Annotated in this window: 52 protein-coding genes and 1 pseudogene (1 of these 53 only partly in view); 18 read left to right on the forward strand and 35 right to left on the reverse strand. The window is 66.4% G+C overall.

All coding sequences use genetic code 11. From position 1 onward, the window contains the following. Positions 1–184 precede the first annotated feature (184 nt). Positions 185–454 (forward strand): hypothetical protein, encoded by a 270-nt coding sequence (locus tag AC1DMS_RS00005; RefSeq protein ID WP_018904954.1) that lies wholly within the window; start codon positions 185–187, stop codon positions 452–454. Positions 455–1362: 908 nt separating this feature from the next. Here AC1DMS_RS00005 and AC1DMS_RS00010 read toward each other — a convergent pair. Further along, on the reverse strand, positions 1363–2226 hold the full coding sequence (locus tag AC1DMS_RS00010) for a hypothetical protein (RefSeq protein WP_015865882.1): 864 nt from the start codon (positions 2224–2226) through the stop codon (positions 1363–1365). Between the two features lie 209 nt (positions 2227–2435). After that, on the reverse strand, positions 2436–2801 hold the full coding sequence (locus AC1DMS_RS00015; protein ID WP_080515786.1) for a helix-turn-helix domain-containing protein: 366 nt from the start codon (positions 2799–2801) through the stop codon (positions 2436–2438). 171 nt (positions 2802–2972) lie between these two features. On the opposite strand from AC1DMS_RS00015, the gene AC1DMS_RS00020 reads away from it, so the two are divergent. Next, entirely contained in the window at positions 2973–3536 is a 564-nt protein-coding gene (locus tag AC1DMS_RS00020; protein WP_041945859.1) for a helix-turn-helix domain-containing protein, read from the forward strand. A gap of 338 nt (positions 3537–3874) precedes the next feature. On the opposite strand, the gene AC1DMS_RS00025 is transcribed toward AC1DMS_RS00020, so the two are convergent. Further along, the gene (locus tag AC1DMS_RS00025; protein ID WP_080515784.1) at positions 3875–4336 is read right to left on the reverse strand and encodes a DUF1016 N-terminal domain-containing protein; all 462 of its coding nucleotides are present in this window, start codon (positions 4334–4336) and stop codon (positions 3875–3877) included. Positions 4337–4787: 451 nt separating this feature from the next. On the opposite strand from AC1DMS_RS00025, the gene AC1DMS_RS00030 reads away from it, so the two are divergent. The 5 genes from AC1DMS_RS00030 to AC1DMS_RS00050 all read left to right on the forward strand — a co-directional run bounded on the left by AC1DMS_RS00030 (position 4788) and on the right by AC1DMS_RS00050 (position 7827). Then, positions 4788–5102 (forward strand): Arm DNA-binding domain-containing protein, encoded by a 315-nt coding sequence (locus AC1DMS_RS00030; RefSeq protein WP_478180639.1) that lies wholly within the window; start codon positions 4788–4790, stop codon positions 5100–5102. A 7-nt stretch (positions 5103–5109) separates the two neighbouring features. Then, a complete protein-coding gene (relB, locus tag AC1DMS_RS00035; RefSeq protein WP_015865880.1) occupies positions 5110–5406 on the forward strand; it encodes a type II toxin-antitoxin system RelB family antitoxin in 297 nt (98 codons plus the stop codon). Next, the gene (locus AC1DMS_RS00040) at positions 5393–5680 is read left to right on the forward strand and encodes a type II toxin-antitoxin system RelE/ParE family toxin (protein ID WP_015865879.1); all 288 of its coding nucleotides are present in this window, start codon (positions 5393–5395) and stop codon (positions 5678–5680) included. Before relB ends, AC1DMS_RS00040 begins: the two co-directional genes overlap by 14 nt. Positions 5681–6146: 466 nt before the next feature. Beyond that, positions 6147–6728 (forward strand): hypothetical protein, encoded by a 582-nt coding sequence (locus tag AC1DMS_RS00045; protein WP_478079944.1) that lies wholly within the window; start codon positions 6147–6149, stop codon positions 6726–6728. Between the two features lie 7 nt (positions 6729–6735). Beyond that, positions 6736–7827 (forward strand): relaxase/mobilization nuclease domain-containing protein, encoded by a 1092-nt coding sequence (locus AC1DMS_RS00050; protein ID WP_015865876.1) that lies wholly within the window; start codon positions 6736–6738, stop codon positions 7825–7827. A gap of 73 nt (positions 7828–7900) precedes the next feature. Here the strand turns inward: AC1DMS_RS00050 and AC1DMS_RS00055 are convergent, their stop codons facing one another. The 13 genes from AC1DMS_RS00055 to AC1DMS_RS00115 form a co-directional block, all read right to left on the reverse strand. Then, positions 7901–8587 (reverse strand): TraX family protein, encoded by a 687-nt coding sequence (locus tag AC1DMS_RS00055; RefSeq protein WP_478079945.1) that lies wholly within the window; start codon positions 8585–8587, stop codon positions 7901–7903. A 440-nt stretch (positions 8588–9027) separates the two neighbouring features. Continuing rightward, positions 9028–10236 (reverse strand): LPD7 domain-containing protein, encoded by a 1209-nt coding sequence (locus AC1DMS_RS00060; protein ID WP_015865874.1) that lies wholly within the window; start codon positions 10234–10236, stop codon positions 9028–9030. Positions 10237–10303: 67 nt separating this feature from the next. Next, a complete protein-coding gene (locus AC1DMS_RS00065; RefSeq protein WP_015865873.1) occupies positions 10304–12259 on the reverse strand; it encodes a type IV secretory system conjugative DNA transfer family protein in 1956 nt (651 codons plus the stop codon). Further along, positions 12225–13373, reverse strand: a complete 1149-nt coding sequence (gene virB11 / locus AC1DMS_RS00070; RefSeq protein WP_015865872.1) for a P-type DNA transfer ATPase VirB11 — start codon at positions 13371–13373, stop codon at positions 12225–12227. Before virB11 ends, AC1DMS_RS00065 begins: the two co-directional genes overlap by 35 nt. Then, entirely contained in the window at positions 13342–14679 is a 1338-nt protein-coding gene (gene virB10, locus AC1DMS_RS00075) for a type IV secretion system protein VirB10 (RefSeq protein WP_015865871.1), read from the reverse strand. The genes virB11 and virB10 overlap by 32 nt, the downstream gene beginning before the upstream one ends. Beyond that, positions 14676–15518 carry a TrbG/VirB9 family P-type conjugative transfer protein gene (locus tag AC1DMS_RS00080; protein ID WP_015865870.1) on the reverse strand — a complete coding sequence of 281 codons (843 nt, stop codon included), beginning with the start codon at positions 15516–15518 and terminating at the stop codon, positions 14676–14678. Before AC1DMS_RS00080 ends, virB10 begins: the two co-directional genes overlap by 4 nt. Next, positions 15515–16237 carry a VirB8/TrbF family protein gene (locus AC1DMS_RS00085; RefSeq protein ID WP_015865869.1) on the reverse strand — a complete coding sequence of 241 codons (723 nt, stop codon included), beginning with the start codon at positions 16235–16237 and terminating at the stop codon, positions 15515–15517. Before AC1DMS_RS00085 ends, AC1DMS_RS00080 begins: the two co-directional genes overlap by 4 nt. 157 nt (positions 16238–16394) lie before the next feature. Continuing rightward, complete coding sequence (locus AC1DMS_RS00090; protein WP_015865868.1) at positions 16395–17447, reverse strand: TrbL/VirB6 family protein; 1053 nt, start codon at positions 17445–17447, stop codon at positions 16395–16397. 267 nt (positions 17448–17714) lie between these two features. Beyond that, the gene (locus AC1DMS_RS00095) at positions 17715–18449 is read right to left on the reverse strand and encodes a TrbJ/VirB5 family protein (protein WP_015865867.1); all 735 of its coding nucleotides are present in this window, start codon (positions 18447–18449) and stop codon (positions 17715–17717) included. Further along, complete coding sequence (locus AC1DMS_RS00100; RefSeq protein ID WP_015865866.1) at positions 18442–20949, reverse strand: VirB4 family type IV secretion/conjugal transfer ATPase; 2508 nt, start codon at positions 20947–20949, stop codon at positions 18442–18444. Before AC1DMS_RS00100 ends, AC1DMS_RS00095 begins: the two co-directional genes overlap by 8 nt. Before the next feature lie 14 nt (positions 20950–20963). Then, positions 20964–21332 (reverse strand): VirB3 family type IV secretion system protein, encoded by a 369-nt coding sequence (locus tag AC1DMS_RS00105; protein ID WP_015865865.1) that lies wholly within the window; start codon positions 21330–21332, stop codon positions 20964–20966. Between the two features lie 12 nt (positions 21333–21344). After that, positions 21345–21677: a TrbC/VirB2 family protein gene (locus AC1DMS_RS00110; protein WP_015865864.1), complete on the reverse strand. Its 333-nt coding sequence runs from the start codon at positions 21675–21677 to the stop codon at positions 21345–21347. After that, the gene (locus AC1DMS_RS00115; protein ID WP_478079949.1) at positions 21674–22243 is read right to left on the reverse strand and encodes a hypothetical protein; all 570 of its coding nucleotides are present in this window, start codon (positions 22241–22243) and stop codon (positions 21674–21676) included. Before AC1DMS_RS00115 ends, AC1DMS_RS00110 begins: the two co-directional genes overlap by 4 nt. A 245-nt stretch (positions 22244–22488) precedes the next feature. Here AC1DMS_RS00115 and AC1DMS_RS00120 point away from each other — a divergent pair, with 245 nt between their 5' ends. After that, positions 22489–23277, forward strand: coding sequence for a ParA family protein (locus AC1DMS_RS00120; RefSeq protein WP_015865862.1), 789 nt, complete (start codon positions 22489–22491; stop codon positions 23275–23277). Then, positions 23274–24173: a ParB/RepB/Spo0J family partition protein gene (locus tag AC1DMS_RS00125; protein ID WP_015865861.1), complete on the forward strand. Its 900-nt coding sequence runs from the start codon at positions 23274–23276 to the stop codon at positions 24171–24173. Before AC1DMS_RS00120 ends, AC1DMS_RS00125 begins: the two co-directional genes overlap by 4 nt. Before the next feature lie 54 nt (positions 24174–24227). Here the strand turns inward: AC1DMS_RS00125 and AC1DMS_RS00130 are convergent, their stop codons facing one another. After that, positions 24228–25211, reverse strand: coding sequence for a helix-turn-helix domain-containing protein (locus AC1DMS_RS00130; protein ID WP_015865860.1), 984 nt, complete (start codon positions 25209–25211; stop codon positions 24228–24230). Positions 25212–25520: 309 nt separating this feature from the next. Between AC1DMS_RS00130 and AC1DMS_RS00135 the strand changes: the two genes are divergently transcribed. Further along, positions 25521–26228 (forward strand): autoinducer binding domain-containing protein, encoded by a 708-nt coding sequence (locus AC1DMS_RS00135; protein ID WP_478079812.1) that lies wholly within the window; start codon positions 25521–25523, stop codon positions 26226–26228. Here AC1DMS_RS00135 and AC1DMS_RS00140 read toward each other — a convergent pair. From AC1DMS_RS00140 to AC1DMS_RS00155, 4 genes are all read right to left on the reverse strand, one after another. Further along, on the reverse strand, positions 26205–26867 hold the full coding sequence (locus AC1DMS_RS00140) for an acyl-homoserine-lactone synthase (protein WP_478079811.1): 663 nt from the start codon (positions 26865–26867) through the stop codon (positions 26205–26207). The genes AC1DMS_RS00135 and AC1DMS_RS00140 overlap by 24 nt on opposite strands. A gap of 187 nt (positions 26868–27054) precedes the next feature. Beyond that, complete coding sequence (locus AC1DMS_RS00145) at positions 27055–27918, reverse strand: DMT family transporter (protein WP_478079810.1); 864 nt, start codon at positions 27916–27918, stop codon at positions 27055–27057. Beyond that, positions 27911–30109, reverse strand: coding sequence for an aminodeoxychorismate synthase component I (gene pabB, locus AC1DMS_RS00150; RefSeq protein ID WP_478083536.1), 2199 nt, complete (start codon positions 30107–30109; stop codon positions 27911–27913). The genes AC1DMS_RS00145 and pabB overlap by 8 nt, the downstream gene beginning before the upstream one ends. Positions 30110–30462: 353 nt before the next feature. Then, positions 30463–30981 carry an Lrp/AsnC family transcriptional regulator gene (locus AC1DMS_RS00155; protein WP_015865855.1) on the reverse strand — a complete coding sequence of 173 codons (519 nt, stop codon included), beginning with the start codon at positions 30979–30981 and terminating at the stop codon, positions 30463–30465. Between the two features lie 92 nt (positions 30982–31073). On the opposite strand from AC1DMS_RS00155, the gene AC1DMS_RS00160 reads away from it, so the two are divergent. Continuing rightward, positions 31074–34670: an indolepyruvate ferredoxin oxidoreductase family protein gene (locus tag AC1DMS_RS00160; protein WP_015865854.1), complete on the forward strand. Its 3597-nt coding sequence runs from the start codon at positions 31074–31076 to the stop codon at positions 34668–34670. Positions 34671–35055: 385 nt separating this feature from the next. On the opposite strand, the pseudogene AC1DMS_RS00165 reads toward AC1DMS_RS00160, so the two are convergent. The 4 genes and pseudogenes from AC1DMS_RS00165 to AC1DMS_RS00180 all read right to left on the reverse strand — a co-directional run. Continuing rightward, a pseudogene (locus tag AC1DMS_RS00165) lies at positions 35056–35221 on the reverse strand (type II toxin-antitoxin system VapB family antitoxin); the annotation flags it as partial. 167 nt (positions 35222–35388) lie between these two features. Beyond that, a complete protein-coding gene (locus AC1DMS_RS00170) occupies positions 35389–36078 on the reverse strand; it encodes an RraA family protein (protein WP_015865852.1) in 690 nt (229 codons plus the stop codon). 10 nt (positions 36079–36088) lie between these two features. After that, positions 36089–37081, reverse strand: coding sequence for a tripartite tricarboxylate transporter substrate binding protein (locus tag AC1DMS_RS00175; RefSeq protein WP_015865851.1), 993 nt, complete (start codon positions 37079–37081; stop codon positions 36089–36091). Positions 37082–37098: 17 nt separating this feature from the next. Further along, a complete protein-coding gene (locus AC1DMS_RS00180) occupies positions 37099–38307 on the reverse strand; it encodes a pyridoxal phosphate-dependent aminotransferase (RefSeq protein ID WP_015865850.1) in 1209 nt (402 codons plus the stop codon). A gap of 102 nt (positions 38308–38409) precedes the next feature. Between AC1DMS_RS00180 and AC1DMS_RS00185 the strand changes: the two genes are divergently transcribed. Then, positions 38410–39408 carry a LysR family transcriptional regulator gene (locus AC1DMS_RS00185; protein ID WP_015865849.1) on the forward strand — a complete coding sequence of 333 codons (999 nt, stop codon included), beginning with the start codon at positions 38410–38412 and terminating at the stop codon, positions 39406–39408. A gap of 84 nt (positions 39409–39492) precedes the next feature. Beyond that, complete coding sequence (locus tag AC1DMS_RS00190) at positions 39493–40419, forward strand: protein NO VEIN domain-containing protein (RefSeq protein ID WP_015865848.1); 927 nt, start codon at positions 39493–39495, stop codon at positions 40417–40419. Between the two features lie 46 nt (positions 40420–40465). Here AC1DMS_RS00190 and AC1DMS_RS00195 read toward each other — a convergent pair whose 3' ends face one another. Further along, positions 40466–41464, reverse strand: a complete 999-nt coding sequence (locus AC1DMS_RS00195) for an SLAC1 anion channel family protein (protein ID WP_015865847.1) — start codon at positions 41462–41464, stop codon at positions 40466–40468. A 108-nt stretch (positions 41465–41572) separates the two neighbouring features. On the opposite strand from AC1DMS_RS00195, the gene AC1DMS_RS00200 reads away from it, so the two are divergent. Together AC1DMS_RS00200 and AC1DMS_RS00205 are read left to right on the forward strand one after the other, a co-directional pair. Then, positions 41573–42526 (forward strand): GlxA family transcriptional regulator, encoded by a 954-nt coding sequence (locus AC1DMS_RS00200; protein WP_015865846.1) that lies wholly within the window; start codon positions 41573–41575, stop codon positions 42524–42526. 56 nt (positions 42527–42582) lie between these two features. After that, positions 42583–43485: an amidohydrolase family protein gene (locus tag AC1DMS_RS00205; RefSeq protein WP_478079807.1), complete on the forward strand. Its 903-nt coding sequence runs from the start codon at positions 42583–42585 to the stop codon at positions 43483–43485. 13 nt (positions 43486–43498) lie between these two features. Here AC1DMS_RS00205 and yccS read toward each other — a convergent pair whose 3' ends face one another. Further along, entirely contained in the window at positions 43499–45661 is a 2163-nt protein-coding gene (gene yccS / locus AC1DMS_RS00210; RefSeq protein WP_015865844.1) for a YccS family putative transporter, read from the reverse strand. Positions 45662–45770: 109 nt separating this feature from the next. Further along, entirely contained in the window at positions 45771–46313 is a 543-nt protein-coding gene (locus AC1DMS_RS00215; protein WP_478180601.1) for a MarR family winged helix-turn-helix transcriptional regulator, read from the reverse strand. Between the two features lie 205 nt (positions 46314–46518). On the opposite strand from AC1DMS_RS00215, the gene AC1DMS_RS00220 reads away from it, so the two are divergent. Beyond that, complete coding sequence (locus tag AC1DMS_RS00220; RefSeq protein WP_015865842.1) at positions 46519–47499, forward strand: tripartite tricarboxylate transporter substrate-binding protein; 981 nt, start codon at positions 46519–46521, stop codon at positions 47497–47499. Between the two features lie 107 nt (positions 47500–47606). Here AC1DMS_RS00220 and AC1DMS_RS00225 read toward each other — a convergent pair whose 3' ends face one another. Then, positions 47607–48002 carry a tautomerase family protein gene (locus tag AC1DMS_RS00225; RefSeq protein WP_015865841.1) on the reverse strand — a complete coding sequence of 132 codons (396 nt, stop codon included), beginning with the start codon at positions 48000–48002 and terminating at the stop codon, positions 47607–47609. Positions 48003–48170: 168 nt separating this feature from the next. Between AC1DMS_RS00225 and AC1DMS_RS00230 the strand changes: the two genes are divergently transcribed. Beyond that, entirely contained in the window at positions 48171–48920 is a 750-nt protein-coding gene (locus tag AC1DMS_RS00230) for a DUF4303 domain-containing protein (protein ID WP_478079806.1), read from the forward strand. A 57-nt stretch (positions 48921–48977) separates the two neighbouring features. Here the strand turns inward: AC1DMS_RS00230 and AC1DMS_RS00235 are convergent, their stop codons facing one another. Both AC1DMS_RS00235 and AC1DMS_RS00240 read right to left on the reverse strand, forming a co-directional pair. Then, a complete protein-coding gene (locus AC1DMS_RS00235; protein WP_018904913.1) occupies positions 48978–49769 on the reverse strand; it encodes an SDR family NAD(P)-dependent oxidoreductase in 792 nt (263 codons plus the stop codon). 30 nt (positions 49770–49799) lie between these two features. After that, entirely contained in the window at positions 49800–50765 is a 966-nt protein-coding gene (locus AC1DMS_RS00240; RefSeq protein ID WP_015865838.1) for an alpha/beta fold hydrolase, read from the reverse strand. Positions 50766–50884: 119 nt separating this feature from the next. Here AC1DMS_RS00240 and AC1DMS_RS00245 point away from each other — a divergent pair, with 119 nt between their 5' ends. Then, positions 50885–51811 (forward strand): LysR family transcriptional regulator, encoded by a 927-nt coding sequence (locus tag AC1DMS_RS00245; protein ID WP_015865837.1) that lies wholly within the window; start codon positions 50885–50887, stop codon positions 51809–51811. A gap of 21 nt (positions 51812–51832) precedes the next feature. Here AC1DMS_RS00245 and AC1DMS_RS00250 read toward each other — a convergent pair whose 3' ends face one another. The 4 genes from AC1DMS_RS00250 to AC1DMS_RS00265 all read right to left on the reverse strand — a co-directional run. After that, the gene (locus AC1DMS_RS00250; RefSeq protein WP_478079805.1) at positions 51833–52354 is read right to left on the reverse strand and encodes a c-type cytochrome; all 522 of its coding nucleotides are present in this window, start codon (positions 52352–52354) and stop codon (positions 51833–51835) included. 464 nt (positions 52355–52818) lie between these two features. Continuing rightward, positions 52819–53328, reverse strand: coding sequence for a GNAT family N-acetyltransferase (locus AC1DMS_RS00255; protein ID WP_049826197.1), 510 nt, complete (start codon positions 53326–53328; stop codon positions 52819–52821). A 129-nt stretch (positions 53329–53457) separates the two neighbouring features. Then, positions 53458–54060 (reverse strand): hypothetical protein, encoded by a 603-nt coding sequence (locus AC1DMS_RS00260; RefSeq protein ID WP_015865833.1) that lies wholly within the window; start codon positions 54058–54060, stop codon positions 53458–53460. Between the two features lie 575 nt (positions 54061–54635). After that, positions 54636–55137: the 3' portion of a glutathione S-transferase family protein gene (locus AC1DMS_RS00265; RefSeq protein ID WP_015865831.1), read on the reverse strand. 152 nt of this gene lie beyond the right edge of the window; 502 of the gene's 654 nt are visible here — the last part of the coding sequence; its start codon lies beyond the right edge, outside the window; it ends in the stop codon at positions 54636–54638.

Genomic DNA, 55137 nt, shown 5'->3' on the forward strand with positions numbered 1-55137 from the left:
TCCAGGTAGGCGAGACAGTCATCCTGACAGTCATCCTCCGTGGAAAACCAGTCCAGGAATTCATTCCAGGTCTGGGGGTAGTCCTTGCCCGCTGTCGGCGCTAATATCTGTACATCCATCCAGTGCTCTCTCAGTTGCTGGAGCTAAGAGGATACCCCTTATGAATATACAGTAGTATGTAGGCATGGAAAACGTGCCTGCAACTCTCTGGATTGCCGCCTGCGCGCATCGGCTGCAGCAGCAGTGGCACACCGTCGACCCGCTCGAGTTGGAGGATGTCGCCCGCGATCTGTGGCGCGACGCACGACTGCGAGCAATGCGGCCTGAAGAGGCTGCGGTGGAATGGCTGCGGCCGATCACCGATCGGGCCGGTTCGATCGGCCGGATGGCCGCCGGGCTGGAGGTGGATCTCGCTCGCCCGCCGGAGCGAAATTCTTCCCCGATTCTTCCCTGAGATTTCGGGGAGGCGCGATTGCCGGAGGGGAGCGAACGCGAGGGAGGCGGTGGCGCCGCGCGGACCCGAAGTCCCGTCCTTTTCTCCGCCGGCGACGGCGAGCAGGGTGCTCTTCTTGATTCACGCGTCCTTTGACCAGGCCCGCTGGAGCTGGTCGACGTTCACCTTGAACCCGATTGGCTCCTTCGGACCGGCCCCCTCGTCGTCTGGTCAGATCTGGTTGATGGGCTCGGCAGAGGCGCATAGGGTCGCGACGGTGGCAGCGGGAGGACCCGTCCAGGTAGGAGCACTTGAAACCTCCTGTCGCAGGCGGGGCGTTTCGGTTTGTCGGCGGGAGAAGCGCGGGGAGATCGATCGACTCGTCGATGTGTCCGGCATTGGCGCGACGATTTCTTCGCCTGGGGCGTGTCGGTCAAGGACATCGACCACATCGCCCCGGCCATCCCGCCTGACTGCTTCTTCTTCTTCGAAAAGCAACGCGGTGCGTAAGTCGTTGAGCCGCGTTCACCTTCGGCAAGCCACGAACAGCTTCTCCGCCGATGTTGGCATCCAGCGCTCCTTGACGATGACCGTGCCCGACCTGATTGACTTCCAGAAGGTGCAACGGCCTCAGTTCCTCGCTGTTCGAGCGCGGGATCTGAGCCCATCCCGGAGCATGTTGCAATAACTATGCATTTGGCAATAAATGACGAAACGTCGCTCTTGATTGCCGACGAAAAAGCCTCTGCCTTGAAGCCTGCGGCGATCGCTTCTTGTCGGTCGTGCGACAGGTGTTCGGGCAAGCGACGGATCAATGTGCAGGCCACGTCTCGGGGCAGGCATGCCGCCACCGGCGACCTGCGATGGCCGGTGCCTTGCGAGGCATTGGCATCCATGGCAATGAGGCATTGGCAGCGCACCCACGCCCGTCAAATCCCCCTCGTTCGAATCTTCATGCCCGACCGACGCAGCGCAAACACGCCTTCGAAGGTCCGGCACCACACGAGCTCCTGCGAGCTTGCGATGAGGCGTGCGGGCATTGGATGCCCGGCGCCCGGCGTCAGCAGCTCCGTCGAGAAGACGAACTCCCGCTCGGGCGGGGCCTTCGCGGACGCGTCCTTCCTGCCGGTTTCCTCCCTGGCGATGAAGGCCGCGAGTTCGCTGAAGCCCTGCGCGGCCTCCGCAGCGAGTTTGCGCTGAAGGTCTTCCGAGGGCCGGGCCAGGTCGTCGAGGCTGTAGGTCGAGGGCAACTGGTACATGTACAGGCCCGACCAGCGATCGGCCCCGCTGCCCTGTTCGAGCTGGACTGCCGCAGCCGCCAGCAGCCTGCCGCTGGGCGACTTGCTGATGGAGAGATAGGGGGTTGCGCCCGTGTGGGCTGGGCCGCCGACGTCGGCGAGCTCGAGCCCCTGCCGGATCGCCGCATCGAGGAACAACTGCCGCGGCTCAAGCCTGAGCTTGCCCTTCATGCGCGCCGCGTCGAGGCCGGTCTGGCTGTCGACCATGCCCATGTTGGCGAGCGCGCCCAGGGCACCGAACACCAGGCCGGCCGTCAGGCTGCCGCCCTGCGTCTGCGCGTAGACGATGGTCTTCGCCTCGTCGAGGTGGCGAGTGGCGTGCCGCGGCTCCTCCACGATCGCCGCATGCGCGAGCACGAACGTGGACGGTGCGCCCGCCGCGACGGGGCGATCCCTGTAGCTCGGCGGCGCCACGCAAGCTGTCAGGCCCGCCAGCGCCAGCAGCGCGCACACCCTCAGGGCGCGACGATGCGCGCGGGCCTCGAAACCGATCATGGCTTTTTCTCCTCGCTCCGTGGTCTGACAGGCCGCTCTTCGGCGGCGGGCGGATCATAGCCGCCGGGCCGCACGCAACCATGGCCGGCCGGTTCGCAAGCGCGCCAGCGCGCATGGAGGCCTTCGGCTTCGGTGACCCGTGGCGGCTGGGAGCTGAACGACGAGGCGTGTCGCCTGATCGATCGTCAACTTGCCCACTGAGAAAACCGTCAACGCAACTGCGAACGCCTGCTGCCGATGGCAAGTTTTAACTCGTGGGAGGCCTGATTGGCGCGACGCTTTCTGCCTTGCTCACCCATGGATGGCTCAACGACGTGCGTATTGCCTTGCAATAGATCCGGCACTGTCGTGTTGAGTGCGAATGCCAGTGTGCCAAGGGTCCACAACGATGGATTGGCCAACCCTCGCTCGATGAGCGATATGTAGGTCCGATCAAGTTCGCAGTCGAAGGCGAGTTCGGTCTGAGATCTATCCGCCTTGATCCGAAGTTCTTTGAGACGCTTGCCGAGTGCAATCGAAATAGGCTCCCTGTGCGGTGGAGCCTGTCGGTTCGATCTCTTGGCGGCAGTGGGCATACCCACTGACGATCTTTCTTTGCAGTCCTAGAATCGACGGCATATACACTGCATAGAAAACCTGTCATGGCTATCTATCAAGCGTCACCGCTGCCGACCGGGCGACCAGTGCGGATTCCCGCTTCCGCATTGCCCGCAAAAACACGCCGACCGGCACCTACTGCACGCAGCCTGTCGGCGACGCGCATCGGCGCGCAGGTGAGGGCGCTGCGCATGGCGGCCGATGTGTCAGGCGGCGAGCTGGCCAAGACCTCGGGGATTTCTGCCTCGATGCTGTCACGCATCGAGCGCGGTCTGGTCTCGCCGTCGGTGGAGACGTTGGAGCGCCTCGCTCAGGGCCTGCATGTGCCGACCTCCCGCTTCTTCAGTGATCAGGCGAGGCGCACCGACTTCTGCCATGTGCGCGCAGGACATGGTGTCCTGGTCGATCGCATCGGCGCGGTGGCGGACTACCGCTATGAGCTGCTGGGCCACCTGCTGTCGGGCAACCTGTTCGTCGAGCCCTACCTGGTCACATTGCTGCCCGGCGCCGATCCGTATGTGACCTTCCAGCATCCGGGTCTGAAGTTCCTGTACTTCCTGTCCGGAGAGGTCATGTACCGCTACGGCGGCAAGTCGGTGGCGGTAGGGGCGGGGGACTCGCTGCTGTTCGATGCGACCGCACTCCATGGGATCGAGGCCATTCAGACCCAGCCGGTCTCTTACCTGTCGGTGGTTTTCACGCTGCGGGAGTAGGCTGTTCTTGGTGGCACTGCCGTGCAGCGGGGCGACGCGGACGCCCCTTCGATGGCCCCCGAATTCGCTACGTGCCGAATTCACTTCTCTGTCCGGCTCTCTATTTCTCGGTGTTCGGCATGCCGAACATCGAGAAATTCTCGACAGCGAAGGTCTTCTGCTTGATGGAACCGTGAGGGAATTCATGCAGCGGCCGTGGGCTCGCTGTGCGAGCGGGATTGATGTCGGCTTCGGTAGCCTGGACGTGGCGATCGCAAGACGACCTCGAAACTTCGGAGGCAAAGTCCTTGTGCGGCTATGAGGGCAGCACGGAGGCCCATCTGCGATGCGAGGTGTTGTTACGCGTGTCCCACGCGCGGATCACAGTCGGCCAGCAGGTTGACATGACCCCATGGCACGGCCTCTGCCATTTCTCGCACAGCCCGTGCGAGTTCTGACTGGCTGGCGGCCGCCAGCGCTCTGGATCCCCAGCGGCACGGCGTGTCGCGCCCGCTTTCTCGCACAAGCTGTGCGAGAAACTCCGGCGCGGTGTAGGTCTCGTGGAACTGGCGCATGCGCCAGAGGCTTGCAGCGGAAAACCCTGCCGCCCCTGCGAAGGAAGCCTTGAGGTCGCGCGCGAGCCGATCGACTACTGCTTCGCCCCATACGCGGCGTGTCTGCTGCTCACGGATGGCTTGCCCGATGTCCCAGTACAGGCCCACCAGTTCGCGGCCGACAGCCGCGCACCGTCGATGCGACGTTTCAAATCCGCGACGAAGCCGGGGTAGGTCGAACGGACTGAGTACGGTGGAGGATGGAATATGGTGCCTTCACCGAGCATCGAGTCCGTAGGCGTCGTCGCGAGGCCTTCAACAACCCATGCGGCATAGGACTGCGTGAGGCCCTGTGCGGGGTTCGTGAACTTCTTTCAATTCATCAGCGCTTGGAAGGCCTGGGAATTGCATAGCAGCCTCTTGTAGATCATCTCGTCATTGGAATCCAGGCCACCATTTTTCTTTCCCCGTAGATCCCAAGCCAGCTTCAAGGCCCTTGTACATCAAGGAATTAGCCTGAAAAAGGCGGCTCAAGCGGCATCCTGATTCTCACGAAGTCCCGTTCTTGCGCGTACCCCACGGTGTACCCCAGACTGCTTTTCAACCGCGGCCGATCTTGGGTACACCATGGGGCAACTCAGCGAGCTTCAGAACAAGGCGGCAGCGCCGCGGGGACAAGGAGTATCTGCTGGCGGACGGCGACGGTCTCTACCTTCGCGTGCGGCCGACCGGCAAGGCGTGGGTCTATCGCTACAAGCGGCATGGCAAGGAGGCCAAGCTCGGCATCGGGCACTACCCGGTGGTGACGCTGGCGGCGGCGCGCAGAAAGGCGCGTGCCGAAGCGCCGAGGCACAACCGGCAGCCAACGCCCCGGCTTTTGGGCCCATCTGGGACGTCGGGACGGTGCAAGCTGCTAACGCTCTTTATCCGGCGCGGACCGCGAACTCGCTATGAAGGAAGGCTTGATGGCCCTTCATATTGCCACCATTTCGCATCTCAATTGAGATACAATTGGGCTCTACTTCAATACTGAGGCGACCGTGGCACAGACTTCAATGCTCCACGTCCGAGTGGACGATGACCTCAAGGCGCAGGCCACCGCCGCTCTGGCGAATGTCGGCCTGACCGTCTCTGACGCAATTCGCATTCTTCTGACACGCGTCACAAAGGAAGGGGGACTGCCGGCAGGGCTGGCGGTTGATGACTCTGCCCATGATGCGTGGTTTCGCGCGAAGGTTCGGGAAGCCTTGGAAGACCCCCGTCCGACCGTCCCTCACAAGCAAGTCATGGCTGAAGCACGGGACCTGATTGCCAAGAAGCGACGTGCTCGAACTTGAATGGCGCGAAGCGGCGCGCGTGGATCTGCTGTCCATCGTTGAGTACATCGCGCAGGACAACCTCGATGCGGCACTGGCACTCGTCACGGAGATCGAGGAAAAGGCCGAACAGTTGAGGGAGCAGCCTAAACTTTATCGGCCGGGGCGAGTCCGCGGGACACGCGAGATGGTGGTACGGCCAAACTACGTGGTCGTGTATTCGGAATCAATGATTGCCGTGACGATTCTGCGTGTCTTGCACGCTGCACAGATGTGGCCGCCCGCACGCCCCTGATGGAATGCCGTAGCCCGGATTGATGTTCGACTCGAGCTACACGGATCGCGTGTCCGCGCCCTGACAAGCTGACGCCAGGCCGTCACGTCGCGTCGGCCCTCAGGGGTGTTCTCTTCGTTCACCTCGCGCGATGGGCCTCTGGTCGGATGACCGGGTCGAGGCAAAGGCGGACGGCCTCCCCTTTGAAGTTGGCATGCTGAGCGCAAAGCCCGATCGCGCGTAGTCGCGGATGGCACGGCACATTAGCGCCCGGCAGATCCATCTCTCAGGTGCCTACCTCCGTCCTTCAATGTTCGGCATGCCGAACATTGATGGAGCGCTCAGAATTCCCGATCGATAGCAACGCGCTGGGAGCGGCGAAACGGCGAGGGGAGTTCGACGTTGGAATTCCGAGGGCAAAGTCCTTGTGCGGCTATTAGGGCAGGATAGACTGACGTCAGACATTGTTTACGGCAACGGCGTTGCAATGACCAAGACCTCTCGATCGAGCCGCGTGATCGCCACCCGGGTGCCGCCCGAGACGAGGGCGCGCTTCGCCGCGCTGGCCGCCCGTCATCATCTCAGTGCGTCGAGCCTTCTCGCGAAGATGGTCGACGAGGTCCTCAAGACTCACGGTGACATCTCGCCGGGCTCGGGTGCACAGCGATTCCCAGACGAATCGGAATCCCGCCCCGGCGCGGCGGATCGCCTCACGCTGCGGCTTCGCAAAGGCGATCGCGCGCTGGTGGCAGAGCGAGCCCGTGCCCGTGGAATGAAGACAGCCAGTTACCTCGCCCTGCTGATCCACAACCATGTGCGTATCGCGGCCGTGCTGCCGCCGAACGAACTGGACCAGATCAAGGTGACCGCCGCCCGATTGGCTGCGCTGCAACGACAGCTTGGAATGTTCGGCATGCCGAACACGCTGCCCGAGCCGGTGGCGTCGGACCTCAGCGAAACGATCGCGTCGGTCCGTCAGGAAGTCGAGGCGGCACGCGAAGCCACGGCCGCCCTCGTGCGCCGCAACCTGATCAGCTGGGAGACCGGCGCCGGGAGTGCCCGTGCCTGAACAGAGGATGCGCGTGGGCCGAAGCGGCCGCGGCCCGGCCGATGCGCTGCGCGACATGACCCTGGACATCGTCAGCTACGGTCGGCGTGGACCCGGCGGCCAGCTGCGCCTCGGCGCCGACCATATCGCGCAGATCCAGCGCACGGTGGGGCGTACGCCCGAGGTGATGGTGAAGGTCTCCGGCGGCGGACGGGATGTCGGGGGCGTCGAGGCCCATCTGCGCTACATCGGCCGGCACGGCAAGCTGCCGATCGAAACCGACGAGGGGCTGATGCCGCAGGGCCGGGGCGCTCCCAAGGAGATCACGGCCGACTGGCAGCTCGAGCTTTGCCGAAGCCAGTACAGACCGAGATCCGCTCCGGGGCAGAAAGACACGCGTGCGAAGCTGGTGCACAACATCGTCCTGTCCATGCCCGCCGGCACGCCGCCGGACAAGGTACGGGCTGCCGCCCGCGTCTTTGCGCGCGAGAACTTCGCGCTCCAATATCGCTACGCCATGGTGCTGCACACCGATCAGCCGCACCCGCATGTGCACCTGGTGGTCAAGTGCGAGCACGAGTTCGAGCCTGGCCAGCGCCTCTACATCCGCAAGGAGACATTGCGGCAATGGCGCGAGCAGTTCGCCGCACTGATGCGCGAGCAGGGTGTGGCGGCCAATGCCACACCGCGACAGGTGCGAGGGCAGATCCGCAAGCCGTACAGGGATGCGATCCATCACCGGCTCCGCGCGCTTCGGGCATTCGGGCAACTGCCGCCCGACGACCGAGCCAGGCATCGACCGCCGAGGACGTCGACCTTCATGCGCGCCAAGCTGGAGAGCCTGCTCCAGGCTCTGAGGTCGGGGCGAGGCGCCGCGGATGACGGACAAGAGAAAATGCGAAACACCCGGCGGGAGGTGGTCGCAGATTGGCGCGCCACAGCAGATGCGCTTCGAAGAGGGGGCGGGGCAGATCTTGCCGCCCAAGTGGATCATTTCGTCGAAAGAATGCCGGACATACAAACCGACTCACAGCGACTGGCCGACCACTGGAAAGAGCAGATGAAACGCCGAACTCCAGAACGCGGCAATGCTCAGCCGCCCGGAACGCGCACCCGGTGAACGCGACGCGCACTCGAACGCAGACCGACCCCATGCCGGGGCATTGGTTCGGTATCGGAGCACCCCCGCCAGGTCAATTTTCGGTGACGATCAACGCCAGTGCGATCAGCGAGAGGTGAATTGGATAGAAGGCGTAGAAGACCCACCGACTGCGCGGCAGCGGAATCTCGACCTGCCGAGCTCCCCAGATCAAGAGCAGGGCGGTCACTGCGGCGAAGTTGCCATTGATGGCAGTGAGTGAAGCCGTCGCCAAGGTCCACAACAGCATCCGCAGACCGTTGGGCCTGCGCAGGAACGCCCAGGAGCCTAGGCAGAAGAGCAGCGCCGGCCACCAGAACTCCACCATGGCGCCACCAACGAGGAAGGCGATCAAGGCCGTGCGGCGCGCGGCCCAGCCGTCCCGCTCCAGCAGCCAGACGATCAGCGTTGCCAGAAAAAGGGTGGCAAGGATGTTCAACGGCCACCAGCCGACCAGATGAACGAAAGCCGGCGTGGCCAGCAGCGCAAATATCGCCAGTCGCCTCATGACGCGCAGGTGCATGCCGCTCTCGAGCGCTCCGGGGCGTGCCAGGTTGACCATGAGCACGAAGCCGAAGAGCGGCATCGCCATGCGACCCAATGCGTAGAGAGCAGGGCTCGACTCATGCAGCAGATACTTGTTGACGTGATCGCCCGCCATGAGCAACAGACCGACCCATTTGAGCGCTTCGAGCGAGCCGTTCGAGACCGACCAGGCGCTCACCTGCGGCTGAGTTTTCACTCGGTTGCGTATCTGGAACCTTCGGGACATGGCGGCGGGACCGGTTGAATCCCTTGTGCATCAGGACGCTTGCCAAGCCATGCGACGCGGCGAGCACCGGCGTATGGCGTACAACCAACAAGCTCTCGGCATTGCGCTGTGCAGCCGAGGATGCGCGGTTGAGGGCGGTCGGCCTGAACGTCCATGCCTTTCACAGTGAACTTGTGCTGCTTCAAGGGCATAACGCGCGTTCGAGCAGACCGGCCCCATTCCTTGACCGGAGAGCGGGTGGCGGAGCAGGACCGAACAGCCTTCGCATCTCGGTGCCGAAAGCATCGGCCCTGCGACCTGGCGCCTCGGATGGTGTTTTCCGGCAGCGCAGGACCGGATAGGGGCGCGAACAACGCGCACGCAAGGCTGGACGAAAAGCTGCAAGCTTCAACCCCGGTTTCCAACGATTTCTAGACGCGCTCGCGGCTCAAATCCTCCTGGCTTCTGGCCGTGCGTTGGCGCGCATGCATGCGAGCGACGCGCGGGAGTCGATCCGGAAGGTGGATGGCGCGGCCTTGCGCCAGCGCCTCGGCGATCCGATCGCGAATCAGCTGTACGAGGTGCTGCTGGGAGGACGGATCGCTGGTCACACGCTGTGCGTACTGCTCGGCCAACTTGAGATCCGCTGCCGCCGTGGCCAGTTCGGGGTGCGGACCCTGGGCCGCATCGGACAGCAATTTCCCGGTGCGTATGCGCATGGCGTGGTGTTCCATCGCGCGAAGGTGATCGGATGTCTCGATGCTCCAGTGCGCACGCTGCGCGACAATTTTCTTTTCGCCGACCAGCTCGCCTTCCGCATTGCGGGTCGCCACCCGGACGTTGACCGGACGGGTGCCGTGCTGCGTGAGCACCACTTGGTCGCCGATGCGCGGTTGCGAGGTCGACTCTGCGAGGGCCCTCTCGAGGTCCGTACCCCAAATGGTGCGAGCCCCGGTCTCCACGCGAACGGTCACGTAGAAGGACATGCGCTGCGTTGGATCGAATTGATAGGGTGCGGCAGCGGCCGCCACGAACATCCCCCTGACTGGCGATCTTGGTCCTCCCCGTTCGAATCGGCGGTCTTGCGGTTCGTCCTTGTGCGGACGAAGACTGGCACTGGGATCGGCTTCGGCGGGTACGGCGCTGTGGTGCACGGTTGTTGCTTCGCGGTCCAGCGACGCAGGTATCGGACGCCGTCCATTCTCGTGCGACGGCGGGCCTCGTTTCTTCAACGCACGCTGGACGTGGAGGATTTCAGTCGGAGTCGGTTCGTAGCCTCGGGCCTCGATGCCTCGCAGCGCGGCTTCGTGCCACATGCCCTGGCGGAAGGTCTCGGTGCCTGTGAGTTCGATGACCCGCCAGCCGCGCGTTTCGGCGATCGCCACGACGCTGTGCAGCACCTCGCGGTTCTCGGTTCGCACGCGGAGACGGCCGCCGTCGTCGATGAACGCGAGGGTGCGGTCCGGGAAGAAGTAACGATTGTCGATGCGCAGGTAGCGGCGCTCGATGGCATCGGGCACACGGGTATGACCGCGGCCCGCAGCAGGCGCATCTCCCTGGATGGAGCCCACGCCATACCAAGGTTCGGTGCTCTCGATCCCGTTCGGCGCTTGGCTTCCGGAAGAACTGTCTGTGGACATTGCGGCTCCTTTCATGTGTGCTGTCAGGCAGGGTGACCCTGGCTGTCCAAACCGGTTCGATGTGGCATCAGTCCAGGATTCGCGCCATGAACTCATCGGCGTGGCGCTTCAGGTCCTCGTCGCTGAGCTTCTCCGTGGGAATCTCCACGTCGTCGAAGTCGAACGAGAAGTCGTCCAACTTCAAGTCGTCGTTCAATACATTGCTGGCTACGGCAGCGGCCTGCCGGGCCGTCGGCGCGGCGCCACCGTCCGGAGGCGTGGCGTTGGAGAGGGATCCGGGACCTGTGCCGGACGTGTCTTTCCTGTCATCGAGCATTGCCGCCGGCACGGTTGTGGCGGCGCCGCCGGGCTTATCGACGTTCAGCTTCGGCACCAGTGGTGGCGGCAGTTCGCGTGGGGCAAATAACCTGTCGCGAAAGTAGAGGATCCGATGCGCCAGCACCGGCCGCAGGCCTTCGTAGAACAGGATCATCCGGTCCGGTCCCAGTTCCTTGACCTCCTGGGGCAGCAGCAGGCGGCGCGGCTGCTCGCTGATGGTCACGGTGGGCTCCTTGTTCGCACCGCCCCACATCGGGCGGCTGATGTTCTTCTGTCGGACGGTGTAGGTCCCCAGCTCTCGCGAGATGGCCTCGGCGTCCTCGTACTCCTTGGGTGGGAACACGATGCGCGCCGCGAGCATCTTGCGGATCGACTTGGCGCCCTCGATACCGTACTTCTCGATCAGTTGCGAATTGGACTGGACGATGATTACGGCGCGCACGTTGTAGCCGGGCAGGAAGGCCGTGGAGTCGGCGATGACGGGAATGCGCCCGAGCGCCGGAAATTCGTCGAGCATCAGGAGCACCTGGTGGCGAAGCTCGGGATTGTTCTCGGGGAGTTCCCGCGTTTGCAGGCCGATCGCCTGCTGGAAGAACAGGTTCAGCAGCGGCTGCAGCCGGGCGATGTTGTCGGGGTTGATCTGGACATAGATCGAGATCGGATGCTTGCGCAGTGCCCTCAGGTCGAAATCGTTGGCCGAGGTGGTCGCATCGATCATCGGGTTGAGCCACAGGTCCAGGCGGCTGGTGAAGGTCTTGCGGATGCTGGAGGCCGTGGTCGGTGCCAAGTCGATCACGTCGTAGAGGCTCTGCACCGCTTCCTGCGACAAGGGATACCCGGCGCGCTCGCAGGCATCAATGACACGCTTCCAGTGTTTCTGAAAGCCCTCGGCATCGCTGGCCATGCCCTGGCGCAGGATCTCGCCCAAGGTGCGCGTGGCCCCTTTGGTCTCGAAGAGATAGAGGGCAATGCCCAGGAATAGAGATCGGGCCGAGGAGGTCCAGAAGGGATCGCCGGCCTGTGGATCGGGAAAGAGCATCGTGCCGATGCGCTGCAGATCGTCGATGCAGCGGTAGGGCGTCTCGGAGACATAGCCGAGCGGATTCCAGCGAGCCGAGCGCTCGCGCTCGGACAGGGGATCGAACAGGTGCACCTGCTGCCCATGGGCCGCACGGAAGCCGGCGGTGCGCATGAAGTTCTCGCCCTTGATGTCGCTGATGATGGCCGAGCCGGGCCAGTTCAGCAGATTGGGGATGACCACGCCGACGCCCTTGCCACTGCGCGGCGGTGCCTCGAGTGCGACGCCCTGCTGGCCGGGAAGCACCAGGTAGCGATTGCCGAGCCGCCCGAGGATGATGCCGTGCTCGTTCAGGAGGCCCGATCGCGCGATCTCGCGACGGCTCGCAAACCGGGCATTTCCATGCAGCGGCCGGCGGCGGGGCAGCATGGCAATTCCGACCAGACCGAGCATCAGCCCCTGGGAGCCGACCAGCGACGCAATGAGGACACGGCGCACGTCCGGCCGCTCGCCGTAGGCCTGCCAGTACTCGTGAAGGGTCAGCAGCGTGGCGTGCTGTGGCGGCAGATTCATCGCGAACAGGAACGCTTGGCCGGCGACGTACATGCCGACCAGCGCCGCGATCAGCAGCGCGACCGCGATTCTGAAGGGACTAGGCAAGCCTTCGTATCTTGGTGCCAGGGTCATACCAGATCTCCCGCACGCTACGCCGCAGCAGGCCGTCCCGGCGCTCTCGCGCACACTGCACGACGATGTCCACGCTCATCTGCGCCAGTTCCACGCCGTCGCGTGTGGTCATGCCGTGGCCCGCCTGACTGCGCTTCATCAGCTGCGCCAGCGCCACGAAGGCCATCTCCGCGCTGTCGGCGTGCACGCTGGTGATCGAGCCTGGGTGGCCGGTGTTCACGGACACCAGATAGTCGTAGACCTCTTCGCCGGTGCGAAGCTCGGACACGAACACCCGGTCGGGACGTTGCCGCTTGGCGCCGGCGAGCAGTTGGCCGGGCGTGACCTCGGCCTGCCCCTGGGCGCCTTGCGAATAGAAGAGTCTCACGTGGTTGGGCTGGTTGCGCAGCGACAGCTCCTTCACGTCCTCGATGGTGATCAGGCGGTCCTCGGACGGCACCTCGAGGATCAGCGCCTTGCCGACTGTGGTCTTGCCGGAGCCGGTGGCGCCGGACAGTAGGATGTTCTTGCGAAACTGGACGGCGCATCGCAGGAAGGGCACGAATTGCCGGCGTGCGAGGAGATCTGTCAGCTCCCTGTCTTCGGGTGACAGGGACGCCCGTTCAGATTGGCACGCCGGAGTCGGGGGAGCACTGCGCGTGGTCTCGAAGATGTGCAATTTCTCCAGCTCTTCGAGGGTCCAGAGCGTGTTCGAGGGGCGCCGGATCGTGATCGAGACGGTCTGGTCCAGGGTCGCGGGTGGCAGCACGATCTGGATTCTTTCGCCGCCCGGGAGGGTGGCGGACAGGAGTGGCTCGTTGGCCGAGATGCGCTGTCGCGTGAAATTGGCCACGAGCTTCGCGATCGACATGCACCAGTCGAAGCTCGCGAACGGCAACGTCTCGCACGTCCAGCCGGACTGCCGTTCCACGAAGGCTGCACCGGGCTCGTTGATGCAGATCTCGGTCACCGCGGGATCACCCAATAAGTGGCCGAGCGGACCGAGAAAGAGGGCAAGCGACGACGGCGGCTCTGCGGAGGCTCCGTCATGCGCGCGCGCCCGCGCCGGCTGCCGGTCGCCTGTGGTGGCGCCGGGCTCGCCATCAAGGGATGGCCGGTTCGGTTCGAAGCGCATAGACGCTCCTGAAATCCACATCGCGGGCGACCAGGATCTGGATCCGCTCGCCCTGGTTCTTGATCACGGTCGGCGGAATCGACACGGTGCTGCGCAGCACCTCCGTGATGACGTCGCGGCTGCCCTGGGGAGCGAGCACCACGCCGCCGCCGCTACCGACAGACGTGCCGCTTTGCTCGTGGGCGGCGATCGTCTGCATCGTGCCGTCGATCACCGAGATCAGGACCGCGGCACCGAAGCGATCCCAGAAATGGGTGTCGACGAAGCCGGGGAGGCCGCTGCGCCCCAATTCGTCGGTGCCCGGGGACGCCAGCTGGACCACGACGCCGGTCGGCGTGCGCGCTTCGTTCCAGACGATGAAGACGCGACCCTGTCCCTGTCGCGGCGTTCCACGCTGTTCGCCGACGTACTTGGTGCCACGCTCCAGCAGCACGACCTTGCCGTCGGCCCCGTAAACGTCGCTCGCGCCGATGCAGGTGGTCATGCCCTCATAGGTGGAATCGATGGCGGTTTCCAGCGTGCAGTCGATGAACGCGCCCTTGGGCAAAAGCATGCGCCGTGTCGGCAGGGTCTGGGCGACCACCGCCGGCGTCGGCGTGGGCCGAAGGCTGGCGGCGAGCTGACCGCCGCCGGGTGCCGCCAAACTGGCGTGGGGTGGCTGCAGCGCACCGATCAGCTGGGCCATGCTTGGCACGCCGCCGGCAGGCAGCATCGCCGGATCCGCGAGCGCGTGCGGCGTGGTGGCGCTGCGCGCCTGAGCGGCTTGGGCGCGCCGAAGCACCGGGGCGCCCAGCTGTCGTTCCAGTGCGATCTGCTCGGGTGTCTTCTGCGGCGGTCCCGTGTTGGCGCTGTTCGCCGGCGGTGGCGGCGGGGAGGGCGGAGCGGCGGTCGCTGCTGCTTCCGGCGCCGCTCTGGGCGGATTGATGCGGCCGAGCGGCGGAACCTTCATCTCGCCGCCGGCGCGCGCAGCCGCCGCCTTTCTCGCAGCCTCTTCGGCCTCCTGGGTCTTGGCATACCGGGTGTTGTAGTACCAGAACAGGAATCCGGCGCCCAGCAGCATGATCGCCGTCAGTGCCAGGAACCCGCTGATGCGCGACTGGATGGAGCGCTCGCGATTGACCGATGGAATGGCCCGCTCGCCATGGATCGTCGGGCGCTCGTCGGCTGCCTGGAACGCCCCGTCTCCCGGAGCTGCGGCTCGCTGCGCTGACAGGATCTCCCCGGTGTTCTGGTCGATCTCGGGCGCGTCGCCATGCTCCTGGGGATCGGTCCGGGACACGCGGCGGGGCTCGCTCATCCAGGTCATGGCCCATCTCCTGCCGTGATGCGCCGCACACCTGTTGCGCTGGTGTTGGTGGGGGTGCGCGCGCCGCCGCCGACGAAGGACCGGTTGATCACGCAACCGACCAGCCCGCCCCGCCGCAGCACGAAGCGGCGCGCCACGCGGTGAATCACTACCTCGTCCGCGTCGACGTTGAAGTTCAACAGCGATTCGGACCCGTCGTCGTTCTGGACGAACATCGCCGGGAAGTCGGAGCGCGTGTGGAAACGCAGACGCGTTTGCGCCCCGTCGTCGTGGGCGCTCACGGGCTTGAGCGAATCGCTGCCGCAGAACCAGTAGTCGGAGTTGCGTGGTCGATCGGTCGCCCCTTCGCTCATGCGCGCCTCGGCCCGGCGCCGTTCCTGATCCTCGGCTGCCTTCCGGACCTCGTCTTCCGGGTAGGTGAAACGTATCGAATACACCATGCGCCTGGCGGCAGTGCCTACCGGCGCGATGGAGGAGACGGTGTAGTCGAAATGATAGGCCCGCAGGTTCGTGAGGACCGTGAAGTTGGTCGCGGCGCGCGCTTCCTTGGGCTTGATGAAGAAGTGGTTGCGCTCGGCACCGATATCGAAGGCACCGTTGTCGCCGGAGCCGAGATTCACGAACTCCTCGCCTTCGGCAAACTGCAGATGGATCTGATAGCCCACGTACCCCTGCAAGCTGATGACGTCCGCCGGGTCGTAGGCGACCACCCGTACCCGGGCATCGACCTTGCCGACGGCCGGCACGGTCGCGGCTCGGCCGTACGGTGCGGCGAGCGCCAGAGTTGTCGCCAGTCCGAGCGCCAGCGGAAAGCTGCGGTACACGGGCCGGGGCTTCATCGTGCATCCTGCCTGACGGGTGCAACGCTAGCTGGCGCGACCTCGGGCTCGCGGCGGTATTCGACGACGCGAAAGCCCAGCGGGTTGAGCGAACGCACCTTGTTGTCCGCCGATGGCGGAACATAGGCGAACTCGATCGTGGAGACCCAGTGGCTGGTCTGCTCCTCCCCGGTGCCGCCTGCGCGCGTCGAACGGGTGAAGCGGACCTGTGCCAGCTTGTCCTTTCCGCTCTCCAGCTTGAGGAAGGTGACCGATTGCACCTGCGCGCGGATGGAAGTGCCGTCTTTGTAGACATTCAGAGGTGAGGCCGGGTTGTCGGCCGCCCACAAGGCCGCCCACTCCTGGTTGAGACGAGGCGAGTTTTGCGAGGCGACCAGTTCGTAGTCCGCTTCCGCGGTGCCGTAGAAATAACGCTCGCGCGCAATCACGTAGTTCTGCAGCAGGTTCCGTGTCACGACCTGCTCAATGTCGGTCGTGCCTTCGTAGGTGGGGACGATGTCGACGATGCCGCTGCTGCTGTCGACCCGAATGAGAACGGGAACCGGCTGCTTCAGCGGCGTGAGCCCGCTGACGGCGGCGACGGCGAGGATCGCGATCAGTGCTGCCGATGTGGCCACGGCCCAGGCGATCCCGGTCGATCGCTCCGCCCGACGCGCGCGGTCGAGTTCCCAGTTCTGGGCTTCGCGCAGGTAGTTCTCAAGGGAGCCGTCCCGACTCATTGACCGCTCCTGATGGGGAAACCCCGTCCGAGATGTTGATCGGTGTGAGTAGCCCTTCGCAGTCCGGCGGTGCGGGTGAGCGAGTGCCACATGCCGCTGTCAGGAGAAGGGTAAGCAGAGAAAGGATGATCGAAGGTTTCATCTGCACACCCCACCGCTAGCGACTGCGTGAGAGGCTCGGCATGACCTGCTCTCTGGAAAGCACGGTGCCACCGCGGCGGGTGGCGCCGACACTTGCAATTGAGGCCACACCCGCGCCGATGCGATTGCCCGCGAGCCGGCGGAACGAGTCCCAGCGGCTGCCCGGCTCTCGCCGCAGGCCGTCCAGTACGCCGCGTCCGAACTCGTAGCTGGTGCGCTTGGCGCTTCCAAGTCCCCAACGGAGCGCTCCACTGACGACGCTATAGGTGCTCAGCGCAACACCGCTCGCAAGTCCCGCAGCGATTGACGTAACCTGTCGCATCACTAGGAAAACGAGGGCTGAGGCAACGCACACCCGTACACTCGCCGCGATCGTTATCCCTGCGCCTGACGCCGCGGCGCCAGCCGCATAGGCCCTTACCATATTGAGAAGTAGCGACGCTGCGAATAGAGTGAGGACCGCGACAAGTGCGTAGTTTGCTAGTTGTGCAATCCAGGATTCAAAAAATCGCTTCGTTGCATCAAAAAATAGCAAGGCGATGAAGATCGGGCCTAAGGCTAGCAAGATCGCAACGGCGACCTTTGACAATCCAAGCAAGAAAGCGGTTACGACGACGGTTAGGCCGAGTAGCAGGTAGACCAGAAATCCGGCGATGTAGAACGCAAAGTCACTGTCAAGCACACTTCCCTTCTTAAGCAATTGTTCAGCGATTGTCGTTCCATCAAGCCAGACCTGATCAATCACACTTACGACTGTCGACGCACCAATGACTGACGCCGCCAATTGCTCAGGAGCTCGATAGAAACTATCCGCAATGACTTGGTTGTAGGTCCACAGCCGAAGTCCTGCGCCAAGAACAATTGCCACGGTGAAGATTCGCTTGACTCCCTCCCACATCGGCTCTTGGATTCGTCCGGAAAGGCTGAGATAACCCCAGATCATTACGTAGACGGCTGCGAGCGTCACGGCGGCGGGTTCGATTGCGGATGCAACTCGTGCTGAGTGCGTGCCGATGTAGTCAGCAAGCTGGCTATCGAGCCAAGAAAAGAATTGCGCAAAGAATCCCATGATGTGAAACCTGCTATCGGGCGGCGCCCTGCGGGATAGGAATTGGCTTCAGGTCTTGCGTGTTTCCGATGCCATCACGCTTTCGCTGAGTCAGCGCGCCATCAATTTCCTTTGGTGCTGAAGTCTGAGGAATGGGTGCGTGCCGCAGGTCTGACGGGACCTGCTTTTCGGTCCGATGCTGAATGAGTAGGTATGGTCCGCCCACTGCCGCCGCGACGACGATGATTACAGTAGGTATCCAAGTGCTCTTGCTCATGTGAGTTTCGTCTAGTAGTCGACAGCGGGGAGCGATCGCATAGAACCTATGCCCGAGGCAGCTTGTTCTCGCGCGCGCTGTTTGCGCATGAGCTCCTCAGAATGAGCGACTTGATAAAGGCTCTGCAGCTTCGTTTGCTCATTGGTGAGCATGTTCTGCTCGGCCTGGATTCTTGCCTGCAGGTCCTGGATCGCCTTGGGATCCTGTGCGGAAGCGATGCGGTCGATCAGCAGTTGCAGGGCCGAGAAGCGCTGGCTGGTGTTCTGGTACGCGTTCTGGGTCATTCCGTTGAGCAGCGCTGCCGATTGCCGTCCTTGCTCGACGACCTGGCGCAACTCCGGACTCAGCCCCTCCAACTGGGTTCCCGAGAGGACGCTGTTGGCTTTCATGATCGACTGGACTTGGCTGGCCAGCCCGGCATAACTGGCCGACGAGCCGTTGAGCGTGCCCATCAGTTCGCCATAGCTGGGAGGCAGGTAGTTGCGTGCGAGGTCCGGGGTCGGCAGCAGCTGCTCCATGCCTCGGCTTCCCGTCATGGCGTTGTGGGTCCGGGTCAGCTGGTCCTTCGATTCCTTCAGCTGGTCGTACTGCTTCTGCATCCCGGAGATTTGCTGCTGCCAGTACATGACCTGCTGTATCAGGTTGGCGACGGCCGTGATGTCGATCACCGGGATCCCGGCTTTCGCGTGCGGCGGTGCGAGCGAGGCTGTGGCCGCGAGGAAGAGGGCAACAAGGAATCTACGCATGGGAGATCTCCTGGTGTGAGGGTGAACGGGAAGGGTTGTTCGCAAGCGCCCTGCGGAAAGACGGCAGCCATTGGGCGGGATCCGGTCCGCAGATCGCGATGAGTTCACGCATGAGGCGGACGTTGCCGGTGCGCCCGGAGATGACGTGCAAGGCGTCGTCGAATCCATGGAGATCGAGCTGCGCGACCACGCTGACATGGTTCTGCTTGATAAGGAACTGGCGAGAGCCAGGCTCGATCTCCTGCTTGATCAGCGCGAACTCCCGGTCGGTCAGGTTGAAGCCCCGGGTGTATTCGTCGTAGTCCGCCTCCGGATTGGGGAACAGGATCTTCGTCGGCGTCTGCTCGACGATCGCGCGGGCAATGCCGGAATCGAGCACGTGGCTGGTGCTTTGGGTGAACGTGGCGATATTCGCGTTCTTCTTGCGCCAGGTCTCCAGGCCGTTCTTGGCGAACTTCGCGAAGGCCGGATCGCTCAACAGCTTGGCGAACTCGTCCATCCAGCACACCAGCGGGCGGCCGTCCACCATCCGGTTCACGAGATGAAAGAGGTACAGGGTCAGCGGGGCGCGCACGACCTCGTTGTCCAGGAAGTCGGTCACATCGAAGCCCACGAGGGCGTGCCGGGCAAGCAGCGGGGCCACGTGGTCGTGCTCGTTGTCGAAGACCCAGGCATAGTCGCCGTGCTCCGAGGCGCACCACCGCCGAAGGCGCGCGTGCATCCCCTCCGGATCCGTGATGTCGAGGAAGGCGGCGAGCCGGGACAGGCGCCTGAAAGAGCGCTCGAGCTTCAGGGTGCCGCGCAGTGCCTGGTCGAGATCGTCTTCCTGCCGGACGGTCAGGGTCTCGCCCGGCGTGCGCATCACGAGGCGCCTGAGCCAGTGCCGCATGAACTCGACGTTGTCGGCGATCGAATCGTCGAGCTGCAACGGATTGCAGCCGGTGGGTGCCCCGTTCTTGAGTGGGAGGTACTGGCCGCCCAGGGCCCGCACCAGGATATGCAGCCCTTCATCCTTGTCGAAGACCACTTGTGTGGCGTCGAGGCGATTGCAGATCGCCACCATGCAGAAGCCCAGCAGCGTGGTCTTGCCGGTCCCGACCGGTCCCACGCCCGTGATGTGTCCGACATCGCGGCGGCTGCCGCCGTCCCGGCTGCGCGGGTCGCTCGCATGCAGCGAGAAGTAGTAGGGCGAGCCCGCGCGCGTGGTGAACATGGTCAGCGCATCGCCCCAGTAGTTGCCCGTTGCCCGGCCGGTCGGGAAATTGTGGAAGGGCGACATGGCGGCGAAGTTGCGGCTGGTGACGGGCGCCTTGCGGCTGCGGTAGCCGAAGTTTCCCGGCAGCTGCGCCCAGAAGGCCGCCTCCAGCGCGAGGTCCTCGCGGGCCACCACCATTCCCGCGTCGCCCAGCAGGTAGCGGGCGCGGGCGACGTTGTCGTTGAGTTGCTTCAGACGGGGCCGGCCCTCGGCCTCGCTGAGGCCGTCGTAGGTGTCGGCCAGCACATGCAGGCTGAAATGGTGGTCGCCCACCACGAAGCGATTGCTCATCAGGTCGTCCAGTGCGTCCTTGAGTTCCTCGGCCTGCGAGACTGCGAGGTCACCGGCGGCGGCCATCCGGTGATGCTGGCGGCTCATCATGTCGGTGGCCGTGCTCTTGGCCAGGAAGGTGAAGCTTTGCGTGAGCACGAAGGGGAAAGGTGCGGTCAGCAGGGCGCTGAACATGCCCGGCGCGGTGGGCGTGGGGTATTCCTTGATGCCGAGGAAGGCGCCAATGCGGGTCTGGGTGCCGGCCCGGTATTCCATGGCCTCGTTGCCGAAGAAGGGCCGGGTGGTGGCCAGGACCTCGTTGAGGGGGGCGCGCGGCAGCGGCATGCGCTGCCACTCCCCGTTGACGAGCAGGCCGTGGAATTCCACGAGGGAGGAAAAAAGCCCGTCGTTCCCCTGCAGCCGATAGATGCCCAGTGCTTCGGGGTCGTAGCGTTCCAGGGCGGCGAGCAGTTCCTGGCGCAGCTTGCTGCAGGCGTCCAGCGCATCGCGCAGCTCCGCCCGCGCACCCTCCGGGTCCGCGCGCTTGAACAGCCGCAATGCGGCGTTGCCGATGCGGGTGGGCTGCGGCCGGAAGACGACCGACAGGTACAGTTCATTGACCATCAGCCGTTCGCCAGCCATCTTGCGGCGATAGCGCTGCTCGATCTCGTCGGCGAAGCCGGGCGTCGTCCGCCCGGCCGGATAGGCCATCTCGCGGCGGCGGATCACGTGGGTCCAGAGCGCCAGGTTGGGCGACGCGATGTTGCGCAGCAGGACATTGAGGCGCTCATGCCAGCTGTTGATGTCCTCGTCGTCCGCGCTTTCGAAGCTCGTGCCGGCCAGGCGGAGTGTCTGCACATAGTCTCCGGCACGTGTCAGGGCCACATGCTCGTCCACATGCGCCGAAAGCGGAATCATGGTCGCGGCGCCGGCTTCGCGGCGCAGCGCGTGCTCGGGGCGTGAGAGCAGCTTCATGGCGGGGAACGGCGTCAGACCAAGGTCACGGGCGGCGTGCGCATGCGGCGATGCCCTCGCCAGTCAGGCATGTCCAGCGCCAGGGGACTGTACGAGTTCGCACGCCAGAACCGCAGATTGCCGCCGAGCATGGCCGGCAGGCGCGTGCGGCCCCAGAGCTGCAGCAGATCGAAGAAGCGCGGCTCGTACAGGCAGACCAGGTAGAGCACGCCGTGGATCGGTACGAAGGCCAGCAGCCACGCGAGGCTCTTGGTCACGATGAACGACTCGGTCGTGACGACGATGTTGAACATCATGGCCGAGTAGGTGACGCCCCAGACCATCGAGGGCCGCGTCATGCCGACGAACAGGGGGTTCGCGGCAATGCCCTGATTGCGACTCATGGACCGCTCCCTTCAGACCCCGAACAGGCCCCGGATCCAGGACACGATCTGCGGGCCGCCGAAGACCAGCACGGTGCCGATCACGACCGCGACCATCCACCACCAGCTCAGACGCCCGAACCAGGCCATGGCGCCGGAGACCATCACGGCGACGGCGGCCAGCGGCGTCAGGATGGCGACGAGTTGCTGCTGGGTCGCGTTCGCACCGGTCGCGAACGGGCTCCCCGCCCAGGCGACCTCGGTGGGGGCGGCGGCGATGAGCCAGGCGATGAGCAGCCATCCGATCCATCTGACATGGATGCCGGCTGCCGTTGCGGGCCGGATGTGGATCGAGCATGCGGTCATGGCGTTACTCCGTTGGGCTTGGGGGCTGATTCCGCGGGCGCTTGCACAGGTGGAGACGCAAGAGAAAGTGAAGCAGGCGATTCAATGCGCCGGCCGCTGCCGTAGACGTCCCACCACGGTGCCGGCACCACGCGCTTGCCAGCGGCGGAAGGGTGCTTGGCGGCCTGAACGGCCATGGGCCTGACCGCCGTAGCCTGGGCAGCGGCATGAGTGGCCGAAGCGATCTCCCGCCGGAGGGCCGCGATGTCGCCGAGCGTGCGGTCGCGCTGTTCCTCGGCCTCGGTCGCTGCCTTCAGGTCGGATGCTGCGAGCCGCTCGGCCTTGCGGCGCAAGAGACCTTCCAATTGCGCTTCCGACTTCCTGAGCTCCTCGCGAAGGATCTCGATGCGGTCGTTGTCGCGCGCCGCCTGCGGCTGTGGTCCGAGGCCCTGCGATGCGCTGGACCGCGCTTGTGCCCACAAGGGGCACGCGTGTGCCATCAAGCCGGCGAACATGAGCATGGAAAGCCAGGCTGAGCGTCGGCCTTCATCGGTCGCATGCCAGCGTTGAGTGTCGTTTGCTTGCATGGAGCGCAATGTCCGCCTCTGCCCGTGCGTGTGTCGACTATTGTTTTTGACAGTGGTGTCGCAAAGCGCGAGGCGGCGATATTTCGTGGGCGACGCGGCAGGGCGGTTTGCTCGTGGGCCAGTGAGGCGGCTCCGCCGCTGTGGGGGGGACGAGCCGCTGTTGCAAGTTGCAGCGGCTGCCCCCGAAGGTGCGCCGCTCGGGTGTGATGGACGCGCGTCCCGCGCCGAAGCCTGAGGAGCAAGTCATGGGCAACGTGGTCATCTTCGGCAACCAGAAGGGCGGCGTCGGCAAGTCCACGCTGGCGGTGCTGTACGCATGCTGGCTGGCCGATGTGCGACGCCGGTCGGTGTGCGTGATCGATCTGGACGCGCAGGCGAACAGCTCGAAATCACTGAATCAGTCCTCGGCAATCGCCGAAGCGGTGGAACTGTTCGGTCCGGATCTGGGTCCGATCGCCCCGCCGCGTGAGCGGACCATTGCGCTGGCGGCGGGCAGCAGAAGGCTGGCCGACGTCGAACTCGCGAGGGCGGACCTCGTGATTCCTTTGTTCCGCGGGAATGTGAGGCGCCTGGCGCAGGATTTCGACGCGGTCGTGATCGACACGCCCCCGGCGCTGGGCTTGCGCATGAGCGCGGCGCTGATTGCCGGCCATGCGGTGGCGTGTCCGATCGAGCTGGAGGAGTACAGCATCGACGGCGTCGCCGACATGCTCCGGACCGTCTTCGGGGTCAGGCGGCGCTACAACCCGCAACTGCGGATGGCGGCCATCGTGCTGAACCGGTTCAATCCGCATTCGCTGCGGCAGAAAGCCGCGATGCAGGACCTGGCCTTGAACTTCCGGGAGTTCGTGATACCGGCGCGGATCTCGACCCGTTCGGCCATTCCCGAGGCGCTGGCCGCGGGAGTGCCCGTGTGGCGGCTGCCCAAGAGCGCGGCACGCGAGGCGAGCCTCGAGGTGATGCGGGTGTTCGAGTTGCTGCAGCAACGCATCGAGGGCTCGGACGCGCCGATGCCGGCGGATACGCAGGCATGAAGGCGCCCGACGGCCTGGACCTGAGTGCGTTGTCGCAGTTCAGGGCGGCCGATCTGCTCACGGGCGAAGCCGCCCCTGCGGGCCCGGGCGCACCGACGCAGGTGGCGCTCGAACGCATCGACTTCGACCCCGACCAGCCGCGCCGCCGCATGCGGGGCGAACGCATCGAGGAACTCGCCGAATCGATCCGCGAGCATGGCGTGCTGGAGCCGGTGTCCCTGCGCTGCCATCCCGAGCACGCGGACCGGTACATCGTCAACCGCGGCGAGCGCAGGGTGCGCGCGGCGCGCCGGGCCGGCCTGTCCTGCGTTCCGGCGTTCGTGGACGCGCGGGTCGATCCCTTCGCGCAGGCAGCGGAGAACCTGCACCGCGAGGACATGTCGCCATTCGATCTGGCCGTCTTCATCGCGGAGCGGGAAGGAGAAGGCCATTCGCGCGCCGAGATCGCGCGCCGGCTGGGCAAGCCGCGTTCCTTCATCACCGAGGCCGCGCGGCTCAACGAGGCACCCCCGCAGTTGCGCGAAGCGGTGGAGGAAGGGCGGCTCGGCGCGGATGTGCGGGTGCTCTACCAGTTGGTGGCCGTCGCGCGAGAGCGCCCGCAGGAACTCCAGGAACTGATCGCGCGGGGCGGCCCGAACGGACGTGGCCGGACCAGGAGTCGCCCGCAATCGCTCGGGCCCGCCGGCGGCTCGGCGGCGGCGCCGCCCGGAAACGGGATTCCGAGGGTCATCAGCGGCGGCCGCACGGTGCTGGTGGTCGAGCATGGTGGACGGCGCGGGTCCTTGCGCATCAAGGCGAAGGACGGCAACGTTGGCGAGGTCCGCTTCGGCGACGGCACGCGCGCCCTGCTGCCGCTGGCGGAGCTGCGGCTGGTGTGCTGGGCCACGGAGGAATAGCAACGCCGGCGCTGGCCAGCGCGGCTCGACACCCGGTGATGGGACAGGGTCCTGCTAGGCCGCGCCGGCAGCTTTCATCGCCGCGTGGCGGCGCCGGTATTCGCGCGGCGTCATCTGCAGGTCGCGAACGAAGGCTCTTCGCATCACCTCCTGGGATCCGTAGCCGCACTGCGCGGCGATGGCTTTGAGGGGGCGTGTGCTCGTCTCGAGCAGGCGACGGGCGGCGCCGAGGCGGATCTGCTGAACGCCACGCCCGGGCGAGAGACCCGTCGCGCGTTCGTAGAAACGCGCGAAGGAGCGCGTGGACATGTGAACCTCCTGTGCCAATCGGGCGACGCTGAGCTTCTCCTGCAGATGTGCCGCGATCCACTGGTGCAGCACGCCGATGCGCGCGTCGGGCGCGGGCGCCTCGAGCGGCAAGCGGCGACGGCGTGACATGCCGCAGCGACGGCCGCGTGGTCCGGGCATGCGCAACGCAAGCGTCTCCACGAACGCGGCGCCCCGGTCCTCCTCGATCCAGGACAGCGCCAGATCGGCGCCCTGGCCCGGGTCGATCACGCGCCAGCTGCGCGTTCTCATGCCGGCCGCGAACAGGTCCGGTCCCTGCCCGCCACAGCGCAGCGCCGGCGGTGCGGTGCGCCCCTGTCGCCGCACGACGCGGGCCTCCGGCACAGGCGGCAGCAATGCCTCGGCGCCCAGCACGGCGCAGCGGCTCAGACGCCGCCGGTTCCTGGAGAGCCATTCGCGCAGGCGCTGCACGCCTGTCGCCCCGACCGCGCCCGGAACAGGTTCGCCGGTGATGAAGAGCGTGCTCGCCCGCCCGGCCAGCCGGTGCGGCAAGGCACCCGTCGACAGTGCCACACCGCTTGAACTCAGGGTTTGGCCGCCTGCGGCGGAGGCCAGCCGAACATCGTAGCCGGCGAGCTTGTTGTTGCGCGTCCGGCGCAAGGAGGCATTGGCGGCTTTGAAGACCTCGAGCATGCGGATGACGTCGAGAAGAAGGAAGCCGGGAAGCAGCAGGAGCCAGACCTTGTGCATCGTGAGAAGCCAACGTAGGGGGATCGATCCGCAATCTCCCGACCCTGGGCCGCACCGCGCCAGTGCGCGACGGCAGGCTCGCGAAATTGGCAGAAATGGTGGTGAATTTTGCCTCCGGGCCCCGCGAGGCGCTCCTAGACTGTCGCCCCCGTGCCTCCATCACGCGCTGAACGACCGCCACGCGCACGCCGCGGGCAGGCGCAGCACGGGTCGGTGCAGGCGGCTTGGCCGCCTGCCGGGCTGCGCCGCGGCAATGTCGACCGCGTCCGCGAATAAGGTGGGGGCGCCGACGACGCAGGAAGTGCACCTATGAACGAGTGGACCCAAGACGTTCTCGGTCGGTTGGACGAGGCCAGCGAGCCATCCCAGGTGCTCGCGCAGGTCAGCGTGGCAGCCAGGCAGCTCGGTTTCGAGCACTGCGCCTACGGGCTGCGCACCCTCGTGCCCTTCACCCGGCCGAAGACTTTGATGTTCAGCACCTACGATGAGCGATGGAGCCGCCGCTACATCAGTGCCGGATATCTCCAGGTGGATCCCACGGTCGCCCACGGCGTGCACAGCGGGACGCCCGTGATCTGGAGCAACGAAGTCTTCCGGGACGCGCCGCAGATGTGGGACGAAGCGCGCTCCTTCGGCCTGCGCGTCGGCTGGGCGCAATCGGTCTTCGAGCCCGACGCACGGGTCGGGATGCTGTCGCTTGCCCGCTCGAGCGAACCGCTGACGGCTGCGGAGATGCGCGCCAAGGACCTCCTGTTCCAGGGGCTGGTGAATAAGGCCCACCGCGCGTTCTGCCGGCTCCTGGGCGGCCCGCTCGCGGGGATCGAACCGCTGACGAAGCGGCAGGTGGAGGTGCTGCGCTGGACGGGCGACGGCAAGACGAGCGACGAAATCGCGGCCATCCTCTGCATCTCGAAGCCCACGGTCGATTTCCATCTGAGGAACGCAATGGCGAGATTGGGTGCCGCCACCAAGAGCTCGGCGGCGGCGTCGGCTTCACGTCTCGGACTCCTGAACTGAACGGGTGGCAGCGGCCCCTTCGCCCGCAGGTCGGCGGGCGACTCGGCCGAGCCCGTCGGCATGGCGGGCCTGGCGCGGACACCAGCTTTTGTCCACGTCGATGAGGCAGGCGAACAGAAGCTGGCCGTCGACCCGCACTGGTGGTGCCGCGCGGTGCGCGGACAGGCCCGTGCGGCGCAGGATGCGCTCGATGCCCAGGGGCGAGGCGCTGATGAGCCGTCGTCCGCCCTCCTTGGCGACAGTCCGCATCGCGGCGCTCAGCATGTCCAGCGCGAGCGACCATCCATGCGGATCCCCGCCGATCCCGAGCCGCGTGCCGTCGCCGGCGGCGAATCGCGACAGTTCCCAGATATCGGGCGAGCACGGGGCCGGCGTGTCGCCGAGCAGCTGCGGGAAGAGGCTGGCCAGAAGATAGGGCCGGTGCGTGGGCAACAGGCGGCTCGTGCCGATGATCTCGCCGTCCGGATTGCGTGCGATCAGATAGACAGTGTCCTTCCGGTCGAATTCGTCGAGTTCCAGCCGGCCGCGCGTATGGAGCTTCCAGCCCAGTTTCTCGACGAAAATCTCGTGCCGGTAGCGTGCCATGTCGAACAGCACGTCCGCCGAGAAAGTATCGATCGTTCCCGCAATGATCTCCATGAGGTCACCTCGTTGAATGAGGCCGCATTACAGCCTGATGACACACACCGGGGACACTGTCAGAGTTGATAGGGCCGGCGGTTGGCGGCCTTCGTTTTTTTGGGGCGGTCGCCCTCGCAGACTGCTGTCGTGGGGCAGATCGGTTGTCGGGGCCGTCGCGCCGCAGGCGAGAGCCGAGGCGGTTCACTCACGGACGGCGCGCCGCCCGGATGGTGAAGGCACCGGCCGCGACAATCAGGACCACGCCGGCGGCGGCTTCGAGGCGCGGCATGTCGCCCCAGATCGCGTATCCCAACAGCAACGCCCAGAGGATCAGGCTGTAGCGAAAGGGCGTGACGACCGAGAGATCGACGCCGCGGCAGGCCACGATGAGCGCGTAGTTGCCCAGTGCCGCACAACCCGCCGCTGCCGCGAGCATGCCGAGCTCGTGGCGCGTGAGCGGCGCCCAGCGTTCCACGAGCCCCAGCAGCAGGCCTGCCAGACATACGGCGAGCGTGGTCGCCACGGCGATGACCGACGACGGGACCGTGGCGGGAATGCGCCGCGTCACCAGGTCGCGCGCGGCCAGCGAAGCGGCACATAGCAATGCGCAGGCGAGGCCGGCCGCAGGGACCTCGGACCGCGCAGACGGCTGGATCACCAGCAGGACGCCGGCGAATCCCGCCACGGTGGCGAGCAGCCGGCCTCCGTGCCAAGGCTCCCATCGCAGCGCCATTGCAGTGGCGGCAATCATCAGCGGCGCGGTCATCATGAGCGTGCTGACCGTGGCGAGCGGCGCGAGCGACAGGGCGACGACGGAGCTGAGGGCGGTCGTGATCTCGAGCCCGCATCGCACGCCGACGATCGGCCGCAATGCCGTGCGCCAGCCAGCGCGCGTCCCGCGGGCGAGGGCCAGGACAAAGAGGGTGGCGAAGGCGCCGCGCACGGCCAGGACCTGGCAGGGCGGGAGGCTCTGCGCTGTCAGCTTCACGAAGACATCGTTGAGCACGTAGCAGCCCATGGCCACCAGCATGAGCAGGATTCCGCGGCGGTTGGCCGCTGCGCTAGCCATTGCCGGACGCAGGTGGTGACCGCGTAGAAGGGCTTTGCGGAATCTCGGGCGCGGACGGCGGCTCGAGGGGCCCCGGAACACCGGGATCGCCCGCGGCACTGGCATCCGGCGCCATCCCCGGCCGCGGACCGAGCGGTGCGCCGCAACGCCTGAGGACGTCCCACAGCGCCTGCGCCTTCAGAACGATCTCCTCGACCTCGGCGTCCGGATCGGACATGGCGACGATGGCGCCTCCGGCGCCGATGGAGACGCGGCCGTTGGCCGACACCAGGGTGCGGATCACGATGTTGAGCTGCGCTGCGCCGTTGAGCGATAGGTAGCCGATGCTGCCCGAGTAGATGCCGCGGGCCGCCGCCTCGAGTTCGTCCAAGATCTTCATCGTGCGCACCTTCGGCGCACCCGTCATGGAGCCGCCGGGGAACGCGGCGCGGATGCAGTCGACCGCTCCGAGGTCCGCGCGCAGCCGCCCCCGGATCGTGCTGACCAGCTGGTGCACGGTGGCATAGGTCTCGACCGCGAACAGGCTCGGCACGTGAACGCTGTCGATCTCGCAGACCCGGTTGAGGTCGTTGCGCAGCAAGTCGACGATCATCAGGTTCTCCGCGCGGGTCTTCTCGTCGGCGACCATGGCGTCCGCGATCGCCTGGTCCTCGGCCGGCGTCGCGCCGCGCGCCGCGGTGCCCTTGATGGGCTTCGATTCCACATCGCCGGCGCTGGAGATGTGCAGGAAGAGTTCGGGCGAGGCGCACAGCACGGCATAGCCGCCGATGCGCAGGTAGGCCGCATAGGGGGCAGGGTTGTGCCTGCGCAGGATCCGGTAGATCTCCAGCGGATGGACGCGCCCTTCGCCGACCAGTTGGTTCGTGAGGCAGACCTCGTAGGTCTCGCCCTGCAGGATCTCGTGCTGGCAGCGCAGGATCAGCTCCCGGTAGATCGCGAGGTCGATCCGCCAGGCCAATGGTTGCAGATCGCGGGCCGCGGCCGCGCTGTCGTCCGGCGCGGTCGCCGGTGCGCCTGCCAGCCGCGCGCGCATGGTCTGCATCCAGCGGCGATTCTCATTGGACGGCACGGCCTCATCCAAGCAGACGATCCAGACCTGTTGCTCGGCGTGATCGAAGGCGAGGAAGCGATCGGCGAGGATCCACATCGCGTCCGGGGTGTCTGCGTCGTGGGCATGCGTGCCGTCCAGCTCCCGCTTGAGCTCATAGCCGAAGTAGCCCACGAAGCCGCACGCGAAGTCGAAGGGGAGCGGGGGACCCGCAGGCGGCTGGCCCGGCAGGTGGTCGCGCAGGTAGTCGAAGATGCTCTCGTCGCGCACCTGGACGACGTCGCCCCGGCGCACCATCAGTTCGCGCGGGGCGGTGCGGTAGTTCAGCACCTGGGCACGCGGGCCGCTCGCGTCGCCCATGAAGGAAAAGCGCGCCCGCCCGGGCTCGGCGAGGCTGCTGTCCAGCCAGAAAACGCAGTCGCGCTGTGCGAACGTGCGCATGAACACGGCCTCGGCATCGGCTGCGGTGTCGATGCACTCCGCGTGCAGCGACAACGCCTGCGGGCCTTCGAAACGCAGCGCGGGTCCGAAGCGATCCCGTGCCTCGCGCCGGGGCGTCTGTGCGAGCCACTCCAGCGTCAGGTCCCTGAAGTTGCGCAGCAGCCGTGCGCCGAATTCGGTGCAGATCGACTCCGGATGGAACTGCACCCCCCACCAGGGCAGGGAGACGTGACGCAGTCCCATCAATGTGCCGTCGGACGTCCAGGCGAGCGGCTCCAGGGATGAGGGCAGCTGCGTGACTGCGAGCGAGTGGTAGCGCACCGCCTCGAAGCGGTCCGGGATGCCGGCGAAGAGATCGCGCTGCGCGTGCGAGATGCGGTCCAGGCGTCCGTGCATCGGGCGCACCGCCAGGTCGACACGGGCGCCGCAATGGTGGGCGATGGCCTGGTGGCCCAGGCACACACCGAGCACGGGTTTGCGCGAACGCTGCAGTGCGTCCGCCGAGATGCCGAGGTCGGCGCGCCGCTGCGGACGTCCGGGGCCCGGCGAGATCACGATGTTGTCGAAGTGCATGCGCTCGACCTCGTCCCAGTGCATCTCGTTGTTGCGCAGCACGATCGGGGCCTCGCCGTTGCAGGCCGCCAGGTACTGGTAGAGGTTGTAGGTGAACGAGTCGTAGTTGTCGATCAACAGCGTGCGCATGGAAGGCTCCTCGGCGGAAGGCGGGCCCATGCATCGTTGAAGAATCGAACGGTTGTCGCCACTGCGCAATGTGCTAGTTGCGCAGGCCGACAGCGCCTGTGCAAGCAGCGCGTTCGCCGCCTGCATGTCCGGGTCGTGCGCTTTTCTGGGATGTTCCGGTCCATGCGCCGGCCTTCTGAGGAGAGGAGGGCGAGCGTCAGGGGCCCTGCAGCTTGGGCGTCGACACCGTAGGAATGCGCGGGCCGGGTGGGCGACTGGCGGTCTTGTGCAGGCGCGAGTTCAGATGCTCCGCTGCCAAAGCCCGTGATGAGCCGATGCGCAACGGCGTTGCGCTTGCCGGCCGAGCACGCCGCCTAGCGCCGCGAAGCCCCCGGTCCCGCCTTCGCGCCGAGCAGGTGGCCCAGCGGCAGCGCTACCTCCGACTTGATCTCGCGCAGCACGATGCTCGAGCGCACGTGCGTCACGCCCGGCAGGCTGAAGAGCACCTCGTGCAGAAAGCGCTCGTAATGCTTCATGTCCGGCACGGTCACGTGGAGGATGTAGTCCGCGGGCCCGGTGGCCGACACGCATCGGATGATCTGCGGGCTCGCGGCCACCACCTCCTCGAAGCGCTGCACCATCGCCTCGCTGTGGCGGTCGAGGTTCACCTCGGCCACGGCCGAGACGTGCAGGCCCACCAATTCGGGGTCGACACGCGTGGTGTAGCCGCGGATCACGCCGGCGGCCTCCATCTCCTTGATGCGCTTCCAGCAGGGCGTGGGCGAGAGCCCGACGGCCTCGGAAATCTGCTGCACGGTTTGCCGCCCGTCATGCTGCAGCGCAGAAAGGATCTTGAGGCAATGCTCGTCAAGAGAAACAGGATCAACGTTCATCGCGGTTCCCGAGAGGATTCTTCTTCAAACAAGGGTCTGCGCGAGTGTATTGAAGAAACACTTACTCGGGGTGCGGCAGAACAATTCCGGGCATGAACGCCCCCCACAAGACGACCTCACTCCAGCGGCCCGGCTACCAGCTTTCCGACAACCTCTGGGCCGATGCCGGCGCCGTCTTCATCACCGGCACGCAGGCGCTGATCCGCATCCTGGCGATGCAGAAACAGCGCGACGCGGCGCGCGGCCTGCACACGCAGGGCTTCGTCAGCGGCTACCGCGGCTCACCGCTGGGCATGGTCGACCAGGCCATTTGGAAGGCCGGCGACCGCTTCAAGGAGGCCGGCATCCGCTTCGTGCCCGCGGTGAACGAGGAGCTCGCGGCCACGCAGGTGCTCGGCACGCAGCGTGTGGAGTCCGACCCCGAGCGCACGGTCGACGGCGTCTATGCGATGTGGTACGGCAAGGGGCCGGGCGTGGACCGCGCGGGCGACGCGCTCAAGCACGGCAATGCCTACGGCTCGTCGCCGCACGGCGGCGTACTGGTGGTGGCGGGCGACGACCACGGCTGCGTGTCGTCGTCGATGCCGCACCAGAGCGACCATGCCTTCATGGCATGGCGCATGCCGGTGATGCAGCCCGCGAGCGTGGCCGAGTACCTGGAGTTCGGCCTGTATGGCTACGAGCTGTCACGCTATTCGGGCGCGTGGGTCGGCATGGCGGCGTTGTCCGAGATCGTCGAGAGCGCCGGCACGGTGGATCTCGGTGCGGTGAACGCGCGCGTGTCCGCCTGGGAAGACGCCGATGCCGTGCGCGCCGCCACCGGCCACCGCCCGCCGGCGGACGGCCTGCACTACCGCTGGCCCGACCTGCCGTCGCTGCGCATCGAGTCGCGGCTGGAGGACAAGCTCGCGGCCGTGGCCGCGTTCGCGCGGCGCAACAGCATCGACCGCCACGTCATCGTGAGCCCGCACGCCAGGGTGGGCATCGTCACCTGCGGCAAGGCGCACCACGACCTGATGGAGGTGCTGCGGCGCCTGGAACTCTCGCCCGCGCAGCTCGCGCGCGCCGGCGTGCGGCTCTACAAGGTGGGGCTGAGTTTTCCGGTCGAGCAGACGCGCCTGAAGGACTTCGCGCGCGGGCTCGACGAGATCCTCGTCGTGGAAGAGAAGGGGGCGGTGGTCGAGACGCAGCTGCGCGACATCTTCTACAACGCCCCCGCCGACGCGCGCCCGGTGCTCGTGGGCAAGCACGACCGCGAAGGCCAGCCGCTGGTGTCCGCGCTCGGCGAGCTGCGCCCCTCGCGCCTCATCGAGCTGGTCGCGCACTGGCTGGCCGCGCACTTTCCCGACAACCGCGACCTGGGCGACCATCTGCAGCATGTGCGCGACTTCACGCCGCCCGAGCTGCTGGGCAATGCGAGCGATGCGGTCAAACGCCTGCCGTACTTCTGCGCCGGCTGCCCGCACAACACCAGCACCAAGGTGCCCGAAGGATCGACGGCGCGCGCGGGCATCGGCTGCCACTTCATGGCCAACTGGATGGACCGCAGCACAGCCGGCCTCATCCAGATGGGCGGCGAGGGCGTCGACTGGATCTCGCACGCGATGTTCACGAAGACGCAACATGTGTTCCAGAACCTCGGCGACGGCACCTACTACCACTCGGGCTACCTGGCGATCCGCCAGGCCGTCGCGGCCAAGGCGACGCTCACCTACAAGATCCTGTTCAACGACGCGGTCGCGATGACCGGCGGCCAGCCGGTCGACGGGGTCATCAGCGTGGATGCGATCGCGCGGCAGGTGGAGTCGGAAGGCGTCACCAAGGTGGTGGTCGTGAGCGATGCCATCGGCAAGTACGGCGCCATCAAGAACCGCTTTCCGCACGGCACCGAATTCCATGACCGCGCAGCGCTCGACGAGGTGCAGCGCCGCCTGCGCGAAATGACCGGCGTGACCGTGCTGATCTACGAACAGACCTGCGCCGCTGAGAAGCGCCGCCGTCGCAAGAAGGGCGAGCTGGCCGACCCGCCCAAGCGCCTCTACATCAACGAGGCCGTGTGTGAAGGCTGCGGCGACTGCACCGTGCAGAGCAACTGCGTGGCCGTGCTCCCGCACGAAACCCCGATGGGCCGCAAGCGCAAGATCGACCAGACCAGCTGCAACAAGGACTATTCCTGCGCCAAGGGCTTCTGCCCGAGCTTCGTGGGCGTCGCCGGCGGCAAGCTGCGGCGCAAGAGCGGGGCGCTGGCGGTCGGGCGCGATGCCTTCCTGCACCGCGTGGGCGCGCTCGCGCACCCCGCGCCGCACGCATGGACCGGCCCCTACGACCTGCTCGTGACCGGCGTGGGCGGCACTGGCGTGGTGACGGTGGGCGCGGTCATCGCGATGGCCGCGCACCTGGAGGGCAAGTCGGCCAGCGTGCTCGACTTCATGGGTTTCGCGCAGAAGGGCGGCTCGGTGCTGAGCTTCGTGCGGCTGGCCGATGCACCCGAGCGGCTGAACCAGGTGCGCATCGACACGCAGCAGGCCGACGCCATCCTGGCGTGCGACGTGGTGGTGGGTGCCTCGGCCGACGCGCTGCAGACCGTGCGGCACGGGCGCACGCGTGTGCTCGCGAACATCCACGAGATTCCGGTGGCCGAGTCGCTGCGCAACCCCGATGCCGAGCTGCACGTGGACCTGCTGCTCGAGAAGATGCGCTTCGTCGCGGGCGAGGCACAGGTCGAAACCTTCGACGCGCAGAGCCTGGCCGAGGAGTTCCTCGGCGACACGCTGGCCGCGAACATCGTCGCGACCGGCTATGCGTGGCAGCGCGGCTTGGTGCCGCTGAGCCTGGAGGCGCTGATGCACGCGATCGAACTCAACGGCGTGGCCGTGGCGGCCAACCAGTCGGCGTTCTCGCTGGGCCGGCTCGCGGCGGGCGACCCCGCCGCGCTCGATCAGTTGCGGGCGGCGCCCCTGCAAGCGCAGCAAGCCGACGAGCGCCCGCTGGACGCGCTGCTCGCCGATGGGTGCCAGCATCTCACCGGCTACCAGAACGCCGCATGGGCGCAGCGCTTCGAAAAGCGCGTGCGCACGCTGCAGGCGGCTGAATCCGCGCTGCCGGGCGGCGATGCGCGGCTGCCCTTCACGCGCAACGCGGCGCGCAGCCTCCTGAAGCTCATGAGCTACAAGGACGAGTACGAGGTCGCACGCCTCTACACCGACGACGCATTCCTGCGGAAGCTCAAGGACCAGTTCGAAGGCGACCTCCAGCTCGAGTTCCACATGGCCCCGCCGCTGCTTTCGCGCGCCGGGCACGGTCAGCGGCCCGTCAAGATCCGCCTGGGCGCGTGGATGCTGCCGGCGATGAAGTGGCTGGCCCACGGCAAGCGGCTGCGCGGCACGAAGTTCGACCTGTTCGGCTACACGCAGGAGCGCCGGACGGAGCGCGCGATGATCGTCCAGTTTGACCATCTGCTCGATGAACTGGTCGCCGAGCTTTCACCGGCGAACCAGCAGCTCGCCGCGCAGATCGCGGCGCTGCCGCTCTCGGTCCGCGGCTTCGGCCATGTGAAGATGGCCAACCTTGCGCTTGCCACCGAACGCGAGGCGGAGCTGCTGCACCGCTTCGCGCCGCAGCGCTATCCCCGGCCGGAGAAGAAGGCGCAGGCGGGCCATTTCAAGGGGATCGCCGTCGTGTCTCAATGATTGCGGGTCGAACGCAGCAGGGCGCACCATGGTTGGCTCGGTCATGCTAGATACTGAGCGCGGCTTGTCGGCAGCGGCGAGGCTCTGCCGGCACGCGGCTGTGCCAACGTTCGGCGCATCTCGATGCGGATGGTAAAAGGCGGCACGCGCGAGCGCAGGCTCAACGTTCGACCGGGCGGTGGGCCGCTGCAAATCGCTGTGCCAAGTCGCCCAGGCGTCTGTCCAAGGTCCACAACTCGGCCCCTGGAGTCATGAGCGTGGATGCCAGCAGAGTCAGGTTGACGAGCCCGTACCCCCATCCAAAGAGGCGTTCCTTCTCGATCAGGACGAGCACCTCTCGCCAGTTCGCCTGCTGCATCTGCGGCAGGTGCTGGAAATAGACGGGCATCTTGGGCGCACGCCGCCCGAGGGCTGCAAGTCGCTTGGCCGCTTGCACCCTCACGAAGGTCTTGATCGCTTCCCTAAAGAGGTCCGATTTGTCCATGCCGGGGTCCGCAACTGCAAGCGCTTCCTCGTAGAGAGCGTCTTCCCATGGTGACAGTAGTTCTCATGAATTTCCGTCATCAAAATCGATGCTTCCGACGGCGCATGCTGTGGCTCGCGCTTGGGCAATGCCGATCGATGCGGCACTCGACAGGGAGGTTGAAGACCATTCGCTGCCGGGTTCAAGGGCGATGCGGGTCGTGGCATCGGCTGCCGAACGTTCCCCTGCGCTTTGCTAGAGCGTCTCGTTCTCTCTAAGTACACCTGCGCTGCGCAGCGCGGAGTCCAGCCACTTGGCGGCTGTGTTGCCCTTCTTGATTGCCTCGATCCGCACGGCCTCGTCCTCGACCTTCCTGCCTGCGGCCTCGAGAAGCGCTTCCACTCTTTCGCGTTCGATGACGACCACGCCGTCGGCATCGCCAACCACGAGGTCGCCGGAGCGAACGGTCACGCCGCCGACAGACACGGAGTGCCCGATCCGGCCTGAAGCCAGCTTGGTCGGGCCGTTGGGATTGGTCCCGACCGAAAAGACGGGAAAGTCCATCTCGTCGATCTCCAGGCTGTCGCGCACCGCGCCGTCGACCACCACGCCGGCGATGCCGACCTGCCGGCAGGCGTTCATCATGATGGTGCCCATGAGGGCAGCGGTCTGGTCGCCCTTGCCGTCGATCACCAGCACGTCGCCCGGCCTGGCCAGCGCAATGGCGGCGTGGATCATCAGGTTGTCGCCCGGCCGCACTTCGACCGTGAGCGCGCTGCCGGCCAGCTTCATGCGGTGGCGCAGGGCCGCGATGCGGCCGTGCAGGGCGCCGCGGCGGCCTGCGACGTCGGCCAGGATGGCGGGCTGGAACGCCGAGGCCTGCGCGACCAGGTCGGGGGAAATGCGAGGGAAGTCGCGCACGATATCGGGGGAGGGGCTCTTCATGTCGCTGTTCTCATTCGGCCTTGACGTCGGCGTCCTTCACCACGCGGCCCCACTTGCGCTTGTCGGCGGCCAGGAACGCACGGAACTGCTCGGGCGTGCTGCCCACGGGTTCCAGGCCGTCGGCGGCGAGCCGCTTGGCGATCTCGGGCATCGCGAGCACCTTGGCGACTTCGCGCTGGATGCGCTCGACGACGGCGGGCGGCGTATTTTTGGCCGCACAGATGCCCGCCCAGGTCACGGGTTCGAAGTCGGGAATGCCGGCTTCCGTCACGGTCGGAATATCGGGGAACGCCGCCAGCCGGCGCGAACTGGCCACCGCCAGCGCGCGCAGCTTGCCCGAACGCGCGTACTGCATCGAGCTCACGGGCTGGTCGAAGATCATCGAGACCTGACCCGCCAGCAGGTCCGTCATCGCCTGGCCGGTTCCCTTGTAGGCCACGTGAACGATGTCGATGCCCGCGCGCGTTTTCAGCATCTCGCCCGCCAGGTGGCCGCCCGTTGCGGTTCCGGAAGAAGCGAAGTTGAGTTCGCCCGGCTTCTGCCTGGCGTAGGCGACGAGCTCCTTGACGCTGGTCACCGGCAGCGTCGAGTTGACCATCAGCATGTAGGGCGCGTTGGTGACCTGCGTGACCGGCACGATGTCCTTCTCGGGGTCGAAGGGCATGCTTTTCAGAACGTGCGGCTGGATCGACAGGGTTCCGGTGGTGCACATCAGCAGGGTGTGTCCGTCCGCAGGCGCCGTGAGCATGGCCGAGACCGCGATGTTGCCGCCGGCGCCGGGCCGGTTGTCGACCAGCACTTGCGCGCCGAGCCCCTCGGCCAGCTTCGGTGCGATCAGGCGTGCCACGACGTCGTTGGAGCCGCCGGGCGAGAAGCCGACCAGGATCTTCACCGGCTTCGACGGAAAGGGATCGGCCGCGAACGCATGGGCGGCGCACAGCCAGGCGGTGCCGGCGACGAGCCACGGCAGGAGGAGTTTGGGAGGAAGCGATCGGACGTTCATGGCTGTTCCTGGTTCATTCAGACGACGACGAGTTCGTTGCGAGCCAGCGCAATGCGGCGGCAACCCTCCAGCAGCTGTTCGGTGCTGGCGGCAAAAGAGAGCCGGAAGTGCGTCGGCACGCCGTAGGCGCTGCCTTGCAACGCGGCCAGATCCTGCGCATCGAGCAAATGCATGATCCAGTCGTCGCTGCTGCCGATCTTCACTCCCTTGGGCGTGCAAAGGCCGAACAGCGCGCTGCATGAAGCAAAGACGTAGAAGGCGCCATCGGGCACCTGGCAATGAATGCCGTCGATGGCGTTGAGCGCTGCAACCACCGTGTCGCGGCGCTGCTGGTATTCGCGCCGGTTCGCGGCAACGATGTCCTGCGGGCCCGCGAGCGCCGCGATGGCCGCGGCCTGGGCGATCGAGTTGGGGCCGGAGGTGCTTTGCGACTGGAGCTTGACCATCGCCTTGATCAGCTCCGAAGGACCCGCGCCGTAGCCGATGCGCCAGCCGGTCATCGCATAGGCCTTGGAGACGCCGTTGACCGTCAGGGTGCGGTCCTTGAGGTCGGGCGCCGCCTGGGCCATGGTGGCGAACTCGACGTCGCCATAGATGAGATGCTCGTAGATGTCGTCGGTGAGTATCCAGACCTGGGGGTGGCGCCTCAGCACCTCGGCCAGCGCCTGGAGCTCGGCGCGCGTGTAGGTGGCGCCGCTCGGATTGTTCGGCGAGTTGAGCATCAGCCAGCGTGTCTTGGCGGTGATGGCGCGCTCGAGGTCCGCGGGCTGGAGCTTGAACCGGTTGGCGGCCGGGCAGTCGACGAACACCGGCACGCCGCCGGCCAGCAGGGCGATGTCCGGGTAAGACACCCAATAGGGGGCGGGCACGATGACCTCGTCGCCCGCGGCCACCGTGCACATGAGGGCATTGAAGATCACCTGCTTGGCGCCGGTGCCGACGATGATTTCGCCCGGCGCGTAATCCAGGCCGTTTTCGTTCCGGAGCTTGGCGGCAATGGCCTCCTTCAGCGCCGGCGTGCCGCCGACGTCGGTGTACCGGGTCTGGCCGGCGGCCATGGCGCGGATTGCCGCCTCCTTGATGTGCTCGGGCGTCTCGAAGTCGGGCTCGCCGGCGGTCAGGCTCAGGATGTCCCGGCCCAAGGCGCGCAGTTCGCGCGCACGTTGGCCGGCCATGGAGCTGGGAGAGGGTTTGATGCGATGGAGCCGGGGAGCGATATGAAGCATGGGCGCAGTATCAAAGGCCATGCGCTGCGGGACAAACGAGAAATCGGAGGATCCGGGTATTCCTTTTTTTCCTGCGGAGCATCGGGCTTACATTCCATTGGAATGAACTTCACCTTTAAGCAGCTGGAGGCCTTTCTCTTCAGCACCAAGCTCCAGAGCTTCAGCGCGGCGGCGGTGAAGCTGCACACCACGCAGTCGGCCATCTCCAAGCGCCTGGCCGAACTCGAGGAGTCGCTGGGCGGGACGCTGCTGCACCGCACCTCCCATGGGCTGGAACTGGCCCAGGCCGGGCGCGAATTGCTGCCGCTGGCCGAGGAAGCCCATCGCCTGTGGCAGCGCATCCAGCACGACATCAGCGTGGACAAGACGCTGCGCGGCACTTTCCGCGTGGGCGTGACGGAACTGATTGCCATGACGTGGCTCACGCGGCTGATCCAGCTGCTTCAGAAGCTGCACCCCCAGGTGACGCTGGAGCCGGTGGTGGACGCGGGGCTGACGCTCTTCGAGCGCCTCGAGGCCAACAAGCTCGACCTGTCCATCATGCCGGGCACTTTCTGGGGCCAGGCGTTCGAATCGATCAAGGTCGGGCAGGTGGACCAGGCCTGGATCGCGAGCCCGCGGCTCGGCATTCCGCAACGAGCCCTGGCGCCGCACGAGTTTGCCGACTATCCGGTGATCGAGCAGCCCGCGGGCGCCTCGAAGAACAAGTTCTACGAGGCCTGGCGCGCGGAGCACGGGTTCCGCTTCGGCAAGGTCATGCTGACGAACAGCACGACCGTCCTGCGCGAGCTGACGATCAGCGGCTTCGGCATCAGCCAGCAAGCGCTCGACTACGTGCGCCCGGACATCAAGAGCGGCCTGCTGCGCATCGTCAAGAGCGACCCGATGCCGCCACCGCTGGTCTACAGCGCGGTCTATCGGAGCGACAATTCCAGTCCTGCGCTGGCACGCATCGTCGAACTGGCCGTGAAGACCTGCGATTTCAAGTTGCGGGCGAGCCAGCACGACGTGGCCCCGGCCCGGCCGTTGCGGGGCTCGAGTTCAGGCCTGCGGCAACGGCCGGTACGCAAGGGCGTGAAGAAGAAGCCGGCGAGAAGCTAGCGTCGCGGCATTGGCCGGCACGAAAGCCGGGCCTCCGCCGATGCGGCATACTCCCACCCCCCAACTCGCCAGAGACCCCGCTGAATGGACAAGGAAGTCGACCCCAAAGTGCTCGCCGTCATCGATGAGATGCGGCTTTCCGGACCGCGGCTTACGCCGGTCGAGATCGTTGCGAAGATGGGCGTCTTCGATGCGCGGGAAAAGCCGTTCGACCACGCCTGGCTTGCAACGGGCGACAACGTCATTGCCACCATCTGGGCCGAATTCGTGAACATCGGCGCCGGCGGACACTGGTTCTGCCTCGAGTCGCTCGACACGCAGCACCGCGTCGGCGGCGGCGTGCGCAGCCCCCAGCAGATCCAGCGCGCCAAGGACCGCCGTGCGCTGCTCAAGCGCACCGTCGATGCGGGCCAGGGCTTCCGTGCCGTGCTGCAGACCAACCGCGTCGCCATTGCCGAGCTCGAGAGCAACAAGAGCGCGAAGGTCTCCACGCGCGTGCGCGACGACGCCGAATGGCATGTTGCAAGCTGGGATTCCGACCAGCAGCTCGCGATCCTGGTGCGAGGTCCGCGCGGCTGGGTGCCTGGCGAAGCGGAGATACAGGCGGCCAAGGCGCGGGGCAGCGTGCCGGTCGCTGCGGCCGCCGATGCGGGCGCTGCGGCTGCCGAGCGGTCGGCCTCGCGGGAAGAGGTCCAGGCCGCCGCCATGGACTACGTGATGCGCCACTTCAAGGGCTACGGCTACAACGCCGAGGACGTCACTGGCCAGAAGCTCGGCTACGACCTCGAAGTGTCGAACGCGAAGGGCGCCAAGCTTCTCAGGGTGGTGGTGAAGGGCACGTCCACCGGAGTGCCCAGTTTCCGGCTCACGGACGAAGAACGCGCAAGCTCGGCGCGCGAGCCGCTCTGGCGGCTGCTGGTGGTTGCCGATGCCATCGGCACTGCGGCGCAGCACAAGATCTACAAGCCTTCAGAGATGGAGCAGGCGCCGGGGTTCGAGCCGCTGGATTAGCGGGCATTGCTGCTTTCGTGGCCGGTGTGCGCCCGGAAGCCCTGGCTCAGGTGAACAGCTTTCCGTTGAACGCGATGCGCAGGGTGCGCACCGTGAGCACCGCCAGTGCCACGGTCAGCATCCCGAGCAGCAGGACCGCGATGGTCCACAGCGGCGCGGTCGCCCGCAGTTGCGCGTACTTCAGCGCCGCGTTGGCCAGTGCGGCCATCGGGAAGCCGATCGCCCACCATCCCGCGGAGAAATTGATGCTGGGCCGGAACACCTTCGGCGCAAGCACCGCGAACATGAAGAGCGCGAAGTAGAAGAGCAGCGCGGCAAAGCGGTCGATGCTGCCCGTGATGTTCGTGTAGGCGAGGAACCCGACCGCGAAGGGCCCCACGAGGATCATCAGCGAGGGCGTCATTGCCGGCGCGAGCGGCGGCTGGTGCACCAGCCGGCCGACGATGAGCACGAGCAGCACCAGTGCGAGCACCGCGCCCACGGCCATTGCCAGCAGGTTCAGCTCTGCGGCCCAGGCCATGGACGGCTCGTGCCCGGCGGTCACTGCGATGTCCAGCGTGGCGACGCCAGGGATCAGCCAGGCCGGCACCGCATGCGATGCATCCAGTTGCCCTCTGAGCAGGCGCGAGACCACCACGAAGCCGAGCACGAAGGTCGCGATCGCGCCCAGGGTCCACAGCGCGTGCGCGGCGGACGCACTGTAGGGCGCGATCACGGCCGACAGCAGCAGCATCGAGATGACGATGGTGCCGAAGAAGTTGCCGGTCACCGGGTGATTGAACTCTCCGCGCACGGCCTGCGGATGCCTGGCCAGCTTCATCGCATAGCCCAGCGCCAGCAGCACGAAGACGCCGAGCGCAAAGGCGCCGATGGCCTCGCCGATGACGGCCGGCGCGCCCAGGCTGCCATGTGCCAGCCGCCAGGCCAAGGCCAGCCCCGAAAGCCCCATGACAGAGCCGAACAGGTTGACGGGCAGGTTGCGCAGCGAAGCTTCGCTTGCGGCGTGGAACACCGGAAAGGGCGGATTCAATGACTCGTTCTGCATGATGGCCTCGTTGGCTGAATTTGCGGGTACGGACAGTTTCTGCCAAACTGCTCGGGCCGTGGGCGCCGCGGCACGACGTTTTCTGCCAATCACCGAGCCTTCACCGCCATGCGTGTCGCGATCCTTGCTTTTCCCCGTGTCCAGCTGCTCGACGTCGCCGGCCCCGCCGACGTGTTCGCCGAGGCGGCCCGCCAGCTCGGGCTGCCGCGCGCCTACCAGGTGCAGGTGATCGGCACCGAGACAGGGTTGCTCAAGAGCAGCAGCGGGGTGCGGTTGGCGGTCGATGCCACGGTGGGCACGCATCGCGGGCCGATCGACACCTTGCTCGTGGCCGGCAGCCCCGGCATGGATGACGTGGTCGGCGATGCGGTGCTGCACAACTGGCTCAGGCGCCAATCGCGCACGGTGCGCCGCTATGGCTCCGTATGCAGCGGCGCCTTCGTGCTCGCGTCCGCCGGGCTGCTGGACGGCAAGCGCGTGGCGACTCACTGGAACTCCACCGCGCGCCTGGCCACGGCCTACCCGCTGGCATGTGTCGAACCGGACGCGATCTATGTGAAGGACGGCAAGCTCTTCACCTCGGCCGGGGTGACCGCGGGCATGGACCTGGCGCTCGCCATGGTGGAGGAGGACCACGGCCGCGAACTCGCGCTGCGCGTCGCGCGCGAGCTGGTGATGTTCCTCAAGCGCCCGGGCGGCCAGAGCCAGTTCAGCGCCCACCTGGCGGCCCAGACTTCCGAGCGATCGAGCATGCGGCAGGTCCAGGACCATGTGCTTTCGCACCTGAAGGACGACCTCTCCGTGCCCGCGCTGGCCGCGCGGGCCGGCATGAGCGAGCGCAGCTTTGCGCGGATTTTTCGAAGCGAGACCGGCACCACGCCGGCCGAGTTCGTCGAGAACGCCCGCATCGATGCCGCCCGCCGCCTGGCCGAGGAGTCGCAGCTGCCGGCCAAGCGCCTGGCGGGCGAAGTGGGCTATGCCAACGTGGACGGCTTCAGGCGCGCCTTCGGCCGGCGCCTTGGCGTGAGCCTCGTGGAGTATCGGAGGCGGTTCGCGAAGTGATGGCCGGTCCCGGCCAAGGCGTCAGAATAGGCGAGCCCCCATCCTTCACGAAGCCCATGAAAGCCATCGCGTCCGCCACGGCCCTTGTGCTGGCCACCTGCCTTGCCGCGGCGCCTCGCGCCCAGCCTGCGCAGACTTCGCCGCCCTATGCCGGTCCGCTGTTCGACACGCACCTGCACTACAACCAGGAAGCCTGGGACGGCAACACCGGGCCCTACCCGCCCGCCGAGGCGCTCGCGCGCATGCAGCGCAACAACGTGACGGCGATCATTGCCAATTCGAGGCCCAACGCCGGCACGCAAACGCTGGCCGCGGCGCGCGAGACCCGCGCCGCGGGCGTGGCCGTGGTGCCCTTCGTGCGGCTGTACCGCAACCGCGAGGACTACAGCAACTGGTTCCGCGACGAGAGCATCCACGAGATGGTGCAGGCCGAGCTGGCGCGCGGCACCGCGAGCGGGCCCTACCGCGGGATCGGCGAGTTCCACCTGTACGACAGCGCCAATGCCAACGGCCCGGTGGCCAAGAAGCTGGTCGCGCTGGCGGAGCGGCAGAAGCTCGCGGTGCTCGCACACGTCGACGACGTGGCGGTCGACCTGTTGATGGCCAACGCGCCGTCGAAGGGCCGGGACCTTCGGCTGATCTGGGCCCACACGGGCATCGGCGGCGCGCCCATCGAGCGGGTGCAGGCGCTGCTGGAACGCTATCCGCTGCTGATGGGCGAACTCTCGTACCGGCCGGGCCTGGCCTGCGAAGGCGGCAGGCTGTGCCCCGAGTGGCGCGCGCTGATCCTCAAGTACCCGGAGCGCTTCATGATCGGCTCCGACACCTGGGTGAACCAGCGCTGGAGCGCCTACGACGAGCTCATGCGCGGCTACCGCACCTGGCTCGGCGACCTGCCGCCCGACGTGGCGAAACGCATCGCCTGGGGCAACGCGGCCGCGCTGTTCGAGCTGCGCTGAGCGCTTCGGCCGCTCAGTTGCCGGCGGCGCCTTCGGGCTGCGGCTGCAGCCATTGGGCGGCCTGTTCGCGCAGCGCCTCGATCTGCTGGCGGACCAGCGCGAGCTCGGTGCGGAACAGCCGCGCGGCGTGGTCGCCGGCATCGCTTCCCTGGGGCAGTGCTTGCGGCAGCCCAAGATCCGCGGGCTCGGCGCCGGCTTCCGGTGGGCCGCCTTCCATGTACGACGCCAGTGCATCCAGCGCCGCCGCGGCACCCTCGGCCTCCGCGCGCAGCGCTTCCAGCTGCTGCGGTGCAGGCAGTGCCACGCGGTGCGCGCCGAGTGCCGAGAGGTAGCTCAGCAGCGCATGCGACTGGATCAGGAAGCGCAGCGCCGTGCCTGCGCGCGGCCGCACGAAGCCGGGTTCGCGGAACATCTCGAACACGGCGGTGGACAGCGTCGCATCGGCGTTGTGGGCGTTGCGCCGCGCGAGCCGGTAGGCCAGGTCGTCGCGTGCGCCCGAGCGGTACTGGTCCGCGATCTGCCGCAGGTAGTGCGCATGGTTGCGCAGCGCCGCCGCCGCCAGGTCGCTGAAGCGCCGCGCCTGCCAGTGCGGCAGCACCAGCAGCATCGCGAGCGCGGCAATCAGGCTGCCGATGGCGGTGTCGATCAGCCGCGGCAGCATCAGCATGTCGCTGTCGCCCACCTGGTTGAAGCACATCAGCACCAGCACCGTGACGGCGGCGGTCGCCAGCAGGTAGCGCGTCGCGCGCGTGGCGAAGAAGAACACGCCCGCGGCCACCGCCAGCAGCGACTGCGCCCAGTGCTGCGGAAAAAGCACCAGCAGGGCCCAGCCCGCCACCACGCCGATCGCCGTGCCCGCGACGCGCTGGCCGACGCGCGACACCGTGTCGCCCCAGGCCTGCTGGCAGACGAACAGCGTGGTCAGCAGGATCCAGTAGCCGCGCACCGGATGGATCAGCAGCATCACGCCGTAGCCGGCCACCAGCGCCACCGCCAGCCGCAGCGCGTGGCGGAACAGCGCCGAGCGCGGCGTGAACTGGCGCCGCACGCGTTCCACCATCTCGCGCGCTGAACGCGGCGAGCGGTCGAACAGGCCCATGTCGGCGCGCCCGGCGCGGGCCGAGGGCTCGGTGGCGCCGGCGAGCTGCCGCTCGAGCTGCGCCAGGTTCCACGCCATGGCCTCGACGGACCCGAGCAGTGCCTGCCGGCGCGGTTCGCGCGATGGCTGCGCGCGCTCGTGGTCGATGGCGCTGTGCAGCTCCGCGAGCGCGTGGCCGGTGGCGGGATCGGCGGCAAAGGGTTCGCGCCGCTCGACGGACACGGCGAGCCGCCGGCAGGCCTCGCCCTGCAGCGTCAGCACGCGCTGGCAGCGGTAGAGCAGGTCGCTGTGGAAGAAGGCATCGGCCAGCGCGTTGTAGTCGTCATGCGAGGAGGTCGCGCGCTCGTGCACGTCCTGCGCAATCAGGTAGAGGCCGCGGTAGCGCACGATGCGGCCCGTGGGCGCGCGCGTGCTGCCGATGCGCCGGAAGATGCCTTCCTTGGCCGCGTTGAGCCCGGCCACCACCTGCGTGTTGAGCTGCGCGAGCGACAGCCGCTTGCGCTCCATGTCGATGCCACGCAGCGGCTCGAAGAGCGAGGCCTTGAAGCACACGTAGTCGCCCAGCACGCGGAACAGCCCCGCCAGCTGCGCCTGCACCGGCTGCGCCGGAAAGAGCGTGCACCAGGCCACGGAGAACACGCCATACCAGGTGGCGCCCGCCAGCAGCCACAGGGCCTCGCCGAACCGGCCGGTGCCGCCCGGCGCGGCCGCGCCGCCGTCGATGCCCAGCATGGCGTAGATCGCCAGCGCGAGCGTCGCAAAGCCGACGGCCTTGTAGCGGGGCTCGATCGCGCCCAGCATCGTCAGCGCGAACGCGGCCAGCGCCAGCCCGGGGACGAAGAGCAGGGGGTGGTCGATCCACGACACCACCGCGAAGGCCGCCGCCGCGAAGCACCCCAGCGTGACGGCCTGCGCGCGCAGCCGGCCCCGGGCGCTGTCGTCGGTCTCGGCCAGTGCGCTTGCAATGGCACCGAGGAAAAGCGGCGTGATCGCTTCGGCATGTCCTCCGAGGCTGCCGATGGCCATCAGGCTGCCGAGCGTGAGCAACACCCGCAGCGGCTGGGCGCGGCCCGCCATCCAGCGAAGCCGCTGGTGGAAAAGATCGAGGGATAAAAGAGAAGCCATTGCCATCGTTTCGCACGATGCGTGCCAGCCGGACGGTCCGTGCCGCGGCCGCGGGATTGATTCAGCCCGCCTCAGGCCAGCGGTGCCGGGTGCCGCCCGCGCGCCGGTCGGCCTTCTCCACCACCACGCCCTGTGCGCTCAGCGCGCTGGCGCGCTGCTCGAGGTGCTGCAGGCACTGCAGGAACACGTCGAGCTGCGCGGGCGCGATGCCGGCGAGCAGATCGGTGTTGAGCGCCGCGATGCGCGGGAACACCCGCTCGAAGAGCTCCCGGCCCGAGGGGCTCAGCCGGATATGCACGCCGCGCCGGTCCTCCTCGTCCTGCCGGCGCGAGACCAGCTTCTTCTCGACCAGGCTGCGCAGGCCGCGCGAGGTGCGCACGCGGTCCAGCTGCAGGTGCGCGGCCAGCGCCGAGGAGCTCATCTCGCCATGCTGCGCGAGCGTGCCGATCATTCCCCACTCGCGCCGCGTGATGCCGAAGCCGCCTTCGACCAGGCGCGTGGCCATGCCGCTGGCGGTGCGCACCGCGCGCGAAAGCCGGTACAGCAGCAGCTCGTCCAGGGAGCGGGGCGCGCGCAGGGCGCTGGCGTCGGGAAAGGCTTGCATGCCTTGCGTGTCGTGCATCAGGTCGGGGCCGTCAAGGCGGTGTCGTTCGCGCGCCTCGCGCGGAAATGATGGATTAGATCAACTGTTTGTTGCGTGCGTATAACCATGTAACAAATGACACGGGAAGAAACGAATGTGGGCTGGCGATTGTCGCCGTGAGGTCCTGCGCGCGCCCGGTCGCCACCACTGCAAGCAGGAAGATCCGATGACCGCATTCCTTTCCCGGCGCAAGCTCACGGCATGGTGCCTGGCGCTCGCCGCCGGTGCCGCTCCCCTGGCCCACGCCCAGGCGCCCGCGCTCGATGGCGCGCTCACGCTCGTGGTCGGCTACACCGCCGGCGGCAGCACCGACCGCATCGCGCGCCTGGTCGCCGAGCGGCTGGGCCCCAAGCTGGGCGTGGCCGTCACGGTGGAGAACCGACCCGGCGAAGGCGGCCGGCTCGCGGCCAAGGAGCTCCGGCGCGCGCCCGCGTCGCAGAACGTGCTGATGCTCGGCAATCCCGCGGTGATGGTGGTGGCGCCGCTCGTCTTCAAGGACGCGGGTTACGACGCCGAGAAAGACTTCGTGCCGGTGTCGCAGGTCAGCAGCTACGACTTCGCGCTGGCCGTGGGCAACAAGCTCCAGCTCGACCGCGCGATGTTCCTGGTCGGCCGGCTCTGGGCGCATCCCGAAGAGGCCGTCTTCGGCGTGCCGGCCACCGGCAGCCTGCCGCACTTCTTCGGCCTGATGGTGGGCGACGCGCTGAGCGTGCAGCCGCAGATCAAGGGCTACGGCGGCTCGGCGCCGCTGTCGGCCGACCTGAGCGGCGGCAGCCTGCCGATTGCCATCGACACGCTCGACTCGCTCTACGGCCAGCACGTGGCCGGCAAGATCCGCATCCTGGCCGTGTCGGGCAAGCAGCGCGTGAGCTTCGCGCCGGGCATCCCCACCTTCCGCGAAGCCGGCATGAAGATCGATGCCGACGGCTGGAACACCTTCTTCGCCCCGGCCACGATGCCGCCGGCCAAGGTGCAGCTGCTGTCCACCAGGATCCGCGAAGTCATGCAGGACCCGGCGCTGCAGAAGGCTGCCAACGCCGCCTACATCACGCCCATCGTGAGCACGCAGGCCGAGACCGTGCAGATGCTCAAGGCCTTCCGCCAGCAGTGGGAGCCGGTGGTGCGGCGCTCGGGGTTTCAGCCCTGAGGGGGCGGTCGGCGTTGCCGATTGGCGCGGACTTTTTCTGGCCGCGGGTTTCTATCCGCTGTTCTTGAGTAGAGACGGGTGGCCGCTCACTTGAGCGGATGCCGGTCTCAGGTTTCTCCCGGCCGCCAGTCCGGGCTGAAGCCACCCAGGGCGGGGTGGTACATCTCGTCGCCATCGTGCTGGGTGAACTCGACGTTCAATCGGTCCTCGCGCAGGCCCAGCAGTTCGATGCAATGCGCGCACAAGGCTTTGGCTACCTCCATCCGAAGCTCGGCTGGCCGGCCGCGGCGGATGTCCAGCATCAGCAAGGAAACGGGCACAGGCGCCTTGCCCGCTTCGGCGACGCGCCAGATAGCGCCGGCGCCCAATTCCCGGATCGCTACGGATATTCGCCGAATATCAACGCTCATCATCGACGCATAGGTCTCGCACATCCGAGCCGCGAGCTGTTGCTTCAAATCCTCGGGATAGCTGTCGTTGACGTCGAGTTGCAGGTAAGGCACAGGATTTCCTTGGAAAATCTAAGGCTCGCATTCCGCCAGGGGATCAGCAGAAATGATAGGCCTCACGCTCGCGCCGACGGTACGCGAATGGGCGGTCAAGCTGGAGACCAGGCCGAAGTACCTTGTATCGTCGTGACACTACACCCCCCCCGAAGGAGTTCCCCGCCAATGACCTGGTCACTGTTCTATCGCTTCGACAACGAGGTGCCCACGGACTTTCACGAACTGCGCCAGTTCGGCAATTCGCTGTGGAGCGCGAACGGCAAGGTGAACACCATGGGGCACTCCATGGTCGCCGAGTTCGCAAGTGCCCAAGCCGCAAAGGATGCCCTCGCGCAGCGCGGCCACGAGATCGAGGCGCAGGGCTACAAACGGGTGCGCCAGGGCATGCACGATCCCGCTCGAATCGACTTCCCCTTGCTCACCAAAGAGATTCGCGAAGGTGCTCGCCGCGCCTTCCAGGCCATCCGCGCGGCCCATCCTGAGGAAACCATCCGCCTTTTCTCGCTCGGCAGCGATGACGGTGCGATGACCATCGTCCATGCCGCTGGCCATCTCGGTTTGGGCGCTCCAGGCGACATGGACGATGAAAGCGAGGTCTGGTGCTCCGCCGAGTGGCCCTACGCGGAGGGCGGTGAGTTCCTCGACATCGCCTACCGCATGATCCTGCCATGCCACCGCAGCGACCTGCCTTGCGAGGTTGAATTCGACGTCCTGTACGCAGGCCTGTTCGAGGCTTGCATTGCCGCCATGGAACAACTCGATCGTGAAGGCTTCTTCGGCACCGGCGACGCGCGTGAAGAGGTTGTGCTGCTATGCCAGATCGAAGGCAACGAGGATATGGAAGGCTCGATCGGCCGACTCAACACTTCTCGCGTGGTGGGCCGGCTCGAACGCTGGATCAAGCTCTGCGAATGAGCTGCGATTGGAATCGCCTTCAAGGCACCCAGCCGTTGAGCTTCGATCGCGCCCTCGTCAGAAGGCGCTCTTGACGACACCGCCGTCGACGCGCAGGGCCGCACCCGTGGTCGCCGACGCGAGCGGACTTGCCACGTAGGCCACGAGCGAGGCCACCTCCTGCGGCGAAGCGAAGCGCTTGATCAGCGAGGTCGGGCGGACGTGGTCGAAGAACTCTGCCTCGACCTGCTCGAAGCTCTTGTCGCTCGAGCGCGCCATGCCTTCCACGAAGTCGCCGACGCCGCGTGATCTGGTCGGGCCCGGAAGTACGCTGTTCACCGTGATGTGGGTGCCGGCGAGCGATTCCGCAAGGCCGCGCGACACCGCGAGTTGCGCGGTCTTCGTCATGCCGTAGTGAATCATCTCGGTCGGGATCTGCACCGCGCTTTCACTGGAGATGAAGATGATCCGGCCCCAGTTTGTGCGCTTCATCTCCGGCAGCACCAGGCGCGCGAGACGAACGCCGCTCAGCACGTTGATATCGAAGAAGCGCTGCCAGTCTTCATCGGGAATATCTTCGAAGGCCTTGGCCTCGAAGATGCCCAGGTTGTTCACGAGGATGCCGATGCCGGGGTGGCGACGCACGGCTTCCTCGGCAGCGTCGGCCCGGCTGAGGTCCCCGGCATAACCGAGCACCGTGCCTTGCGTTTCCGAGCGGATGCGGTCCACCGCCTCGTCGACCGCCGGCTGCGATCTGCCGTTCACGATCACGCTTGCGCCCTCCTGGGCCAGCGTGCGCGCAATTGCAAAGCCGATGCCGGCGGTGCTTCCGCTCACCAGGGCGAGCTTTCCATCGAGTTGCAAGTCCATCTTGGTTCTCCAGGTTTGGCAGCTTTTCCGCTAGCCCAGGAAATTGATCAATGCCGGAATGACCTGCTCTGGCGCCTCTTCCATCAACCAATGCCCGGAGCCTTTGACGAGGACGCCCTGCACGTTGGTCGCAACCATCTTTCCCTGCTCGATCAGGAAGGTTCCACCGGCTTTTTCACCGGAGAGCACCAGCATCGGCATGGGCAGCGGCGTCTTGCCGAGTTCGGCGAACTCGGCTGCATCCTGCTCGAAAGCCTTGAAATATTCAAACCCTGCACGCATGCCTCCGGGTTGTGCATAGGCCCTGGCATAGAACTGGCGGTCGGCTTCGGGCACCGAGTGCTTGGAGTCGGCCGCAAAGTCGTTCCAGAAGTGCTCGAAATAGATGCGCTCGCGTCCTTTCACGAGCGCCAGCGGCGTCGCACCGTGGAAATGGAAATGCCACAGGTCGCGCAGGAGCCAGACGTTTTGCCATTCGCCGATGCCGGGCAGGAAGGCGTCCATGAGCACCACCTTGTCGGTTTCCGAAGGAAACTGCGCGGCATATGCGTAGGCCACCATCAGGCCGATGTCGTGGCCGACGATGCTGACGCTGCGAATGCCGAGCGAGCGCACAAGCTCGTGGATGTCGACAGCCATGTTCTTCTTGCCATAGCCCGTCTCGGGCTTCGAGGAATCGCCGGCACCCCGAAGATCGGGCACGACCACGGTGTGCGTCTTGGCCAGAAGCGGCATCAGCGGGTTCCACATGTGCCCGGTCTCGGCATAGCCGTGCAGCAGCACGACGGTCGGCCCGCTGCCGCCGATGCGGTAGTGGATGCGGGTGCCGTTCACCTCCGCGCTGCCCGAGCGGAAGCCCGGCACCGCGTCGGCGGCGGGTGCCGCATGTGCGGCGCGGCCCATGGCCAAGGCGGCGCCCACGGCGACGGCGCCGCCAAGCAGGGCGCGGCGGGTGGGCGCAGAGGGGGCGGCGGAGCTGAGATCGGTGTCGGTCATGGGGGTTTTCCTTTCTGTCGGTTTTGGGGTGAGGTGAATTTATGATTCAGCTTCACTTCCAGAAAGAGCCCAAAAGTGGTTTACTCATTCAGCTTTTATGAATGATTGGAAGTGGGCCCATGGACCGATTGCGTGCGTACGAGGTGTTTGTCACCGTGGTGGCGCGGGGCAGCTTCACGAAGGCGGCCGACGCGCTGGACACCTCGCCGGCCAACGTGACGCGCTACGTCAATGAGCTTGAAGCCCACCTGCGCACGCGGCTCATGAACCGCACATCGCGCCGCCTGTCGCTCACCGAAGGGGGCGAAGCGCTCTTCGACCGGGCGAAATCGATCCTCGAAGAGGTGGCGGAGACCGAGGCCCTGGCGACCACCGCGTCATTGCAGCCGCGCGGGCGCCTGCGCATCAACGCGCCGCTGAGCTTCGGCAGCCTCGTGCTGGCGCCGCTGTGGCCGAAGTTCATGGCGAAGTACCCCGACGTCGAGCTCGACATCGCGCTCATCGACCGCGTGGTCGACATCGTCGAAGAGGGCTACGACCTGGCCATCCGCATCTCGCGCACCACCTCGGGCAACCATATCGCGCGCCGCCTGGGCCGCTCGCAGAACCTGGTCTGTGCCTCGCCCGGCTACCTTGCGGCCCATGGCATGCCCGAGACGCCGGCGGACCTTTCGCGGCATCCGTGCCTGGGCTACACCTACGGTGCGACTTCGGACGAATGGCAGTTTGCCGGCCCCGGCGGAACACTGGAATCCGTGCGCGTGCGCTGGGCCTTGCGCGCCAACAATGGCGAAACCGCGCGCGCCGCGGCGCTCGCTGGTGCCGGCGTCATCTGGCAGCCGAGCTTCGTGATTGGCGAGGATGTGCGGGCTGGTCGATTGGTCGAGGTCATGCCTGGTTATCACATGCCGCCCGTCGACATCCTGGCAATCTATGCAAGCCGTCGACATCTCAGTGCCAAGGTGCGGATGATGGTCGACTTCCTGGTCGATGCTTTTCAAGACTCGCCGCTGGTGACAGGCGGGATGACGGCGGTGGGCAAGTGAGTCTGCGCCGATCCAGACCGGTCATCCGGGGAACTGCACCAACGGGCCGCCAGGCTTGTTGGCACCCGGCGGTACGAAAGCGGGCGCCGGGTCGCCACCGCGGCCCAGCGAGCGGGTGTAGGCGTAGATGGCCTTCAAGTCCGCGTCCGTCATCGGGCGCACGTTGAACCATGGCATGGGCGGGCGGGGTGTCATGGTGCGAGCATGCTTCACCCACTGCTGCTTGCTCATGTCGGCCATGAACAAGCGCAGGTTGACCGGATACGTCGTGCCCCAAGGGCCGGACCAGCCCAGGGCGTCGCCCGTCAACCACAGCTTTTCATCCACCTCACCGTTCTTTGCGGCGTAGCCGGGCGTGTGGCAATCATTGCAGCCCGCGACCATCACCAGGTAGCGGCCGCGCTGGATCTCGCCCTTGTCTGCCTTCTGGCTGCTGGCTGTTTGCGCCCCTGCCAGGGCTGAGGACAGGAGGACGGTCAACACGGCGGTGGCGCGCGCGACGCGGCGAACCGGGCGAGCCATCAGGGCGGCATGTGGACTCATGCGATTCTTCATTGGCTGGCCCCCGGTTTGGCGTTCATGCCGAAGCAGGCATGGCACCACGGTAGCGATCGGTTCCGGACCGCGCATGGGCGCTTTGTCCTATTTCTGCCCAGGCGTTTTGTCATGGGTGGCTAACCACGCGCTGGCGCGACGATGCCGCGGCACCCACCCAAAAGCCGATGCACCGGAGGTCCTCGAGCCTGGCGGCTCGGAGTCGGCCTCCATCATGGCGAGCTTCGAGCTCACGGGCGAACAATATACCGGCGGCCATCGCGCTGCGATGCGCACTAGGAGCACGGACGTCGAAGGCGTACTGCCCAATCCCGCACCCGGTCTCTTGGTCAGGCTCTCGAGGTAGATGGTGGGCGGCCGAATCGACCGGCGGCTTTCTGGAGAACTGAAAGACTGGGCCAGGCCCACTGCGGTCCTGCTGAATACTCCGAAGCGGTCGTTCCATCAGGCGCTCATGCGGCTGCGCTTTCATTTTTGAGGCCGGTCTCGCACTGGTAAAGCGCTGCTACGTAGCCACTTTGTAGAGCCCGTTCGCCGACTTGAATGAATCCTCGTCTCTCGTAGTAGCGGCAAAGGGCGAAGTTCTTCTCATCGCAGTCCAGCCGAAGATACTGCCGGCCCTGCCGGGCTGCCTCCTGAACAGTCCAAGTCAGAACGTTCGCGCCTACAGCTTTGCCGTGAGCGCTTTCCTTGACGGCGAGCCCGTGCATGTAGGCCGCCACCGGCGGCTGCTTCCCCCAATAGTGCTCATCGTCCCACTGGAGGCGGAAGGTGCCGACGACATCGCAGTCGCTCAGGACGACGTACATTTCGTCTCTGTTGATTTGCTCCAGCACCTCTTGCTCGCTTGGACCGCGGCTGCCCCAGGCGAAATCGCCGCGCTGAAGTTTGTATTTCGTCGCGTCCGTCAACACGGAGACGATTTCAGCCGCATAGCCCACTGTCGCTTTGACTACCTGCATTTCAGTGTTTCTTTGCATCAACTTCACGTTACTCCTCCCCACCAAGTTCGCTGTCATTTAGCCCCGCCTCTCGAAGGCCTTCAGTTGGCCGTGAGGAGGCGTCTTGGTGATCGTCCTCATGCCGCGAACTCAGCAGTGCTGAACGAGCGTTGTGAACGCGTTCTTCGCCGGGTCATGAAAAACATACACCGCCGCCTCGTCATGAAAGTAGTCGGCGACAGGAAACTGCCCCAAGAAGACCAAAGGGCCAGCATCTCCGATGGGCCACGCTGGAGACTGCAACCAGCGCGGGGGCTGCTTGGCGTACTTGAACAGCTCCAAGATTCTCTGGCGCAGCCATGCCTTTCTCTGTTTGGAAGGTAGACATGGCGCGGCAGCGAGTAACGAGGCAAGGAACTTGACGTCCGCGTCCAGCCAGCGCGGCTGGGCATCGAGCAGCAGCGCATATTCCGCCGTTGCGGCCCCGTCCAGCGTTGTCGTCATTCCGTGCTTCTGGAGCAACGAGACCAACACGTCCTTTGCGCTGAGCACGTGGCCTGGGTCGCTGAGGTCGATTCCAATCAGGTAGTGGAACAGCGTTGTCCCCGTTTGGCAAAATCGGGGAGCGCTCTCTGCCGAGAGCAATGTTTCAATCTCCGGATCGGTGTAGAGCTGTTGCTCGAACTCAGGCACCGGGGTTTTGCCAGAGGCGAAGTCGCTCAGTCGTTGCAGGGCTTCAGTTGATGGAGGCATTTTCGAAGGCTTCTAGATTGGCATGCGCCGCGAACGACCGGTCTCGCGGAATTGGTGGCAATTGGCTGAATGACTGCATATGGCCGGCTGAAGCACGTTACTGGAGAACAGCATCTTGCTTTTCCTCAGCAGAGGCGGCCAGGGCCTCCTCGAGTATTTGGAACACGTCGCCTCCGGTGCTCGACACGAAGTAGTTGCCAAGGCTCGCCGTTACTCCGACTGCCATCAGCGCTCCTCGTGAACCGGCATCGCGTCTTGCGTCGCCTTCTATGACTGCGATCGGGTGCATTCTGCCTCGGAGCCGTACGGCCGGTTCTGGCCGACCGTAGCCGGTCGCAACGTCCAGAGCTTCAGGCCCATGCCGTCCTTCGAATCCGCAAGGCACTAATGCCTTCTTGTGCTCGACGGAGCGCGCAGGCCGCAGAGCTGCGCACGCCACTTGTCGCAATTCGCTCTCTAGGCGGCCCGTCTTGCAGTGTCTGCGTCAGCATTGGAAATTGTTCCTGGTGGCAAGTGATTTCGAAAGCGAGAAGACCATCAGAACTGGCGGCGACAAGTTGACGCAGCCTTCCAGGTCAGCTCGCCGGCAAAGGCGCAGCGTTGACCGCCAGCTGCGCGGCGAACGCCCGCTGGTAGGCCGGCCGCGCTTCGCCGCGAGCGACATAGGCGGCCAGGCTGGGAAACTCGTTCAGCAGGCCCGAGGGCCGAAGCCGCAGCAGCACCGACACCATCAGCAGGTCGCCCGCGCTGAAGCCGCCGTCGAGCCATTCGGCATCGCCGAGGCGCGCGGACAGCTGGTTCATTCGGGCGCGCACCCGGTCTTCCACGAGGGGCATGCGCTCGGCCTTCCAGGGCTTGTCGCCCTCCATCAGCCTGACCGTGACGAGTTCGAGGATGGGAAGCTCGACCGTGTTGAGCGCCGCGAACATCCACGTGATGGCGCGCGCCCTTGCGTTGGCATCGGCGGGGAACAGGCCCGGGTGGCGCTCTGCGATGTGCATCACGATGGCGCCGGTCTCGAACAGCGCGAGCTCGCCTTCCTCATAGGTGGGGATCTGGCCGAAGGGATTCAGCGCC

The sequence above is a fragment of the Variovorax sp. 05T418 genome, from assembly GCF_056396385.1.

Excerpts from the sequence above, each read along its gene's own strand:
- AC1DMS_RS00130 (WP_015865860.1), bottom strand. The coding sequence starts at position 25,211 with ATGCACAAGGTCTGGCTCCTGCTGCTTCCCGGCTTCCTTCTTCTCGAC.
- AC1DMS_RS00125 (WP_015865861.1), top strand. The coding sequence starts at position 23,274 with ATGAAGGCGCCCGACGGCCTGGACCTGAGTGCGTTGTCGCAGTTCAGG.
- AC1DMS_RS00215 (WP_478180601.1), bottom strand. The coding sequence starts at position 46,313 with ATGCAAGCCTTTCCCGACGCCAGCGCCCTGCGCGCGCCCCGCTCCCTG.
- AC1DMS_RS00080 (WP_015865870.1), bottom strand. The coding sequence starts at position 15,518 with ATGAAGCCCCGGCCCGTGTACCGCAGCTTTCCGCTGGCGCTCGGACTG.
- AC1DMS_RS00200 (WP_015865846.1), top strand. The coding sequence starts at position 41,573 with ATGCGTGTCGCGATCCTTGCTTTTCCCCGTGTCCAGCTGCTCGACGTC.
- AC1DMS_RS00115 (WP_478079949.1), bottom strand. The coding sequence starts at position 22,243 with ATGCAAGCAAACGACACTCAACGCTGGCATGCGACCGATGAAGGCCGA.
- AC1DMS_RS00105 (WP_015865865.1), bottom strand. The coding sequence starts at position 21,332 with ATGAGTCGCAATCAGGGCATTGCCGCGAACCCCCTGTTCGTCGGCATG.
- AC1DMS_RS00065 (WP_015865873.1), bottom strand. The coding sequence starts at position 12,259 with ATGACCCTGGCACCAAGATACGAAGGCTTGCCTAGTCCCTTCAGAATC.
- AC1DMS_RS00240 (WP_015865838.1), bottom strand. The coding sequence starts at position 50,765 with ATGACCGACACCGATCTCAGCTCCGCCGCCCCCTCTGCGCCCACCCGC.
- AC1DMS_RS00205 (WP_478079807.1), top strand. The coding sequence starts at position 42,583 with ATGAAAGCCATCGCGTCCGCCACGGCCCTTGTGCTGGCCACCTGCCTT.
- pabB (WP_478083536.1), bottom strand. The coding sequence starts at position 30,109 with ATGCGCACGCTGTTGATCGACAACTACGACTCGTTCACCTACAACCTC.
- AC1DMS_RS00090 (WP_015865868.1), bottom strand. The coding sequence starts at position 17,447 with ATGGGATTCTTTGCGCAATTCTTTTCTTGGCTCGATAGCCAGCTTGCT.
- AC1DMS_RS00100 (WP_015865866.1), bottom strand. The coding sequence starts at position 20,949 with ATGAAGCTGCTCTCACGCCCCGAGCACGCGCTGCGCCGCGAAGCCGGC.
- AC1DMS_RS00245 (WP_015865837.1), top strand. The coding sequence starts at position 50,885 with ATGGACCGATTGCGTGCGTACGAGGTGTTTGTCACCGTGGTGGCGCGG.
- AC1DMS_RS00250 (WP_478079805.1), bottom strand. The coding sequence starts at position 52,354 with ATGAGTCCACATGCCGCCCTGATGGCTCGCCCGGTTCGCCGCGTCGCG.
- AC1DMS_RS00135 (WP_478079812.1), top strand. The coding sequence starts at position 25,521 with ATGAACGAGTGGACCCAAGACGTTCTCGGTCGGTTGGACGAGGCCAGC.
- AC1DMS_RS00220 (WP_015865842.1), top strand. The coding sequence starts at position 46,519 with ATGACCGCATTCCTTTCCCGGCGCAAGCTCACGGCATGGTGCCTGGCG.
- AC1DMS_RS00170 (WP_015865852.1), bottom strand. The coding sequence starts at position 36,078 with ATGAAGAGCCCCTCCCCCGATATCGTGCGCGACTTCCCTCGCATTTCC.
- AC1DMS_RS00120 (WP_015865862.1), top strand. The coding sequence starts at position 22,489 with ATGGGCAACGTGGTCATCTTCGGCAACCAGAAGGGCGGCGTCGGCAAG.
- AC1DMS_RS00060 (WP_015865874.1), bottom strand. The coding sequence starts at position 10,236 with ATGTCCACAGACAGTTCTTCCGGAAGCCAAGCGCCGAACGGGATCGAG.
- AC1DMS_RS00010 (WP_015865882.1), bottom strand. The coding sequence starts at position 2,226 with ATGATCGGTTTCGAGGCCCGCGCGCATCGTCGCGCCCTGAGGGTGTGC.
- AC1DMS_RS00180 (WP_015865850.1), bottom strand. The coding sequence starts at position 38,307 with ATGCTTCATATCGCTCCCCGGCTCCATCGCATCAAACCCTCTCCCAGC.
- yccS (WP_015865844.1), bottom strand. The coding sequence starts at position 45,661 with ATGGCGGGCCGCGCCCAGCCGCTGCGGGTGTTGCTCACGCTCGGCAGC.
- AC1DMS_RS00230 (WP_478079806.1), top strand. The coding sequence starts at position 48,171 with ATGACCTGGTCACTGTTCTATCGCTTCGACAACGAGGTGCCCACGGAC.
- AC1DMS_RS00175 (WP_015865851.1), bottom strand. The coding sequence starts at position 37,081 with ATGAACGTCCGATCGCTTCCTCCCAAACTCCTCCTGCCGTGGCTCGTC.
- AC1DMS_RS00190 (WP_015865848.1), top strand. The coding sequence starts at position 39,493 with ATGGACAAGGAAGTCGACCCCAAAGTGCTCGCCGTCATCGATGAGATG.
- virB10 (WP_015865871.1), bottom strand. The coding sequence starts at position 14,679 with ATGACCTGGATGAGCGAGCCCCGCCGCGTGTCCCGGACCGATCCCCAG.
- AC1DMS_RS00095 (WP_015865867.1), bottom strand. The coding sequence starts at position 18,449 with ATGCGTAGATTCCTTGTTGCCCTCTTCCTCGCGGCCACAGCCTCGCTC.
- AC1DMS_RS00005 (WP_018904954.1), top strand. The coding sequence starts at position 185 with ATGGAAAACGTGCCTGCAACTCTCTGGATTGCCGCCTGCGCGCATCGG.
- virB11 (WP_015865872.1), bottom strand. The coding sequence starts at position 13,373 with ATGCGCTTCGAACCGAACCGGCCATCCCTTGATGGCGAGCCCGGCGCC.
- AC1DMS_RS00140 (WP_478079811.1), bottom strand. The coding sequence starts at position 26,867 with ATGGAGATCATTGCGGGAACGATCGATACTTTCTCGGCGGACGTGCTG.
- AC1DMS_RS00145 (WP_478079810.1), bottom strand. The coding sequence starts at position 27,918 with ATGGCTAGCGCAGCGGCCAACCGCCGCGGAATCCTGCTCATGCTGGTG.
- AC1DMS_RS00110 (WP_015865864.1), bottom strand. The coding sequence starts at position 21,677 with ATGACCGCATGCTCGATCCACATCCGGCCCGCAACGGCAGCCGGCATC.
- AC1DMS_RS00160 (WP_015865854.1), top strand. The coding sequence starts at position 31,074 with ATGAACGCCCCCCACAAGACGACCTCACTCCAGCGGCCCGGCTACCAG.
- AC1DMS_RS00235 (WP_018904913.1), bottom strand. The coding sequence starts at position 49,769 with ATGGACTTGCAACTCGATGGAAAGCTCGCCCTGGTGAGCGGAAGCACC.
- AC1DMS_RS00185 (WP_015865849.1), top strand. The coding sequence starts at position 38,410 with ATGAACTTCACCTTTAAGCAGCTGGAGGCCTTTCTCTTCAGCACCAAG.
- AC1DMS_RS00255 (WP_049826197.1), bottom strand. The coding sequence starts at position 53,328 with ATGCAGGTAGTCAAAGCGACAGTGGGCTATGCGGCTGAAATCGTCTCC.
- AC1DMS_RS00015 (WP_080515786.1), bottom strand. The coding sequence starts at position 2,801 with ATGCCCACTGCCGCCAAGAGATCGAACCGACAGGCTCCACCGCACAGG.
- AC1DMS_RS00260 (WP_015865833.1), bottom strand. The coding sequence starts at position 54,060 with ATGCCTCCATCAACTGAAGCCCTGCAACGACTGAGCGACTTCGCCTCT.
- AC1DMS_RS00155 (WP_015865855.1), bottom strand. The coding sequence starts at position 30,981 with ATGAACGTTGATCCTGTTTCTCTTGACGAGCATTGCCTCAAGATCCTT.
- AC1DMS_RS00045 (WP_478079944.1), top strand. The coding sequence starts at position 6,147 with ATGACCAAGACCTCTCGATCGAGCCGCGTGATCGCCACCCGGGTGCCG.
- AC1DMS_RS00050 (WP_015865876.1), top strand. The coding sequence starts at position 6,736 with ATGCGCGTGGGCCGAAGCGGCCGCGGCCCGGCCGATGCGCTGCGCGAC.
- AC1DMS_RS00085 (WP_015865869.1), bottom strand. The coding sequence starts at position 16,237 with ATGAGTCGGGACGGCTCCCTTGAGAACTACCTGCGCGAAGCCCAGAAC.
- AC1DMS_RS00195 (WP_015865847.1), bottom strand. The coding sequence starts at position 41,464 with ATGCAGAACGAGTCATTGAATCCGCCCTTTCCGGTGTTCCACGCCGCA.